The 57,138-nt window shown below is 65.6% G+C and carries 51 protein-coding genes; 30 read left to right on the forward strand and 21 right to left on the reverse strand.

Annotated features, from left to right (window positions below; all coding sequences use genetic code 11):
- The first annotated feature begins 565 nt into the window (after positions 1 to 565).
- Positions 566 to 2,665, forward strand: a complete 2,100-nt coding sequence (locus SSKA14_RS21745) for a glycosyl hydrolase family 18 protein (RefSeq protein ID WP_008267635.1) — start codon at positions 566 to 568, stop codon at positions 2,663 to 2,665.
- Between the two features lie 115 nt (positions 2,666 to 2,780).
- Here SSKA14_RS21745 and SSKA14_RS21750 read toward each other — a convergent pair whose 3' ends face one another.
- Positions 2,781 to 3,572: a DsbC family protein gene (locus SSKA14_RS21750; protein ID WP_004154141.1), complete on the reverse strand. Its 792-nt coding sequence runs from the start codon at positions 3,570 to 3,572 to the stop codon at positions 2,781 to 2,783.
- 100 nt (positions 3,573 to 3,672) lie between these two features.
- Positions 3,673 to 4,650: a site-specific tyrosine recombinase XerD gene (xerD, locus tag SSKA14_RS21755; RefSeq protein WP_008266298.1), complete on the reverse strand. Its 978-nt coding sequence runs from the start codon at positions 4,648 to 4,650 to the stop codon at positions 3,673 to 3,675.
- Between the two features lie 56 nt (positions 4,651 to 4,706).
- Between xerD and SSKA14_RS21760 the strand changes: the two genes are divergently transcribed.
- On the forward strand, positions 4,707 to 5,198 hold the full coding sequence (locus SSKA14_RS21760; RefSeq protein ID WP_040008971.1) for an RDD family protein: 492 nt from the start codon (positions 4,707 to 4,709) through the stop codon (positions 5,196 to 5,198).
- An 87-nt stretch (positions 5,199 to 5,285) separates the two neighbouring features.
- Here SSKA14_RS21760 and lptG read toward each other — a convergent pair whose 3' ends face one another.
- Both lptG and lptF read right to left on the reverse strand, forming a co-directional pair.
- Positions 5,286 to 6,392, reverse strand: coding sequence for an LPS export ABC transporter permease LptG (gene lptG, locus SSKA14_RS21765; protein ID WP_040008973.1), 1,107 nt, complete (start codon positions 6,390 to 6,392; stop codon positions 5,286 to 5,288).
- Complete coding sequence (gene lptF / locus SSKA14_RS21770; protein ID WP_008265232.1) at positions 6,389 to 7,471, reverse strand: LPS export ABC transporter permease LptF; 1,083 nt, start codon at positions 7,469 to 7,471, stop codon at positions 6,389 to 6,391. Before lptF ends, lptG begins: the two co-directional genes overlap by 4 nt.
- A 104-nt stretch (positions 7,472 to 7,575) precedes the next feature.
- On the opposite strand from lptF, the gene SSKA14_RS21775 reads away from it, so the two are divergent.
- The 4 genes from SSKA14_RS21775 to SSKA14_RS21790 all read left to right on the forward strand — a co-directional run bounded on the left by SSKA14_RS21775 (position 7,576) and on the right by SSKA14_RS21790 (position 13,419).
- Positions 7,576 to 9,054, forward strand: a complete 1,479-nt coding sequence (locus SSKA14_RS21775; RefSeq protein ID WP_008265242.1) for a leucyl aminopeptidase — start codon at positions 7,576 to 7,578, stop codon at positions 9,052 to 9,054.
- 82 nt (positions 9,055 to 9,136) lie between these two features.
- Positions 9,137 to 9,562, forward strand: a complete 426-nt coding sequence (locus SSKA14_RS21780) for a DNA polymerase III subunit chi (RefSeq protein ID WP_004154132.1) — start codon at positions 9,137 to 9,139, stop codon at positions 9,560 to 9,562.
- A 72-nt stretch (positions 9,563 to 9,634) separates the two neighbouring features.
- Positions 9,635 to 12,463, forward strand: a complete 2,829-nt coding sequence (locus tag SSKA14_RS21785; RefSeq protein WP_008266939.1) for a valine--tRNA ligase — start codon at positions 9,635 to 9,637, stop codon at positions 12,461 to 12,463.
- A gap of 134 nt (positions 12,464 to 12,597) precedes the next feature.
- A complete protein-coding gene (locus SSKA14_RS21790; protein WP_008267628.1) occupies positions 12,598 to 13,419 on the forward strand; it encodes an EamA family transporter in 822 nt (273 codons plus the stop codon).
- Positions 13,420 to 13,523: 104 nt separating this feature from the next.
- On the opposite strand, the gene rimI is transcribed toward SSKA14_RS21790, so the two are convergent.
- The 3 genes from rimI to pssA are packed head-to-tail and all read right to left on the reverse strand — an operon-like array spanning position 13,524 to position 15,303.
- A complete protein-coding gene (gene rimI, locus SSKA14_RS21795; RefSeq protein WP_008267326.1) occupies positions 13,524 to 14,021 on the reverse strand; it encodes a ribosomal protein S18-alanine N-acetyltransferase in 498 nt (165 codons plus the stop codon).
- A complete protein-coding gene (locus tag SSKA14_RS21800; protein ID WP_040008978.1) occupies positions 14,018 to 14,530 on the reverse strand; it encodes a hypothetical protein in 513 nt (170 codons plus the stop codon). The genes rimI and SSKA14_RS21800 overlap by 4 nt, the downstream gene beginning before the upstream one ends.
- Positions 14,527 to 15,303 carry a CDP-diacylglycerol--serine O-phosphatidyltransferase gene (gene pssA / locus SSKA14_RS21805; RefSeq protein ID WP_005415206.1) on the reverse strand — a complete coding sequence of 259 codons (777 nt, stop codon included), beginning with the start codon at positions 15,301 to 15,303 and terminating at the stop codon, positions 14,527 to 14,529. Before pssA ends, SSKA14_RS21800 begins: the two co-directional genes overlap by 4 nt.
- 80 nt (positions 15,304 to 15,383) lie before the next feature.
- Here pssA and SSKA14_RS21810 point away from each other — a divergent pair, with 80 nt between their 5' ends.
- The 3 genes from SSKA14_RS21810 (at position 15,384) to SSKA14_RS21820 (ending at position 18,732) form a co-directional block, all read left to right on the forward strand.
- Positions 15,384 to 15,758, forward strand: a complete 375-nt coding sequence (locus SSKA14_RS21810) for a DUF4124 domain-containing protein (RefSeq protein WP_040009936.1) — start codon at positions 15,384 to 15,386, stop codon at positions 15,756 to 15,758.
- A gap of 663 nt (positions 15,759 to 16,421) precedes the next feature.
- Positions 16,422 to 18,125: a proline--tRNA ligase gene (locus tag SSKA14_RS21815; protein ID WP_008265291.1), complete on the forward strand. Its 1,704-nt coding sequence runs from the start codon at positions 16,422 to 16,424 to the stop codon at positions 18,123 to 18,125.
- A 223-nt stretch (positions 18,126 to 18,348) separates the two neighbouring features.
- Positions 18,349 to 18,732: an H-NS histone family protein gene (locus tag SSKA14_RS21820; protein ID WP_004154120.1), complete on the forward strand. Its 384-nt coding sequence runs from the start codon at positions 18,349 to 18,351 to the stop codon at positions 18,730 to 18,732.
- A gap of 110 nt (positions 18,733 to 18,842) precedes the next feature.
- Here SSKA14_RS21820 and SSKA14_RS21825 read toward each other — a convergent pair whose 3' ends face one another.
- On the reverse strand, positions 18,843 to 20,102 hold the full coding sequence (locus SSKA14_RS21825) for a threonine/serine exporter family protein (protein ID WP_004154117.1): 1,260 nt from the start codon (positions 20,100 to 20,102) through the stop codon (positions 18,843 to 18,845).
- A gap of 92 nt (positions 20,103 to 20,194) precedes the next feature.
- Between SSKA14_RS21825 and SSKA14_RS21830 the strand changes: the two genes are divergently transcribed.
- Genes SSKA14_RS21830 through SSKA14_RS21845 form a run of 4 tightly spaced genes read left to right on the forward strand, consistent with a single transcriptional unit; the run spans position 20,195 to position 23,713 of the window.
- Positions 20,195 to 21,316: an ABC transporter permease gene (locus SSKA14_RS21830; RefSeq protein ID WP_040008983.1), complete on the forward strand. Its 1,122-nt coding sequence runs from the start codon at positions 20,195 to 20,197 to the stop codon at positions 21,314 to 21,316.
- A 1-nt stretch (position 21,317) separates the two neighbouring features.
- On the forward strand, positions 21,318 to 22,145 hold the full coding sequence (locus tag SSKA14_RS21835; RefSeq protein WP_008268586.1) for an ABC transporter ATP-binding protein: 828 nt from the start codon (positions 21,318 to 21,320) through the stop codon (positions 22,143 to 22,145).
- A 3-nt stretch (positions 22,146 to 22,148) separates the two neighbouring features.
- The gene (locus SSKA14_RS21840; protein ID WP_004154114.1) at positions 22,149 to 23,075 is read left to right on the forward strand and encodes an MlaD family protein; all 927 of its coding nucleotides are present in this window, start codon (positions 22,149 to 22,151) and stop codon (positions 23,073 to 23,075) included.
- Complete coding sequence (locus SSKA14_RS21845; RefSeq protein WP_008266007.1) at positions 23,072 to 23,713, forward strand: ABC-type transport auxiliary lipoprotein family protein; 642 nt, start codon at positions 23,072 to 23,074, stop codon at positions 23,711 to 23,713. The genes SSKA14_RS21840 and SSKA14_RS21845 overlap by 4 nt, the downstream gene beginning before the upstream one ends.
- Positions 23,714 to 23,756: 43 nt before the next feature.
- On the opposite strand, the gene SSKA14_RS21850 is transcribed toward SSKA14_RS21845, so the two are convergent.
- The 3 genes from SSKA14_RS21850 to SSKA14_RS21860 are packed head-to-tail and all read right to left on the reverse strand — an operon-like array spanning position 23,757 to position 25,756.
- Positions 23,757 to 24,344, reverse strand: a complete 588-nt coding sequence (locus SSKA14_RS21850; protein ID WP_008268139.1) for an alpha-ketoglutarate-dependent dioxygenase AlkB — start codon at positions 24,342 to 24,344, stop codon at positions 23,757 to 23,759.
- 46 nt (positions 24,345 to 24,390) lie between these two features.
- A complete protein-coding gene (locus tag SSKA14_RS21855) occupies positions 24,391 to 25,023 on the reverse strand; it encodes a CoA transferase subunit B (protein ID WP_008265448.1) in 633 nt (210 codons plus the stop codon).
- Between the two features lies 1 nt (position 25,024).
- Entirely contained in the window at positions 25,025 to 25,756 is a 732-nt protein-coding gene (locus SSKA14_RS21860; RefSeq protein WP_008267746.1) for a CoA transferase subunit A, read from the reverse strand.
- A gap of 172 nt (positions 25,757 to 25,928) precedes the next feature.
- Here SSKA14_RS21860 and SSKA14_RS21865 point away from each other — a divergent pair, with 172 nt between their 5' ends.
- From SSKA14_RS21865 to SSKA14_RS21900, 8 genes are all read left to right on the forward strand, one after another.
- A complete protein-coding gene (locus tag SSKA14_RS21865) occupies positions 25,929 to 27,371 on the forward strand; it encodes a UbiA family prenyltransferase (RefSeq protein WP_083797419.1) in 1,443 nt (480 codons plus the stop codon).
- Complete coding sequence (locus SSKA14_RS21870; RefSeq protein ID WP_040008986.1) at positions 27,371 to 28,675, forward strand: FAD-binding oxidoreductase; 1,305 nt, start codon at positions 27,371 to 27,373, stop codon at positions 28,673 to 28,675. Before SSKA14_RS21865 ends, SSKA14_RS21870 begins: the two co-directional genes overlap by 1 nt.
- A gap of 2 nt (positions 28,676 to 28,677) precedes the next feature.
- Entirely contained in the window at positions 28,678 to 29,415 is a 738-nt protein-coding gene (locus SSKA14_RS21875) for an SDR family oxidoreductase (RefSeq protein ID WP_008265008.1), read from the forward strand.
- Complete coding sequence (locus SSKA14_RS21880; RefSeq protein WP_008267332.1) at positions 29,412 to 30,371, forward strand: NAD-dependent epimerase/dehydratase family protein; 960 nt, start codon at positions 29,412 to 29,414, stop codon at positions 30,369 to 30,371. The genes SSKA14_RS21875 and SSKA14_RS21880 overlap by 4 nt, the downstream gene beginning before the upstream one ends.
- A 3-nt stretch (positions 30,372 to 30,374) precedes the next feature.
- On the forward strand, positions 30,375 to 31,661 hold the full coding sequence (locus SSKA14_RS21885) for an NAD(P)/FAD-dependent oxidoreductase (RefSeq protein ID WP_008267770.1): 1,287 nt from the start codon (positions 30,375 to 30,377) through the stop codon (positions 31,659 to 31,661).
- Entirely contained in the window at positions 31,658 to 32,050 is a 393-nt protein-coding gene (locus SSKA14_RS21890) for a GtrA family protein (protein WP_008267081.1), read from the forward strand. The genes SSKA14_RS21885 and SSKA14_RS21890 overlap by 4 nt, the downstream gene beginning before the upstream one ends.
- Before the next feature lie 88 nt (positions 32,051 to 32,138).
- Positions 32,139 to 33,485, forward strand: a complete 1,347-nt coding sequence (locus SSKA14_RS21895) for a phosphomannomutase/phosphoglucomutase (RefSeq protein ID WP_008266710.1) — start codon at positions 32,139 to 32,141, stop codon at positions 33,483 to 33,485.
- 11 nt (positions 33,486 to 33,496) lie between these two features.
- Positions 33,497 to 34,900: a mannose-1-phosphate guanylyltransferase/mannose-6-phosphate isomerase gene (locus SSKA14_RS21900; RefSeq protein ID WP_008265764.1), complete on the forward strand. Its 1,404-nt coding sequence runs from the start codon at positions 33,497 to 33,499 to the stop codon at positions 34,898 to 34,900.
- A gap of 75 nt (positions 34,901 to 34,975) precedes the next feature.
- Here the strand turns inward: SSKA14_RS21900 and rfbD are convergent, their stop codons facing one another.
- Genes rfbD through rfbB form a run of 4 tightly spaced genes read right to left on the reverse strand, consistent with a single transcriptional unit; the run spans position 34,976 to position 38,377 of the window.
- On the reverse strand, positions 34,976 to 35,869 hold the full coding sequence (gene rfbD, locus SSKA14_RS21905; protein ID WP_008266753.1) for a dTDP-4-dehydrorhamnose reductase: 894 nt from the start codon (positions 35,867 to 35,869) through the stop codon (positions 34,976 to 34,978).
- Entirely contained in the window at positions 35,866 to 36,423 is a 558-nt protein-coding gene (gene rfbC, locus SSKA14_RS21910; RefSeq protein WP_008265298.1) for a dTDP-4-dehydrorhamnose 3,5-epimerase, read from the reverse strand. The genes rfbD and rfbC overlap by 4 nt, the downstream gene beginning before the upstream one ends.
- Positions 36,420 to 37,307, reverse strand: a complete 888-nt coding sequence (rfbA, locus tag SSKA14_RS21915) for a glucose-1-phosphate thymidylyltransferase RfbA (protein WP_008268269.1) — start codon at positions 37,305 to 37,307, stop codon at positions 36,420 to 36,422. The genes rfbC and rfbA overlap by 4 nt, the downstream gene beginning before the upstream one ends.
- A 14-nt stretch (positions 37,308 to 37,321) precedes the next feature.
- Positions 37,322 to 38,377, reverse strand: coding sequence for a dTDP-glucose 4,6-dehydratase (gene rfbB / locus SSKA14_RS21920; RefSeq protein ID WP_040008993.1), 1,056 nt, complete (start codon positions 38,375 to 38,377; stop codon positions 37,322 to 37,324).
- 296 nt (positions 38,378 to 38,673) lie between these two features.
- Here rfbB and SSKA14_RS21925 point away from each other — a divergent pair, with 296 nt between their 5' ends.
- The 7 genes from SSKA14_RS21925 (at position 38,674) to SSKA14_RS21955 (ending at position 45,437) form a co-directional block, all read left to right on the forward strand.
- Positions 38,674 to 39,420: an electron transfer flavoprotein subunit beta/FixA family protein gene (locus SSKA14_RS21925; protein WP_008267872.1), complete on the forward strand. Its 747-nt coding sequence runs from the start codon at positions 38,674 to 38,676 to the stop codon at positions 39,418 to 39,420.
- Positions 39,420 to 40,358 (forward strand): electron transfer flavoprotein subunit alpha/FixB family protein, encoded by a 939-nt coding sequence (locus SSKA14_RS21930; protein WP_008266051.1) that lies wholly within the window; start codon positions 39,420 to 39,422, stop codon positions 40,356 to 40,358. The genes SSKA14_RS21925 and SSKA14_RS21930 overlap by 1 nt, the downstream gene beginning before the upstream one ends.
- A 320-nt stretch (positions 40,359 to 40,678) precedes the next feature.
- Entirely contained in the window at positions 40,679 to 41,635 is a 957-nt protein-coding gene (locus SSKA14_RS21935) for a glycosyltransferase family 2 protein (RefSeq protein WP_050413405.1), read from the forward strand.
- A 4-nt stretch (positions 41,636 to 41,639) separates the two neighbouring features.
- Positions 41,640 to 42,398 (forward strand): GNAT family N-acetyltransferase, encoded by a 759-nt coding sequence (locus SSKA14_RS21940; RefSeq protein WP_080376537.1) that lies wholly within the window; start codon positions 41,640 to 41,642, stop codon positions 42,396 to 42,398.
- Positions 42,395 to 42,769 carry a hypothetical protein gene (locus SSKA14_RS21945; RefSeq protein WP_008265839.1) on the forward strand — a complete coding sequence of 125 codons (375 nt, stop codon included), beginning with the start codon at positions 42,395 to 42,397 and terminating at the stop codon, positions 42,767 to 42,769. Before SSKA14_RS21940 ends, SSKA14_RS21945 begins: the two co-directional genes overlap by 4 nt.
- Positions 42,770 to 42,804: 35 nt before the next feature.
- On the forward strand, positions 42,805 to 43,935 hold the full coding sequence (rffA, locus tag SSKA14_RS21950) for a dTDP-4-amino-4,6-dideoxygalactose transaminase (protein ID WP_008266596.1): 1,131 nt from the start codon (positions 42,805 to 42,807) through the stop codon (positions 43,933 to 43,935).
- Positions 43,935 to 45,437 carry a hypothetical protein gene (locus SSKA14_RS21955; protein WP_008268063.1) on the forward strand — a complete coding sequence of 501 codons (1,503 nt, stop codon included), beginning with the start codon at positions 43,935 to 43,937 and terminating at the stop codon, positions 45,435 to 45,437. The genes rffA and SSKA14_RS21955 overlap by 1 nt, the downstream gene beginning before the upstream one ends.
- A gap of 20 nt (positions 45,438 to 45,457) precedes the next feature.
- Here the strand turns inward: SSKA14_RS21955 and SSKA14_RS21960 are convergent, their stop codons facing one another.
- The gene (locus tag SSKA14_RS21960; RefSeq protein ID WP_157636005.1) at positions 45,458 to 45,868 is read right to left on the reverse strand and encodes a hypothetical protein; all 411 of its coding nucleotides are present in this window, start codon (positions 45,866 to 45,868) and stop codon (positions 45,458 to 45,460) included.
- Positions 45,869 to 46,052: 184 nt separating this feature from the next.
- Here SSKA14_RS21960 and SSKA14_RS21965 point away from each other — a divergent pair, with 184 nt between their 5' ends.
- A complete protein-coding gene (locus tag SSKA14_RS21965) occupies positions 46,053 to 46,484 on the forward strand; it encodes a hypothetical protein (RefSeq protein ID WP_008266741.1) in 432 nt (143 codons plus the stop codon).
- A 127-nt stretch (positions 46,485 to 46,611) separates the two neighbouring features.
- Positions 46,612 to 47,760: a UDP-N-acetylglucosamine 2-epimerase (non-hydrolyzing) gene (wecB, locus tag SSKA14_RS21970; protein ID WP_269724183.1), complete on the forward strand. Its 1,149-nt coding sequence runs from the start codon at positions 46,612 to 46,614 to the stop codon at positions 47,758 to 47,760.
- 57 nt (positions 47,761 to 47,817) lie between these two features.
- On the opposite strand, the gene SSKA14_RS23635 is transcribed toward wecB, so the two are convergent.
- The 5 genes from SSKA14_RS23635 to SSKA14_RS21995 form a co-directional block, all read right to left on the reverse strand.
- Positions 47,818 to 52,131, reverse strand: a complete 4,314-nt coding sequence (locus SSKA14_RS23635; protein WP_083797420.1) for a glycosyltransferase — start codon at positions 52,129 to 52,131, stop codon at positions 47,818 to 47,820.
- A 41-nt stretch (positions 52,132 to 52,172) separates the two neighbouring features.
- The gene (locus SSKA14_RS21980) at positions 52,173 to 53,600 is read right to left on the reverse strand and encodes an ABC transporter ATP-binding protein (RefSeq protein ID WP_008266472.1); all 1,428 of its coding nucleotides are present in this window, start codon (positions 53,598 to 53,600) and stop codon (positions 52,173 to 52,175) included.
- Positions 53,590 to 54,420 (reverse strand): ABC transporter permease, encoded by an 831-nt coding sequence (locus SSKA14_RS21985; protein WP_040009008.1) that lies wholly within the window; start codon positions 54,418 to 54,420, stop codon positions 53,590 to 53,592. Before SSKA14_RS21985 ends, SSKA14_RS21980 begins: the two co-directional genes overlap by 11 nt.
- Complete coding sequence (locus tag SSKA14_RS21990) at positions 54,417 to 55,619, reverse strand: cystathionine gamma-synthase (protein WP_008264498.1); 1,203 nt, start codon at positions 55,617 to 55,619, stop codon at positions 54,417 to 54,419. The genes SSKA14_RS21985 and SSKA14_RS21990 overlap by 4 nt, the downstream gene beginning before the upstream one ends.
- Before the next feature lie 133 nt (positions 55,620 to 55,752).
- Positions 55,753 to 57,123: a pyridoxal-phosphate dependent enzyme gene (locus SSKA14_RS21995; RefSeq protein WP_004154078.1), complete on the reverse strand. Its 1,371-nt coding sequence runs from the start codon at positions 57,121 to 57,123 to the stop codon at positions 55,753 to 55,755.
- Positions 57,124 to 57,138 lie beyond the last annotated feature (15 nt).

The following is a 57,138-nucleotide window of genomic DNA, read 5'->3' on the forward strand; positions in this document are numbered from 1 at the left end:
TTTCCGCGACCTGCGGCAGATCCACGCCATGCGTGGATGCTCTGCGGTAATGCCGGCCGCTGGCCGGCAACCAGGGAACATCGGAAATCAGGCATTGAAGAGCGAAGCGACCGGCTTCTGCCTTTGATTTTTTGTTCTGCCTTTCGTGGCTGAGCGCGCAGGAACCTGTCCGTGGCCGGGCGGGTGGGCTGCGCAGGGGCGTAAGCGCCATGGATGGCGCGACCGAGCCTACAAGGACGTATTCACGGCGTCCCCTGCGCAGCCCACCCGCCCGGCCAACCCCCAGAAATCCGCTGTTCGCGGAATGCCCCAGCCACGAGGGGGCTCCGCCGATGGCCGCCGACCGCGCGCAGCGCCGCTCCCCCCCGGATCCCCGAACCATGCGCTCGCTCACGGATTGACCACACGATTGATGACAACGTTGTCCCCACCTGGCGCCGGACTCTCTCCCCGGCCTCCCAGGTACCTCCGTCCGCCCCCTCCGTCGCCTTCCCGGGCGACGCCCGGACCTGCGTCACGCGCGGCGCCATCGGGGCCCGCGCGCCCTTTGATCGGAGACTTACCCATGTACGACCCGATTGTGCGCAGTGCCGAACGTTCGACCCGTAGCTGTCGTCCCCGCCGTCTGGCCTGGCTGCTTGCCCTGGCCGCCGGTACCGCCGCCCTGCCCGGCCTGGCGCAGGCCGCCAGCTGTGCCGGGGTGGCCCAGTGGGACCAAGCCAAGATCTACCGGGCCGGCGATACCCTGCAGAAAGGAGGCGTCCTCTATCGGGCGAACCAGGACATCTGGAACGCGCCGCCGGACCATCCGGCCGGTGCGCCCTACTACACCAATCTCGGTGCCTGCGATGGCAGTGGCAGCAACCAACCGCCGGTGGTCAGCCTGACCTCGCCGGCCAACGGTGCCACCTTCAGCGCCGGCAGCACGATCAACGTGACCGCCAACGCCAGTGATCCGGACGGCAGCGTCGCCAAGGTCGAGTTCTTCCGCGATGGCAGCACGCTCGGCGTGGCCACCAGCGCGCCGTATGCGGCCAGCTGGGCCAACGCCAGCGCCGGCAGCCACACGCTGCGTGCAGTGGCCACCGACAACAACAACGCCACCACCAGCACGCCCACCATCACCATCACCGTCAACGCCGCCGGCGGCGACACCACCGCGCCGAGCGTGCCGGGCGGGCTGGCAGTCGGCACCCGTACCGCCAACAGCATCGCGCTCAGCTGGAGCCCGTCCACCGACAACACCGGTGGCAGCGGCATGGCCGGCTATGACGTGTACCGCAACGGCAGCCTGGTCGGCTCGCCGTCCAGTGCCAGCTACGTCGATGGCGGCCTGACCGCGTCGACCACCTACCGCTACCGGGTGCGCGCCCGCGACAACGCCGGCAATGCGTCGGCACAGGGCACCGAGATCAGTGCCACCACGCTGGCCGGCGACGGCGGCACCACCGGCAAGCGGGTCATCGGCTACTTCACCCAGTGGGGCATCTACGGCCGCAACTACCGGGTCAAGAACATCGACAGCAGCGGCTCGGCCGCACGCCTGACCCACATCAACTACGCGTTCGGCAACGTGCGCAACAACCGCTGCGAAGTGGGCATCACCCAGCCGTCGGATCCGAACAGCGGTGCCGGTGGCGATGCCTTCGCCGATTACACCAAGGCGTTCAGTGCCGCCGAGAGTGTCAGCGGCAGCGCCGATACCTGGGACCAGCCGCTGCGCGGCAACTGGAACCAGCTCAAGCAGCTCAAGGCCAAGTACCCGGGCATGAAGGTACTGATCTCGCTGGGTGGCTGGACCTGGTCGCGCGGCTTCTCCAGCGCGGCGCGCCCGGAAAACCGCCAGGCCTTCGTCGCCTCCTGTATCGACGCCTACATCAAGGGCAACCTGCCGGTGACCGACGGTGCCGGTGGCGCCGGAGCCGCGCTGGGCGTGTTCGACGGCATCGACATCGACTGGGAATACCCGGTGGCCTGTGGCATCGAATGCGGCAAGCCGGAAGACAACGCCAACTTCACCGCGCTGATGGCCGAGTTCCGCCGCCAGCTCGATGCGGTGCGTCCGGGCCTGTTGCTGACGGTGGCGGTGGGTGCCGGCATCGACAAGATCCGCGTCACCGATCCGGCCGCGTACCATCCGTACCTGGACTACATCAACGTGATGACCTACGACTTCCACGGCGCGTGGGATGCGAAGACCAATCACCAGTCGGCGCTGTTCGATTCGCCGAATGATCCGTCCACCGGCGACCAGAAGCTCTACAACAGCAACGATGCCATCGAGGCCTTCATCAGCCGTGGCGTGCCGGCCGCCAAGCTCAACCTGGGCATCGGCTACTACGGGCGTGGCTGGACCGGCGTGGCCAATGCCAACAACGGCCTGTACCAGACCGCCACCGGCGCTGCGCCGGGCACGTATGAAGCGGGCATCGAAGACTGGAAGGTGCTGAAGAACCTGGCCTGGCCGGGCTACACCGACAACACCGCCGGTGCCACCTGGATCTACAACGGCAGCACGCTGTGGAGCTTCGACACCCCGGCCAACATCACCCGCAAGATGGGTTACGTGAAGACCCAGGGCCTGGGCGGCGCGTTCGTGTGGGAGTTCAGTGGTGACGATGCGCAGGGCACGCTGACCAAGGCGGTCAGTGATGGCCTGAAGTAAGGAAAAAGCCGGGGGCGCATGGTGCGCCCCCGGCCTCTGATCTGTAGCGCCGAGCCATGCTCGGCTGTCACAGGTGGAACCGCAGTCGAGCATGGCTCGACGCTACAGTTCCGCGTCAGCGCTTGGCCGACAGCTTTTCCAGCGCCGCGCGCAGCTGTGCCGGCGGCAGGTAGCCACCCAGCTGGGTGCCATCCGGCGCGAAGATCGCCGGCGTACCATTCACGCCCAGCTGCTGGCCCAGCGCGTACTGCATGGCCACCGGGTTGGTGCAATTCTTGGCCGGCACACTGCCACCGCGCTTGGCATTGGTCAGCGCCTGGCGACGATCGGCCGCACACCAGACCGAGATCATGTCGGTGTAATCCTTGCTGCCCAGGCCCATGCGCGGGAACGCCAGGTACTCGACGCTGATGCCGTTGCGGTTCAGTTCGGCAATGTCCTGGTGCAGCTTGCGGCAGTAGCCGCACTCGATATCGGTGAACACGCTGATGGTGTACTTGGCGTTCGGCGCGGCGAACACGATGCGGTCACCATGGTTGGCCTTGGCCAGCAGGTCGCGACGGTAGCCCAGCAGACCTTCGCTGTTGGCCGGGCCCTTGGCACGGGTGTCGTAGGGCTGCGACTGGAACAGGTAGCGGCCATCATCGGACACGTACAGCAGCTGGCCGGAAACGACGACCTCGCGGAAACCGGGGAACGGTGCGGCGCCGATGTAGTCCACCTGGAAGCCGGGATTGAGCGCGGTCAGCGCCGCACGCACAGCCTGGTCGGCCGACGCGTTGCTGGCCGGGCTGGCCTTGGCCGCAGCAGCGGCAGGTGCAGGTGCCTTGGCGGCCGGCGGGGCCGGCTGGGCGCAGGCGGTCAGGCTGAGCGCACCGAGCACGGCGGCGATGGCAAATCGAAGCATGGAGCGGTCCGCGGCAGAAGAAGACCCCGGATTCTGACACAGCCGCCCGCAGCGGGCCGCGACGCCGCGCACGGCCCGGGGCCGGGATTCAGCCGCCTGCTCAGCCGCGCGGGTGATGGCGGGCGTGCAGCTTCTGCAGGTGTTCGCGGGCCACCAGGGTGTAGATCTGGGTGGTCGACAGCGAACTGTGGCCCAGCAGCATCTGCAGCGCGCGCAGGTCGGCACCGCGATTGAGCAGATGGGTGGCGAAGCTGTGGCGCAGGCCGTGCGGGCTGATCCGCGCCGGGTCGATGCCGGCCACCTGCGCGTGGCGCTTGACCAGGTGCCAGAAGGCCTGGCGGGTCAGCGCATGCAGCGTCGGTTCGACGAACAATGGCGTTTGCCCATCCGCCAGGGCCTGCACCCTGCCCTTGCCGACCAGCTGTGGCCGCGACTGCTGCAGGTAGCGCTCCAGCCAATGCTGGGATTCCTCACCCAGCGGCACCAGGCGTTCCTTGCTGCCCTTGCCGGTGACCCGTATCACGCCCTGGCGCAGGTTGACTGAGGTGGCCGGCAGCAGCACCAGTTCGCTCACGCGCAGGCCGGCGGCATACATCAGTTCGAGCATGGCACGGTCGCGCAGGCCCAACGGACGTTCGACATCCGGCGCGGCCAGCAACGCGTCGATCTGGCTTTCGGCCAGCGCCTTGGGCAACAGCCGTGGCAGCTTCGGCGGATCGAGCAGTGCGCTGGGGTCTTCGCTGCGTTCGCCGCGACGCACACCATCAGCGAAGTACGCACGCAGCGCCGACAGCAGGCGTGCGTTGCTGCGTGGCGACCAGCCATGGCGGGTGCGCCAGGCCAGGTAGTCGAACAACCCGGGACGCTCGATGCCGGCCAGGCCACCGTCGCGTCCATCCATCCAGCGCGCCAACCCTTCCAGGTCGCGTCGGTAGCTGTCGAGCGTGGCGCGGGCCAGGCCATTCTCGGCCCAGATCGCATCGAGGAAGCGCTGGATGCGCGCGCCGTCATCGGCGCGCAGTTCCGGCAGTTGCTGCACCAGCTGGCGGCGTTCGGCGGGGGTGGAAACAAGGGCCATGCGTGCAGGATACGAGGGCGACTGCGGACGCGGCCAGCATTGCGTATGCTCGGCGCATGTCCCGCCCTGCCACCGACACGGCCCCAGCGGCCGCTACTGGAATGCCGCGCCCGCGTGCCCTGCTGGTCTGGCGCGTGCTGGCCATGGTCTACGACGCACTGCCGGTGCTGGCACTGTGGATGCTGGCCGGCACGCTGTTCACCCTGGCCTACACCCTCAGCGGCCACGCGCAGCGCGAGAACATCGCCCCGTTCAGTGCCTGGCAGTGGCTGCTGTGGGCGGTGTGCTGGGGTGTTACAGGCGGGTATGCGACGGCCAGCTGGCGCCGCGGCGGCCAGACGCTGGGCATGCGGCCATGGCGGTTGAAGCTCGAATCGAGCGATGGCACGCCGCTGCGGCGCGCGCAGCTGTGGCTGCGCTTCGCGGTGGGCACGCTGTCACTGCTGCTGGGCGGGCTGGGCTTCTGGTGGGCATGGGTCGACCGCCAGCGCCTGACCTGGCACGACCGCGCCAGTGGCACCCGCCTGATGCGGATGCCCAAGCGCTGACCCGCGTTCTGTAGCGTCGAACCCTGCTCGACTCACGCCACGCGCGGACCGCAGAAAACCGCCGGGCCACGCCCGGCGCTGCGGCACTCAGCCCGACTTGCGCCGGAACAGCAATCCGGACACCGCCAGCATCACGATTGGCGGCAGCGCATAGGCGATGCGGTAATCGAACTTCAGCGCGCCGGCCATGCGGCCGAAGAACAGCTGCAGCAACCAGAAGCCCAGCGCGAACAGGATGCCCAGGAACAGGCGCTTGCCCATGCCGCCGCTGCGCAGCGAACCGAACGCGAACGGCACCGCGGCCAGGCACAGCGCCAGCACGTTCAACGGGTAGAACCAGCGGCTCCAGTAGATATCCTCGAAATCACGGGCGTCCAGGCCGTTGCGCTCGCGGTATTCGATACTGGCCCGCAACTCGGTGATCCTCAGGTTGCGCGGCTTGGCGATACCCGCAGCCAGCGCGCCGGCATCCAGGCGGGAATTCCACGGCTCCCGTGCCACTTCCTGGCGCGTGGCCGAGCGCTCGCCGAACGTATCGCGGCGCACGCCGGTCAGCACCCAGCCGTCGCGGTCATGTTCGGCAGTGGCAGCATGGGTGATCGAGGCGATCTGTCCATCTTCGGCGATGCGATACAGACGCACGTCACGCAGGATCAGCCGCGTGCCCTTGTCGCCCACCAGCTGTTCCTCGCCACCGGCAGCGCTGAGGAAGGTATCGCCCTCGCGCGCCCACAGGCCCGAATAACGGGTGGTGGCAATGTCCCGGCCCCACTTGGCGCTGGCCTTCAGCGCATCGGCGCGGTCCTGGCCCCACGGTCCCAGCGTCTCGGCGCTGAATACCATCACGGCGGTCAGCAATGACAGCGCGATCGCCACCGACACGCTCAACCGCCTGCGCGACAGGCCCAGCGCGCGCAGCGCGGTCAGTTCCGAGGTCGCGGCCAGCTGGCCCAATCCCATCAGCGCGCCGATCACCGCAGCCGTGGGGAACATCGTGTAGGCCCGGCGCGGCACGGTGTACAACACCCAGGCCGCCGCGTGTCCCAGCGTGTAGCCGTTCTTGCCGATGTCCTTGAACTCGCCGGAGAAGGCCATCACCACGTCCAGGCCCACCAGCACCGCCCAGGTCAGCAGCACCGTGGTGAACACCGTCCGGCCCAGGTACAGGTCGAAACGCATCGGGCGCAGCCTCATGCGCGGGCTCCCTTCGGTCGGCCCAGGCGGCCATCGCGTGCATACATCCAGATCGACAGCGCCAGCAGCGGCAGGGTCAACCACCACAGGCCGAGCGCGGCCGGTATCTTGCCGGTGGCGATCCAGCCACTGCCGATGAACATCAGGTTGGTCCCCACCATGTAGGCCATCAGGGCCAGCATCATCCGCCCGTAGCGCTGCTGGCGCGGCGAGCTGCGGCCCAGCGGTACGGTCAGCAGGGCAAAGGCCAGTGCGATCAACGGCGGCGCCAGGCGGCGGTGCAGCTGGGCCTGCGCCTGCGGGCGCCCGTCGCCGATCAGCTGCAGGGTCGGCATCAGTTCCGGATCATCCTCGGTCCGGGTCTGCGCGCCATCGGGCAGGGCGACGTCGTTGCGGGCGAAGGTGGCCAGCCGGTAATCCAGCCCGCCTGCGGCCGGGCCTTCCACCTGGTGCCCGTCGTCCAGCTCGAGGAAGCGCTGGCGGGCGCCTTCAAAGAACATCCGGCCACCTGCGGCGGACACCACCTCGATGCGGTCATCCTTCTGCCGCTGCATGAACACCTTGCCCAGCTCGGTGCCGTCGGGTGAGATCGACGACAGGTAGACCACGCCGCCATTGGGCAGCGGGGTGAACCGGCCCGGCTCCAGGCCGGCCATCAGCACGCTGCGGTTGGCTTCAATGATCATCTGCTCGGCCACCCGGCCGGCCCACGGGCCCAGCCACAGCGAGCAGGCACCGACCAGCAGCACCACCGGCACCACCAGCATCAGCAGCGGCCGCAGCAGGCGCTTGGGGCCGACGCCAATGGCAGTGATCACCGCCATTTCCGAGTCGCGGTACAGGCGGGCGATGGCCAGCAGCAGGCCCAGCATCAGTGCCAGCGGGAGGATCAGCGGCAGGTAGGCGATGAACTGCAGGCCCAGCTGCGAGAACAGCAGCTTGGCCGGCAGGCGTCCGTCGGCGATGTTGCCGAGGATGTCCACCAGGACGCCGCCCACGCTGACCACGAGCAGGACGATCAGGGTAGCGAGGAAACTCTGGACGAAATCGCCCAGCAGGTATCGGTCGAGCTTCAACATGGGGCGGTGGTTTAAACTCTGGGGTTCGTTCGCGGTACCGCCCAGTCTACTGTCTGGGCGTAAACGGTCCGCGATTGTACGGACTTGCCAATGGAATCTGCTCAATGGCCCTCGAATTCACCCTGAACCACGTTGCTCCGGCCGCCGCCACCGTTGATTGCCTGGTGGTCGGCGCGTATGCCGACCATACCCTGACTCCGGCCGCAAAGGCACTGGACGCCGCCAGCGGCGGTCGCCTGGCCGCCCTGGCCCAGCGCGGAGACCTGTCCGGCAAGACCGGCGCCACCACCCTGCTGCACGACCTGCCCGGGGTGACGGCCCCGCGCGTGCTGGTGGTCGGCCTCGGTGAGGCCGCCCGCTTCGGCGTGCCCCAGTACCTGAAGGCCGTCGGCGACGCCGTGCGCGCGCTGAAGGCTGGTGCCACCCGCAGTGCACTGTTTACCCTGTCCGAGGTGGCGGTGAAGGACCGCGACGCCGCCTGGGCGATCCGCCAGGCCGTGATCGCCGCCGATCACGCTGCTTACCGCTACACCGCCACCCTGGGCAAGAAGAAGGCCGACGATGCCGGTCTGGCGCAGCTGGCCATTGCCGGTGACGACGCCCAGGCCCTGGCCCAGGGCCAGGCCATCGCCGCCGGTGTCGAGTTCGCCCGCGAACTGGGCAACCTGCCGCCGAACTACTGCACCCCGGCCTACCTGGCCGAAGTGGGCGTGAAGTTTGCCGGCGAGCACGACGGCGCCGAGGCCGAGATCCTGGATGAGACCCAGATGGAAGCGCTGGGCATGGGCTCGCTGCTGGCCGTGGCCCGTGGTTCGGCCAACCGCCCGCGCCTGGTCGTACTCAAGTGGACCGGTGCCGGCGAGGCCAAGCCGTACGTGCTGGTCGGCAAGGGCATCACCTTCGATACCGGTGGCGTCAACCTGAAGACCCAGGGCGGCATCGAGGAGATGAAGTACGACATGTGCGGTGGCGCCAACGTCATCGGCACCTTCGTCGCCGCGGTCAAGGCCAAGCTGCCGCTGAACCTGGTGGTGGTGGTCCCGGCGGTGGAAAACGCCATCGACGGCAACGCCTACCGTCCGTCCGACGTGATCACCTCGATGTCGGGCAAGACCATCGAAGTCGGCAACACCGACGCCGAAGGCCGCCTGATCCTGTGCGACGCGCTGACCTACGCGCAGCGTTTCGAGCCGGCCGCGCTGGTCGACGTCGCCACCCTGACCGGTGCCTGCATGGTTGCCCTGGGCCACCAGACCGCCGGCCTGATGAGCAAGCACGACGACCTGGCCAACGAGCTGCTGGCCGCCGGCGAACACGTGTTCGACCGCGCCTGGCGCCTGCCGCTGTGGGACGAGTACCAGCCGATGCTGGATTCGACCTTCGCCGACGTCTACAACATCGGCGGCCGCTGGGCCGGTGCGATCACCGCCGGCTGCTTCCTGTCGCGCTTCGCCGAAGGCCAGCGCTGGGCACACCTGGACATCGCCGGCGTGGCCAGCGATGAAGGCAAGCGTGGCATGGCCACCGGCCGCCCGGTCGGCCTGCTGAGCCAGTGGCTGCTGGACCAGGTCGCCCGCGCCTGATGCCGTACCCGACCCTGGCCGGCCACCGCCGGCCAGGGCCTCGCCCGGCAACGCCGGGCCCCTGCCTGACCCGGACCCTGCCATGCCCCGCGCCGACTTCTACCTGATCGCCAAGCCCCGCTTCTTGACCGAGCCGCTGCGCCTGGTCTGCGAGCTGGCGCGCAAGGCCAACGACGCCGGGTTGTTCACCCTGGTGCTGGCCCGCGACCAGGCCCAGGCCGAGGAACTGGACGAACTGCTGTGGGCGTTTGATGACGACGCCTACATCCCGCACCAGATCGCCGGCGAGGACATGGACGAGGAAGAAGCCCTGGTGCTGATCGCGGTGCCCGGCACCGAGGCCCCGGCCCGCCCGCTGGTGATCAACCTGCGCGACGATCCCTGGCTGGGCCAGTGCGAGCGCGTGCTGGAGGTGGTCCCGGCCGACCCGGAAGCGCGCGAACCGCTGCGCGAACGCTGGCGCCAGTACAAGGCCGCCGGTTACGACCTGAACAAGCACGACATGTAAGCACGCCCCGGCCCCCTTGATGGGCCGCCGCCGTGCCCTGATCCTTCAACGATTGCCTCCTGGTTCCCCCGCATGACCCAACTCGCCTCCAGCTACGACCCGAAGTCCTTCGAGACCGACCTCTACGAGGCCTGGGAGAAGGCCGGCCACTTCAAGCCGTCCGGCAGGGGCGAGCCGTACACCATCCTGCTGCCGCCGCCGAACGTGACCGGCACCCTGCACATGGGCCATGCCTTCCAGCAGACCCTGATGGACGCACTGGTGCGCTACCACCGCATGCGCGGCTACGACACGCTGTGGCAGGTCGGTACCGACCATGCCGGCATCGCCACCGAAATGGTGGTCAGCCGCAACCTGACGCTGGAAGGCAAGGGTGAAACCCGCGATTCGCTGGGCCGCGAAGGCTTCATCGGCAAGGTCTGGGAGTGGAAGCAGCAGTCCGGCGACACCATCGAGCGCCAGATGCGCCGGCTCGGCACCTCCGCCGACTGGTCGCGCAGCACCTTCACCATGGACCCGCAGCCGTCGGCCGCGGTCAACGAAGCCTTCGTGCGCTGGTACGAGCAGGGCCTGATCTACCGTGGCCAGCGCCTGGTCAACTGGGACCCGGTGCTGAAGACCGCCATTTCCGACCTGGAAGTGGAGAGCGCCGAGGAAGACGGCTTCCTCTGGTCGATCGCCTACACGCTGGATGAAGGCCTGAGCTACGAGCACGTCGAGCGTGATGCCGACGGCGTGGAAACCCTGCGCGAAACCCGCGACTACCTGGTGGTCGCCACCACCCGCCCGGAAACCCTGCTGGGTGATACCGCGGTGATGGTGCACCCGGAAGACGAGCGCTATGCGCACCTGATCGGCAAGAGCGTGGTGCTGCCGCTGACCGGCCGCCGCGTGCCGGTGATCGCCGACGACTACGTCGACCGTGCGTTCGGCACCGGCGTGGTCAAGGTCACCCCGGCGCACGACTTCAACGATTACGACGTCGGCGTGCGCCACAGCCTGCCGATGATCAACCTGTTCACCCCGGTGGCAGCTCTCAATGAGAACGCGCCGGAACGCTTCCAGGGCCTGGACCGCTACGAAGCGCGCAAGGCCGTGCTGGCCGAACTGGAAGACCTGGGCATCCTGGTCGAAACCAAGGCGCACAAACTGCAGGTGCCGCGCGGCGACCGTACCGGCCAGGTGATCGAGCCGTACCTGACCGACCAGTGGTTCGTGAAGATGGACGACCTGGCCAAGCGTGGCTTGGAACTGGTCGAGGACGGCAGCATTTCCTTCGTGCCGCCCAACTGGATCAACACCTACCGCCACTGGATGAACAACATCCAGGACTGGTGCATCAGCCGCCAGCTGTGGTGGGGCCACCGCATCCCGGCCTGGTTCGATGCCGCCACTGGCAGCTGCTACGTCGGCCGCAGCGAAGAGGAGGTGCGCGCGAAGCACAACCTCGGCAGCGAGGTGGTGCTGAACCAGGAAAGCGACGTGCTGGAGACCTGGTTCTCCTCGCAGCTGTGGCCGTTCTCCACCCTGGGCTGGCCGAACGAGCAGGCCATGGCCGAGCGTGGCTTCGATCGCTACCTGCCGTCGTCGGTGCTGATCACCGGCTTCGACATCATCTTCTTCTGGGTGGCGCGCATGATCATGGCCACCGACAACCTGGTCGGGAAGATCCCGTTCAAGGACGTCTACTTCACCGGCCTAATCCGCGACGGCCAGGGCCAGAAGATGTCCAAGAGCAAGGGCAACGTGCTCGACCCGCTGGACATCATCGACGGCATCACCATCGACGACCTGGTCGCCAAGCGTACCGGCGGCCTGATGCAGCCGAAGATGGTGGAGAAGATCGAGAAGGCCACCCGCAAGGAATTCCCGGACGGCATCGCCGCCCACGGTGCCGACGCGCTGCGCTTCACCATCGCCGCGCTGGCCACCCACGGCCGCGACATCAAGTTCGACATGAACCGCGCCGAGGGCTACAAGAACTTCTGCAACAAGCTGTGGAACGCCAGCCGCTTCGCCCTGATGAACACCGAAGGTGCGGCATTCAACGGCGTGCCCAAGCCGCGCACCGATGCCGAGCGCTGGATCCTGGCGCGCCTGGCCGCCACCACCGCCGAAGCGCAGGGCCATTTCGCCGCCTACCGCTTCGACCTGCTGGCACAGTGCCTGTACGAGTTCGCCTGGAACGCGTTCTGCGACTGGTTCCTGGAACTGAGCAAGCCGGCACTGAACGGTGCTGACGCCGCCGACGCCGAGAGCACCCGCCACACCCTGCTGTACGTGCTGGAAGCGCTGCTGCGCCTGCTGCACCCGCTGACCCCGTTCATCACCGAACAGCTGTGGCAGCAGCTGGCCCCGCGCCTGGGCCTGGCCGAGACCACGCTGTCGCTGCGCCCGTACCCGACCGCGGCCGAGTTCGAAGGCGATTTCGCCCAGGCCGAGGCCGACGTGGAGTGGCTGAAGGCGGTGATCAGTGCGGTGCGTCGCGTGCGCAGTGAACTGAATGTCGCGCCGTCCAAGCTGGTGCCGCTGCGCCTTCAGGCCGGGCTGGAACAGGACCGCGTGCGCATCGAGCGCTTCAGTGCCTCGCTGTCGTTCCTGCTGAAGCTGGACAGCATCCAGTGGCTGGCCGAAGGCGAAAGCGCACCGCCGGCTGCCGCCGCGATCGTCGGTGAACTGAAGCTGCTGGTGCCGCTGGAAGGCCTGGTCGATCTTGATGCCGAGCGCGTGCGCCTGGACAAGGAAATCGCCCGGGTCGACGCCGAAAAGGAGAAGAGCGAGACCAAGCTGGCCAAGTTCACCGACAAGGTGCCACCGGCCGTGGTCGAGCAGGAGCGCGTGCGCCTGGCCGACTGGAACACCCAGCTGGCCGGCCTGCGCGAGCAGCGCGCGAAGCTGTAACCGCTGCGCTCTGGTGCGTGCCAACCAAGGTTGGCACCTACCACGGCGGGAGAGGTTGGCACCCACCGAAGCGGAATCGGAAACGCCGGGCGATGCCCGGCGTTTCCATTTGCCCCGCATGGCATCATCGGCGGATGCCGCTTTCCATCTTCCTGCTCGTCCTCGCTGCTGCAGCACTGCATGCCAGCTGGAATGCGATCGTCAAACGCGGGCCGGACAAGTTCCTCGGTACCGTGCTGGTCACCGGCAGCGCCGCGCTGCTGTCGGCCACCGCGTTGCCGTTCCTGCCCTTCCCTGCCGCGCACAGCTGGCCGTGGCTGGCTGCCTCGGTGTTGCTGCAGGTGACTTACTACGGCCTGGTCGCACGCTGTTATCAGCAGGTCGACATGAGCCTGGCCTATCCGCTGATGCGTGGCAGCGCGCCGATCCTGGTCGCGCTGGCCGGCACCCTGCTGGGTGAACGGCTGCCACCTGCGGCCTGGCTGGGCGTGGTGCTGGTCAGCACCGGCATCCTGTGCATGGCACTGGGTGCACGAGGCGGCCAGCTTCGGCTGCCACTGCTGACTGCCGCGATGATCGCTACCTACACGCTGGTCGATGCGCAGGGTGCGCGCCAGTCCGGCAGCGCGCTCAGTTACACACTGTGGTTGTTCCTGCTGTCGGGCATTCCATTGCCGCTGTGGGCGCTGTACACCCGGCGGGGTGCGGTGCTGGCCTATGCGCGCCAGCACTGGCCACTGGGCATGGCCGGCGGCGTCGGCACCACCGCCTCGTATGCGATGGCGCTGTGGGCGATGACCCAGGCGCCGGTGGCGATGGTCTCGGCGCTGCGCGAATCTTCGATCCTGTTCGCGCTGCTGATCTCGGTGTTCGTGTTGCGCGAACGCGTGCCGCGGGTGCGCTGGCTGGCCGCAGGGCTGATCGTTGGCGGGGTGCTGGCCTTGCGGGTGGCCTGAGCAGAGCGTGCCAACCAAGGTAGGCACCTACCACGGCAGGCGATGTGTCAATCATAACGGAGACCCGTCGGTAGTGCCGGCCGCTGGCCGGCAACCCTTCTCCGTTACAGCGGTGGCATCGCCTGCAGGTCGTCGCCAACCAGTTCGATCGCCATCACCAGCGCGTCTTCGCGGCCCTGCGCGGCCGGGTAGTAGCGCGGGCGACGGCCGATCTCGTTGAAGCCTTCGCTGTGGTACAGCGCCAGCGCGGGCGCATTGGAGGGCCGCACCTCCAGGAACACGCGCTGCGCGCCGCGGTCTCCGGCCAGCTGCACCAGTGCACGCAGCAACTGGCGGCCGAGCCCCCGCGACTGCGTCAACGGATCGATGCAGACGTTCAGGACATGCGCCTCATCGGCGGCGATGCTGAGCACGCCGTAGCCGATCAGCTGGCCATCGCGCTCCATCGCCAGGCCCGGGTAACCGGCACGCAGGCAGTCAACAAAGATGCCACGCGTCCATGGAAACGGATAACCGCGCACTTCAATCGCCATCACCGCATTGAGATCGCTCTCGCGCAGCGCGCGCAGGCCGACCGGACCTGGCTGGCTGACCGCACTCATGGCGCGCCTCGCTTGCGCAGGGCGCGCAGCTGGGGCCACAGCGCGCGCTTGGCGGCCGGGTCGCGGCGCAGCCGGTCCAGTGGCCAACTGTCCATCAGCGCCTGCGTCGCCGGATCATTGGGATTGCAGCCGGACGCACGCAGCAGCGCGATCTGCAGGCGATCCGGCAGGCGCACCACGGGCTGCCGGGCATTGCCGGCCGGCAGCGGACGCGCCGATGCCGGCGCGGTATCGGGTGCGTCGACCGGGGTCTCGCGGCGTGGCGGCGCCGGGCGTTGCAGACCGGGCGACGGCACAGCCTCGGCGCGGCGTTCGCCCGACGAAGATGCCGCGCTTGCCCGCGCCGGCTGCGTCGGCGGCACGGCGGCCGCCTCGGCTTCGGCCACGCTCAGCTGCAGCGCGGCGTCCAGCTCAGCGGCCAGCTGGCCGTCGTGGTAGACGGTGTAGCCCATGGCCTGCAGCCAGGCCTGCTGGGCCGGAGACCACAGCACGGGCAGATCCTGGCTCACGCCGCCTCGGGCTTCTTGCGCAGGCGCTGCACGGCCCACATCACCGGGCCGGACAAGGCGTACAGGATGCCTACCGCGAACAGCACGCGCGGCAGATCGATGACCGCGATGGCGATGGCCACCGGCACCAATGCCAGCACCAGGAACGGGACGCGATCGGAGCGGGTGCCCTTGGCCGCACCGCCCTTGAAGCTCCAGAAACGGATGCGGCTGACCATCAGCAGCGCCGCGATGATCGTCACGGCCAGCGCCACATAGCGCAGCTGGTTGCCGTCCCAGCCCAGGTTGCCATCGGCGAAGGCCCAGACGAAGGACATCATCAGGCCAGCCGCCGCCGGGCTGGCCAGGCCGACGAACCAGCGCTTGTCGACCACCGCCACCTGGGTATTGAAGCGGGCCAGGCGCAGCGCCGCGCAGGCGGCATACAGGAAGGCCACGGCCCAGCCGACCCGGCCGAGCAGCGGGTCATCGAACTTCAGCCATGACAGCGACCAGTGGTACATCACCAGCGCCGGGGCCATGCCGAAGCTGACCAGGTCGGCCAGCGAGTCGTACTGCACGCCGAATTCGCTGCTGGTGCCGGTCAGGCGCGCCACGCGCCCGTCCAGGCCATCCATCACCGCCGCCACGAACACGGCAATGCTGGCGTTGACGAAATCCCCGTTGGCCGCGGCGATGATCGCGTAGAAACCGGCGAACAGCCCGGCGGTGGTGAACAGGTTGGGCAGCAGGTAAATCGTGCGCGAACGCGGCGGCGGTGTGATCGGGTCCATGGAATCCAGTTTAATCGACTTGCCAGTGCTCGGTGCCAATGCTGCAATCGGTGTTCTACGCCCATTCTGCGGAGTCTGCCATGCGTGCCCTGTCCTGCCTTGGATGCCTGCTGCTGTTGGCCAGTGCCCACGCCGTGGCCGGTCCGGTCTACAAGTGGAAGGACGCCAATGGCGTGACCCAGTACTCGGAGACCCCGCCGGCGGGGAAGAAATTCGAGACCCGCGAGCAGGCCCGCAGCCTACAGGCCGCGACCAGTACCGAGACCCCGGCCGCGCCGGTGCCGGAGCAGTGCAGCACCGCCCGCGCCAACCTGGCCCTGCTGGAGGGGTCCGGCCAGGTGATGCAGGACACCAATGGCGACGGCAAGCCCGATACCGCGCTGACCGCGGAGCAGCGCACGGCGCAGAAGGGGCTGGCCGACGCGGCCATCAAGGCCTACTGCCCGGCGGAGTGAGGGTATCGGCAGGGCTGCGCCCTGCACCCGCCGAAGCAACATCAACGTCAAAGGCCAGAGCAACAGCCGGCTCTGGGCTTTCTGTGGGTTTGGCGGGGCGGTGTCGGATTGCGGGGACGCCGTAACCCCCCCTCCGGGGTTCGGCCCAGCCGCTGGCGGCTGTCCGTTCGGGCGCTTGCGAAGCAGTGCTTCGCAAGCAAAGCGCCCTCACCCCTGGGGGCTTGGCCGCGGCATCCATGCCGCGGACACCCCGCAATCCGACACCGCCCCACCTTCGACAGGTTCCTGGTGACGGCGGGCCATCCACGCCATGCGTGGATGAATCTCCATGGGAATCGAATATTTCGAGAATTGATCGAACAGCAGCCGAGCATGGCTCGGCTACAGAAATGCGGGCAAATCACGGGAAACTGTCTAAAGCGGGGTGGGTCCGGTTGCGGGAGTGTCCGCGGCATGGATGCCGCGGCCAAGCCCCCATGGACGGGTTTACGGCGTCTCCCGCAACCGGACCCACCCCGCCATCCCTCGGAATGCACGCTTTTGCTGTTGAGGTTGCCGGCCAGCGGCCGGCACTACCGCAGGTGCAGGGCGCAGCCCTGCCAGTACCCCCCACCCCGGCCGGGCTGGCAGAATAGGCGTCTCTGCCGTTATCCGAAGCCGACGATGCGCCTCTCCCAGTTCCACCTGCACACCACCAAGGAAACCCCCAGCGACGCCGAGCTGACCAGCCACCGGCTGATGCTGCGTGCGGGCATGATCCGCAAGCTGGCATCGGGCCTGTACACCTGGTCGCCGCTGGGCCTGCGCGTGCTGCGCAAGGTTGAACGCATCGTCCGCGAGGAAATGGACCGTGCCGGTGCCGTGGAATTCCAGATCCCGACCATCCAGCCGAAGGAACTGTGGGAGCAGACCGGGCGCTGGCAGAAGTTCGGACCGCAGCTGCTGAAGATCAAGGATCGCAAGGACCAGGTGTTCTGCTACAGCCCGACCGCCGAAGAAGCCGCCTGCGACTTCGCGCGCAGCGAGCTGTCCAGCTACAAGCAGCTGCCGGTCAACTTCTACCAGGTGCAGACCAAGTTCCGCGACGAAATCCGTCCGCGCTTCGGCGTGATGCGTTCGCGCGAGTTCCTGATGAAGGACGCCTACTCGTTCCATCTGCACGATGAGTGCCTGGTGCGCGAGTACGAGAACATGAAGTCGGCCTACAGCCGCATCTTCACCCGCCTCGGCCTGGATTTCCGCATGGTGCAGGCCGACTCCGGCGCCATCGGCGGTGATGCCTCGCAGGAATTCCACGTGATCGCCGATTCCGGCGAGGACGCGCTGGTGTTCTCCACGGGTTCGGATTACGCGGCCAACATGGAAGCGGCGATCGCTGCCGATCCGGCGCCGCGCGCGGCGGCCGGCGAAGCCCTGCGCAAGGTTGATACGCCCACGCAGAAGACCTGCGAGGACGTTGCAGTCCTGCTTGGCATCGACCTGCGGCGCACCGTGAAGTCGGTGGCGCTGATCGCCGGCGAAGGCGAAGCGCAGCAGTTCGTGCTGGCGCTGGTGCGCGGCGATCATGAGGTCAACGAGATCAAGCTGGCCAAGGTTGCCGGCCTGGCTGAACAGCGTTTTGCCAGCGAGGCGGAAATCGCCGAGCATCTGGGCAGCGTGCCGGGCTTCCTTGGCCCGGTCGCCCCGGCCAAGGCCATCCGCGTGGTGGCCGATCGCGAAGTGGCGGCGATGTCCGACTTCGTCGTCGGTGCCAACGAAGCCGGCTTCCATCTGGCCGGCGTCAACTGGGGCCGTGACCTGGCGGAGCCGGAAGTGGCCGACATCCGCAACGTGCGTGCCGGTGACCGCGCGCTGGACGGCGGTGAACTGAAGATCGCCCGTGGCATCGAAGTCGGCCACGTGTTCCAGCTCGGCCGCACGTATGCCAAAGCGCTGGACGCCACCGTGCTGGACGAGAACGGCAAGGCGGCGGTGATGGCGATGGGCTGCTATGGCATCGGCATCTCGCGCGTGGTCGCTGCCGCGATCGAACAGAACCATGACGACGCCGGCATCATCTGGCCGGATGCGATGGCGCCGTGGCAGGTGGTGGTGTGCGTGATCAACCCGAAGGGCGACGCCGCCGTGGCCGACGCTGCTGCCAGCCTGCTGCAGGAGCTGCGCGATGCGGGACTGGATGCGGCGCTCGACGACCGTGGCCTGCGCCCGGGCGCGATGTTCGCCGACATGGAACTGATCGGTATCCCGCACCGCGTGGTAGTGAGCGAACGCGGCCTGGCCGCCGGTACCTACGAGTACCGCTCGCGTCGCGCCAGCGAAGCGGAAAGCCTCGACAAGGCCACCCTGCTGCAGCGCCTGCAGGGCTGATCAGGAAGAGACCGGGGCATGCCCCGGTCTTTTTTTTGCCGCCCGAACCACCGCCCGATACTGCAACAGACATAATCCGGTCAAAATCGACGCGATGCAGCCTGCATGCCGCCAAGCCCTGACCCACCTGCATTTGTGCTTGGATTAATTCATCTTTATTCTGTCCCGCGACGCCATGGACTGGCTCGTCCCGTCCACACATTAGTTTCCGGAGTAACCGTAAATGAGCATTGACCTGACCGGCCTGTCGGCACGAGAGCTGGGCGCCCTGATCCGCACCGCGAAGAAGCAGCAGACCATCGTCGCCAAGCGCCGGCCGATCACCAAGGTCCGGGCCCAGCTGAGCAAGCTGGCCAAGACCGAGGGTTACACCATCGAGGAACTGTTCGGCGGCGCTCCCGCTCCGCGCGCCCGCAAGGTCGCCACCGCGACCAAGGCTCCGTCCAAGACGGCTGGCCGCAAGCTGGGCAAGGTCGCCCCGAAGTACCGCAACCCGGCCAACCCGAAGGAAACCTGGACCGGCCGTGGCAAGCAGCCGCGCTGGATGGCCGAGCTGACCGCCAAGGGCAGCAAGAAGCCGGAAGATTTCCTGATCAAGAAGGCCTGAGGCCAGATCGGGATGCAATGAAAAGCGCCGGCGAACGCCGGCGTTTTTCATTTCCCGTAGATGTGTGTGGACCAACGGTCCACATCCACAGCAAGCATCCCAGAGGGCGATTACAGGGTCTTTCGAGCGGGCATCAGCAGATTGCCAAACAGCAGGCCGGCGACCAGCGCCATCACCACGTTGAGCACGGTAAGGAACACGCTCTGGCCGGCACCCACGTCCTGTTGCTGGACCAGGGTCAGCACGCCACGCAGGCTGGTGCTGCCGGGCACCATCATGATGATGCCGGGCAGGCGGATGATCGCGCCGGGGCGACCGACCAGGCGGCCGAACAGATTGCCGCCGGCGGTCAACAGCATCGCCGACAGGAAGATGCCCGCCGGTGCACCCCAGGCATGGCCACCGAACTTGGAAATGGCATAACCGGCCACCGAGGCGGCGATCACCCACGGGTAATCGCGGCGGTTGGCCTTGAACAGCATCGCGAACGCGAACGCGGCGGTCAGCAGCGAGCCCCACTCCACCCACGGCCCCTGGGGCCGCGCCGCGCGGATCACCGGGTCCAGCCCAAGCACATCGGCCAGGGTCACCGCGATCATTGCGCCGACACTGAGCTTCATGATGGTGGTCAACGCGCCGGCGAAGCGCGCGGTGCCCGACACCCAGTGCTGGCTGGCCAGTTCGTTGACTGCATTGGTCAGCGACATGCCCGGCAGCAGCACCACCAGCGAGGCGATGATCACCGTATTGAGGTTGAGCGCGCCGATGAACGACGCGACCAGGGTGGCGACCAGGCCCGCCAGCAGTGCGGCCAGTGCTTCGGCCGCCTCGCGGGTGGCCGGGCGACGGTCGGTGACCATGCCGAGCAGGCCGATCATCAGGCCGATGACACCGGCGGTGGCGATGTCCAGCCACGGCAGCTTCCACATGCCGGCCACGCCGGCTGCGCCAAGGCTGAATGACAGGATGGTGCGCAGCTTGCCGCGCCGGCCCGGATCCTTGTCCAGCTGCCGCAGCGCGGTGTGGCCCTGGGCGATGCTCATCCGCCCGTTGGACACTTCCTCGGCGATATGGTCGGCGACACTGAGCTTGTGCAGGTCGTTCTCGCCGGGCGCCAGCCGGATCACGCGGGTGATGTCGCTGGAGCCGATGGCCTGCGCCGGGTCGCTGAAACTGAGGATGATACCGGTGGGATTCGACCACGGTTCACAATCCAGATCGAGCTGGCGGGCCAGTGCCACCACTGCCGTTTCCAGGCGCTGGGCCGTGGTGCCGTAGCTGTGCAGCCGTCCGGCGATCTCGGAAACGAAGGCCACGCGCTGCGCGTAGGTGGCCTGGGGCGTGGGGATCGTGTGAGCATCTGCGGACATGCGCCGTAGTATTACCTAGGCCGGGCCTTACCGGAGAAATTCATCCGAGTTCGACGCGATGCCCAAGACAGACCGGTTATGCTGCGACCCGAATGGCCCAAGTGACCCCGAACCTCGCCCCCCAGCTCGAACAGGACGCCCATGACCCGGGCCTGATCCGCCTGTCCGGCACCTGGACCCTGAAGACCGCGCTGGCCGCGGCCGAAGTCCTGCGCGGCGTTCCCGAAAAGCTGACCGGCATCGATGCCACCGGCATCGAGCAGATGGATTCGGCCGGCGTGCTGCAGGTACTTCGCGTGGCGCATCGCGCCGACCTCGGCGAAGACGCGCTGCACTTCCGCCAGGACCACCAGGCGCTGGTCTGCACCATCGAGGAAGTGGCCGACGACCGGCCAAAGCCCAAGCGCGACTTCGGCGTGCTGGCGGCGCTGGAGCGACTGGGTGTCAGCGTCCATGCCACCGGCCACAACATCAAGGCGCTGTGCAGCTTCCTCGGCGAGAACCTGGTCAAGGCCGCGCGGCTGGTCAAGGAACCCCGTCGCTTCCGCCTGACCGCCACCGTGCACCAGATGGAACAGGTCGGGCTGGATGCAGTACCGCTGGTAGCACTGCTGTCCTATCTGGTCGGCGCGGTGATCGCCTTCCTCGGCTCGACCATCCTTCGCGATTTCGGCGCCGAGATCTACGTCGTCGAGCTGGTCAACATCGCCTTCCTGCGTGAGTTCGCCGTGCTGCTGACTGCCATCGTGCTGGCCGGCCGCACCGCGAGTGCTTTCACCGCGCAGATCGGCGCGATGAAGGCTCGCGAAGAGATCGATGCGATGCGCACGCTGGGGCTGGACCCGGTCGACCTGCTGGTGCTGCCCCGCTTGCTGGCGCTGCTGGTGACCCTGCCGCTGCTGACCTTCATCGCCATGGTCGCCGGCCTCGCCGGCGGCATCACCGTCGGCGCATTCGACCTGGACATCCCGCCACAGATGTACATCGCGCGCATGCACGAGACGATGGAAGTGCGGCACATGCTGGTCGGCCTGTCGAAGGCGCCGGTGTTCGCGCTGGTGATCGGCCTGATCGGCTGCCTGGAAGGACTGAAGGTGGAAGGCACCGCGCAGTCGGTCGGCGAACGCACCACCTCCAGCGTGGTGCAGACGATCTCGCTGGTGATCATCATCGACGCCTTCGCGGCGTTGTGGTTCATGCACATGGACTGGTGACATGAGCACATCCACCCACCCCGAAATCCTCGACATGCGTGACGACCAGGGCCATGAACTGGCGATCCGCGTGCGCGGGCTGGTCAACCGCTTCGGCAGCCAGACCGTGCATGAGGACCTGGACCTGGACGTGCGCCGCGGCGAGATCCTGGGCGTGGTCGGCGGCTCCGGCACCGGCAAGTCGGTGCTGATGCGCTCGATCCTCGGCCTGCGCACGCCCGACGAAGGCCAGATCGAAGTGCTGGGCCGCGACGCGCGTGCCGACGATCCCGAAAGCCGCCTGCACATCGAGCGCAACACCGGCGTGCTGTTCCAGGACGGCGCCCTGTTCTCCTCGCTGACCGTGGGCGAGAACGTGCAGGTACCGCTGAAGGAACATCACCGCGAGCTGCCCGAGCGCTGGCACTACGAACTGGCGCTGCTGAAGGTGAAGCTGGCCGGCCTGCCCGCCGATGCGATCAACAAGCTGCCGTCGCAGCTGTCCGGCGGCATGCGCAAGCGCGCCGGCCTCGCCCGCGCACTGGCGCTGGATCCGCCGCTGCTGTTCCTGGACGAACCCACCGCCGGCCTCGACCCGATCGGCGCGGCCGCGTTCGACCGCCTGATCAAGACCCTGCAGGAAGCGCTGGGGCTGACCGTGTTCCTGATCACCCACGACCTGGACACGCTGTACGCCATCTGCGACCGCGTGGCGGTGCTGGCCGACCGCAAGGTGGTGGCCAATGCACCGTTGCCGGAAATCGAGAAACTGGATCATCCGTGGATCCAGGAATACTTCCACGGACCGCGCGCGCGTGCCGCGCGCGGCGAACAGATCGAGAGTGCCTGAGCCATGGAAACCAAAGCCAACTACGTGCTGATCGGCGCGTTCACCCTGATCACCGGCCTGGCCCTGCTGGCCTTCGGCCTGTGGGCCGCCAAGTACTCCTCCGACCGTACCTGGCAGGAATACCGCGTGGTGTTCCGCGAAGCGGTGACCGGCCTGTCGGTGGGCAGCCCGGTGCAGTACAACGGCATCGCGGTCGGTTCGATCACCGAACTGAACCTGGTGCCGGACGATCCGCGCCAGGTGGTCGCACGCATCCGCCTGAACTCGACCACGCCGGTCAAGACCGATACCCGCGCCAAGCTGGCGATCACCAGCCTCACCGGCCCGTCGATCATCCAGCTCAGCGGCGGCACGCCGCAGTCGCCGGCGTTGACCACGGTCAACAAGGACCCGGCGCCGATCATCCCGACCACGCCCTCGGCGCTGCAGAACATCACCGACGTGGCCAATCGCATCGTCGAGCGCATGGACCAGATCCTCAGCGACCGCAACGTCGCTTCGATCAACGCAACGCTGGCCAATCTTGAAACGATCAGTGGTGGCCTGGCCGACCGTGACCAGGGCACCCAGGCACTGCTGCTCAGCGCGCGCGATGCCGCACGCAGCCTGGACACCACCCTGAAGACCACCAACGGCACCATCGAGCGCCTGGACAAGAACCTGGTGCAGCAGCTGCCGGGCATCATCGACAAGCTCGACGCCACGCTGGGCAAGCTCGACTCGGCCGCCGGCAATGCCGATTCGATCCTGGGCGAGAACCGCGCGGCGATCAACAGCTTCGCCAACGACGGCCTCGGCCAGCTTGGCCCGACGCTGACCGAGCTGCGTGGCCTGATCCGCGATCTGCGCCGGGTCAGCGACCGCCTCGAGAACAACCCCGCACGCTACCTGCTGGGTCGCGACGCACCGAAGGAGTTCGAACCCAAATGAGCACGACCACCCTTCCGCGCCTGCTGCTGGCGGCCTCGATGGTCACCCTGCTGGGCGGCTGCTCCATCCTTGGCAGCAGCGAGAAAACCGCAGTGACCCTGTACTCGCCGGCCGTGCAGGTGAAGGCCGATCCCGCGTGGCCGCAGGCCAGCTGGCAGCTGGTACTGGCCAAGCCCAGCGCCGCGCGCATGGTCGACAGCCCGCGCATCAACGTGCGCCCGACGCCCTCGCAGATGGAGATCTACAAGGGCGCCAGCTGGGCACAGCCGGCCACCGACATGATCGAAGACACCCTGCTGCGCGGTTTCGAGGACTCCGGCCGCATCCGCGGCGTGGCGCGCAGCAGCGCGGGCATCCGGGCCGACTACAAGCTGTCCACCGACGTGCGCCGCTTCGAATCGGATTACCAGGGCCAGGCCACGCCGACCGTGGTCATCGAGGTCAATGCCAAGCTGATCCACGTTGCTGACCAGCGCGTGGTCGCCGACCGCACCTTCCGCCAGGCGCAGCCGGTCGGCAGCACCGACGTCCCGGCGGTCACTGCCGCGTTCGAACGCGGCCTGCAGCAGCTGGCGCAGGACGTGGTCGGCTGGACGCTGGTGAGCGGGCAGGCCGACCAGCCGGGTGTCACGCGCTGAGCCCACGCCCCGATAGCGCCGGGCCATGCCCGGCGGCCGCCCATCAGCGCGGCGTAATCCAGCGGAACGTCAGGTTGATGCGCTCTCCGTGCACCCGTGCCATCTTCGGTAGTGCGTGCTGGTAGAACCGCTGGGTCTGTCCGGCCATTACCAGCAGATCGCCATGGCCAAGCAGGTATTCGGCCTTGCGCGTCGTGTCGTCTCGCCGCCGCAGCAGGAAACGCCGGGCCGCACCCAGGCTGACCGAAGCGATCACCGGCGCCGGGCCCAGCTCGGGCTCGTCATCGCTGTGCCAGCCCATATGGTCAGTGCCGCCGCGATAGCGGTTCAGCAACACGCTGTTGAAGCGACCGATGCCCGCGGCCTGCAGGCGCACACGCAGGGCCTGCAACACAGGTGGCCAGGGGTGCGGCACGAACTCGGCACCGGAGTAACGGTAGCGGGCCTCTGGGTCGCCGATCCAGCAGCTCAGCCGCGGCGAATCCACCCAGTTGCCGAACATGCGGATGCGATGGACTTCCCATGGCACTTCGACCTGCAGCGCGGCCATCAGCCGGTCGGCGTCAGCCGAAGCCAGCCAGCCCGGCAGGTGCTGGACATCGGCATCGGGCAGGTCGTGGGGGAACAACATGACGGCCCCTCAAGGAACGGGGCGGCGCTCGGCCGCCCTTGAAACATCAGTCGCGCTGGAATGCGACGCCGGTCTTTTCCTTCAGTTCGTCATCGCTGACGCCCGGTGCCGCTTCCACCAGCAGCAGACCCTTGTCGGTCACGTCGAACACGGCCAGGTCGGTGATGATGCGATCGACCACGCCGACGCCGGTCAACGGCAGCGTGCATTCGGACAGGATCTTGTGCTCGCCGTTCTTGGCGGTGTGCTCCATCAGCACCACCACGCGCTGCACGCCGGCCACCAGGTCCATCGCACCGCCCATGCCCTTGACCATCTTGCCGGGCACCATCCAGTTGGCCAGGTCGCCCTTGGCCGTCACCTGCATGGCACCGAGGATGGCCAGGTTGACGTGGCCACCGCGGATCATCGCGAAGCTGTCGTGGCTGCCGAAGTAGCTGGCACCGGCACGCGCGGTGACGGTCTGCTTGCCGGCATTGATCAGATCGGCATCGACTTCAGCGTCGGTGGGGAACGGGCCAATGCCGAGCAGGCCGTTTTCCGACTGCAGCCACACATCCACGCCTTCGGGAATGTGGTTGGCCACCAGCGTCGGCAGGCCGATGCCCAGGTTCACGTAGGCGCCATCGGTCAATTCCTGGGCAGCGCGGGCCGCCATCTCATCACGGGTCCACGCCATGTCAGTTGCCCTCCGCGCGGATGGTGCGCTGTTCGATACGTTTTTCAGGGTGTGCGTTGTGCACGATGCGGTGCACGTAGATGCCCGGCAGGTGCACCTGGTCCGGATCAATGGCACCGACCGGCACCACCTCTTCCACCTCCACGATGCAGACCTTGCCGGCCATCGCACAGGCCGGATTGAAGTTGCGCGCGGTCTTGCGGAACACCAGGTTGCCGGCTTCATCGGCCTTCCAGGCCTTGACCAGCGCCACGTCGGCGCGCAGCGCGGTCTCCATCACGTAGTGCTTGCCGTCGAACTCGCGGGTTTCCTTGCCTTCGGCCACCACGGTGCCATAACCGGTGGCAGTGAAGAACGCCGGAATACCCGCGCCACCAGCACGCAGGCGCTCGGCCAGGGTGCCCTGCGGATTGAACTCCAGCTCCAGCTCGCCGGCCAGGTACTGGCGCTCGAATTCCTTGTTCTCGCCCACGTAGGACGAAATCATCTTTTTGATCTGGCGGGTTTCCAGCAGCTGGCCCAGGCCGAAGCCATCGACGCCGGCATTGTTGGAAATCACGGTCAGGCCCTTGGCGCCGCTGTCGCGCAGGGCGGCGATCAGCGCCTCGGGAATGCCACACAGGCCGAAGCCGCCCACGGCCAGGGTCTGGCCATCGGCGACCACCCCCTGCAGGGCCTCCGCCGCGCTGGCGAAGCGCTTGCTGCGCTTTCCGCCGGAAGTCGATTGCTGCATTGCTGTCGTACCCTGCGAATGGATAATCGCATTCTAGCCGCAGCCCAGCATCCGACGGGTTTGCGGCGCAGCAAACCGCGCGGACGCGGCGACCCAGGACCGGGATGCCGCTTTCGGGCCCACGCCTCAACGCGGATACAATGGGCGATCCCGCCGCATCAGCCCGCGAACGATGCCCCCAGCGCCTCCCGCCCCCTCTCCAGCAGTTCGCGACCGCGCATTGTGCGTGGATTTGGACGGCACGCTGCTGGACACGGACCTCCTGTATGAATCGCTGCTGGTGCTGTTGGCGCGCAATCCGCTGTACCTGTTCCTGTTGCCGTTCTGGCTGCTGCAGGGCAAGGCCGCGCTGAAGCGGCAGATCGCCGCACGCGCCACCGTCGATCCACGCCACCTGCCCTACAACCCGAAGGTACTGGAACTGTTGCGCGACACGCCGCAGCGTCCGCGGGTGCTGTGCACGGCCTCGGACCAGCTGCTGGTCGCGCCGATCGCCGAACACCTGGGCCTGTTTGAACAGGTCATCGCCAGCGATGGCCAGCGCAACCTGTCCGGCGCGCACAAGGCGCAGGCCCTGGTGGATGCTTTCGGCGAGCGCGGTTTCGACTACGCCGGCAATGGCACGGTCGACCTGGCGGTGTGGGCGCGCGCCGCCGGCGGCTGGGTGGTCAACAACGGCAACGCACTGGCGGGCGCCGCAGCACAACGCACGCAGGTGCTGGGACATTGGCCTGCGTCGTCCAGGCTGCAGGCGTGGTTGAAGGCGCTTCGCCCGCATCAGTGGCTGAAGAATCTGCTGGTGTTCGTGCCACTGTTGACCGCCCATCGCTTTCTTGAAGTACCGGCGGTGGCCGACGCCCTGCTCGCCTTCGCGGCCTTCAGCCTGTGCGCCTCCGGCGTCTACGTGCTCAACGATCTGCTCGACCTCGAAGCGGATCGCCGGCACCCGCGCAAGCGCCATCGCCCCTTCGCCGCCGGCCGCCTGGCGCTGCCGCACGGCCTGGTCGCAGGCCCGCTGCTGACCCTGTGCGGGTTGGCCGTGGCGCTGGTCTGCAGCCCGGCATTCGCTGCCGCGCTGGCGGGCTACTACGTGCTGACCCTGGCTTACTCGTTGCGCCTGAAGCGCATCGTCATGCTCGACGTGGTGCTGCTGGCCAGCCTCTACACGCTGCGCATCATCGGCGGTACGGTGGCCATTGGCGCGGAACTGTCGTTCTGGCTGCTGGCCTTCAGCATGTTCATCTTCCTCTCGCTGGCCGTGCTCAAGCGCTACACCGAACTGCACGCGGTGCTGGCACGTGGCAAGACCCGCGCCAATGGCCGTGGCTACGGCGTGGAAGACCTGCCGCTGCTGCAGTCGCTGGGCGCTGCCGCCGGTTACTGCGCCGTGCTGGTGATGGCCCTGTACATCAACAGTCCTGACAGCGTGGAGCTGTACCGCAATCCGAAGCTGCTGTGGTTCATCTGCCCGGTGCTGCTGTACTGGATCAGCCGCGCCTGGGTGATCGCGCACCGGGGCAACATGCACGATGACCCGATCGTGTTCGCCGCCACCGATCGTGTCAGCCAGGTCGTGGCCGCGCTGTGCGCCGGGTTTGCCCTGGTGGCGATCTGATGCGGACCCGCGCGTATTCCTGGGGTCGGTACCCGCGCGCGCCGCAATCGCTGGTGAGGGTGAACGATCGGCTCGCCGGGCTGCCGGCGTTCGAGGGCAGCGCCCTGCCGTACGGCAATGGCCGCAGCTATGGCGACAGCTGCCAGAATCCGGGGGCGGCCCTGCTCGACTGCCGTGGGCTGGACCGTTTCATCGCCTTCGATCCAGCCAGCGGCCGGCTGCACTGTGAAGCCGGAGTCACCCTGGACGAGATCATCGCCCTCGTTCTGCCACAGGGTTGGTTCCTGCCGGTCACCCCCGGCACGCGCCACGTCACTGTGGGCGGTGCGATCGGCAATGACGTCCATGGCAAGAATCATCACCTTGCCGGCAGCTTCGGCCACCACGTGCTGTCCTTCGAGTTGCTGCGCAGCGACGGCGAACGCCGCGTCTGTCGTCCTGGCGATGAAGACGGTTGGTTCGAAGCCACCCTTGGTGGGCTCGGCCTGACCGGACTGATCACCCACGCCGAGCTGCAGTTGCGCCGGGTGCCAGGCAGCAGCCTGGAAGTGGAGAACATCCGTTTCTCCAGCTTGGCGGACTTCTTCGCACTGTCCGGGGAGAGCTGCGAAAGCCACGAGTACAGCGTGGCATGGATCGACTGCCTGGCGCGTGGCCGGGCCCTTGGCCGCGGTCATTTCACCCGGGCCAATCATGCCGTGCAACCGGCCGACGAACGCCCTGCCGCGCCGCCCGGGCAATGGAAAATGCCGCTGACGCCACCAGCATCGCTGGTCAACCGGCTGACCCTGCGCCCGTTCAATACCCTCTACTACTGGCGCCAGCTGCCGCTGCGCCGGCGCCATGCGTCACACCTGCTGCCCTTCTTCTACCCCCTCGATGGCATCAGCCAGTGGAACCGGATGTATGGCCCGGCGGGCTTCGTGCAGTACCAGTGCGTGCTGCCACCGCAGGCGGCCACCGACGGCATCCCCGCCTTGCTGCAGGAAATCGCCCGCAGTGGCCAGGGTTCGTTCCTGGCGGTGCTCAAGCAGTTCGGCACGCGACCATCCGCCGGCATGCTGTCCTTTCCACGCCCAGGCACCACGCTGGCCCTGGATTTCCCCAACACCGGCGAGGCGCTTTGGGCCCTGCTGCGGCGCCTGGACCAGATTGTCGATGCCGCGGAGGGGGCGCAGTACCCAGCAAAGGATGCGCGGATGACGGCCACGTCATTCCAACGGGCCTACCCACGCTGGCAGGACTTCCGCCGATTCATCGATCCTCGTTTTTCATCCGGCTTCTGGCGCAGGGTGACGGAGTAACCATGCAGAACGTCCTCATCATCGGCGCCACCTCCGCCATCGCCGAAGCCGTCGCCCGACGCTATGCCGCGCGTGGTGCGTCGCTGTTCCTTGTCGGTCGCCGCGCGGATCGACTGACTGCCATTGGCGACGACCTGCGCATCCGCGGTGCACGCGCCACGCACACCCATGCCATGGACATCAACGACCTGCCGGCTCATGCCGATCTGCTCGCGCAGGCATGGCAGGCACTGGGCAAGGTCGACGTGGTGCTGATCGCACACGGCACGCTGCCCAACCAGCCCGCCTGCGAGGCCTCGGTGCAGACCTGCATGGCCGAATTCGCCACCAACGGCACGTCCACTCTGGCACTGCTGGGGCCACTGGCCAACCGGCTGGCCGATGCCGGCAGCGGCACACTGGCGGTGATCACCTCGGTCGCCGGGGACCGCGGCCGACAGAGCAATTACGTCTATGGCGCTGCCAAGGCGGCGGTCAGCACCTTCCTCAGCGGCCTGCGCCAACGCCTGGCCAAGCGGGGCGTGGCGGTGATGGACATCCGCCCCGGCTTCGTCGATACGCCGATGACGGCCCACCTGCGCAAGGGCCCGTTGTGGGCGACACCGGACCAGGTCGCGCGCCGCATTGTCGCCGGTATCGCACGCGGCACCCCCGTGCTGTATGCCCCGGGCTTCTGGCGGTTGATCATGGGGGTCATCCGCACCTTGCCGCAGGCGGTCTTCAACAGGATCACGCTGTGAGCGCCGCATTGAACTCCGCATTGGAGCAGAAGATCATCATTCCCGGCGGTGCCGGTCTGGTGGGGCAGAACCTGGTGGCCATCCTCAAGCGCCTGGGCTACCGGCGGCTGGTGGTGATCGACAAGCACGCCGCCAACCTTGAAGTGCTGGCGCGCATGCATCCGGACGTGACCACCGAACTGGCCGACCTGGCCGAGCCCGGCCCCTGGGAACACCACTTCGCCGCGGCCGACGCCGTGGTGATGCTGCAGGCGCAGATTGGCGGCACCGATCCCGAGCCGTTCGTGCGCAACAACATCACCGCCACCGACCACATCCTCGATGCCATCGAGCGCCACGCCGTGCCCTATACCGTGCACGTCAGCTCCTCGGTGGTCTGCTCGGTGGCCAACGATGACTACACCCGTACCAAGCGCGAACAGGAACAACGTGTGGCCGCGCGCGGCATTGCGTCCGTCATTCTGCGCCCTACCCTGATGTTCGGCTGGTTTGATCGCAAGCACCTCGGCTGGCTGTCGCGCTTCATGCGCAAGGTTCCGGTGTTTCCGATTCCCGGCGATGGCCGCTACATGCGGCAGCCGCTGTATGCCGGTGACTTCGCCACGATCATCGCCAGCTGCCTGCGCTCGCGGATTGCCGGCCAGCGCTACAACATCACGGGCCTGGAGAAGGTGGACTACGTCGACATCATCCGCCAGATCAAGCGCAGCACGCGTGCGCGCACCGTGCTGCTGCACATCCCCTACCGCCTGTTCCACCTGCTGCTGAGGACCTGGGCGCTGTTCGACCGCGACCCGCCGTTCACCGCTGCGCAGCTGCAGGCGCTGGTGGCCCACGATGAGTTCGAGGTCATCGACTGGCCATCCCTCTTCGGCGTGCAGCCAACGCCCTTTGCCCAGGCGGTCGACGCCACCTTCAACGATCCCGAGTACGGCGACATCGCCCTGGAGTTCTGAATCATGAGCGAACGCATCGCCGTTCTTGGTGCCGGTCCGATGGGCCTGGCCGTGGCATACCAGCTGGCCCGCGACGGCCACCAGCCCGTGGTGTTCGAGGCCGACGACCGTGTCGGCGGGATGACCGCCTGTTTCGATTTCGGCGGCATGCAGATCGAGCGCTACTACCACTTCCACTGCACCTCCGACCACGATTTCCTGGCGGTGCTCGACGAGCTGGGCCTGGGCGATCGCATGCGCTGGACCGAAACTCGCATGGGCTACTGGTTCGGCAAGCGCCTGCAGCCATGGGGCAACCCGATCGCCCTGCTGCGCTTCAAGGGCCTTGGGCTGATGGCCAAGATCCGCTACGGGCTGCATGCCTTCCTGTGCACCCGGCGCAACGATTGGCGCCCGCTGGACCATGTCGAAGCCTCCTCCTGGATCCGCCGCTGGGTCGGAGCCGAAGCCTATGAAACGCTGTGGCGCAGGCTGTTCGACTACAAGTTCTACAATTACGCCGGCAACCTGTCCGCCGCCTGGATCTGGAGCCGGATCCGGCGCATCGGCCGCTCCCGCTACAGCCTGATGCGCGAAAAGCTGGGCTATCTGAAGGGTGGCTCTTCCACCCTGCTCGATGCCCTGCATGCCGACATCCTGCGCCATGGCGGCGAAGTGCGGCTGTCCAGCCCGGTGCAACGCATCGTGATCGAAGCGGGCCGCGTGCGTGGCGTCCAGGTTGGCGGCGAGCAGCTGGCCTTCGACAAGGTCATCTCCACGGTGCCGCTGCCGTTCGTGCCACGCCTGGCGCCGGACCTGCCCGAAGCGATCCTGGCGAAGTTCCGTTCGTTGAACAACATCGCCGTGGTCTGTGTCATCGCCAAGCTGCGCAAGCCCGTCTCGGCCAATTTCTGGGTCAACACCAACGACCCGGACATGGACATCCCCGGCATCGTCGAATACACCAACCTGCGCCCGATGGATGCGCATGTCGTCTACGTGCCGTTCTACATGCCCGGCGAGCACGAGCGCTATGGCGACGGCGACGAGGTGTTCGCCGACAAGGTGCGCCGCTACCTGAGCATGATCAATCCCCAGCTGGATGCTGAGGATTTCATTGACGTGAGGGTCAGCCGCTACCGCCACGCGCAACCCATCTGCGAACCCGGCTTTCTGGAGCGGCTTCCGCCTCGGCGGTTGCCCGTGGAGGGCCTGTGGATAGCCGACACCTCGCACTACTATCCCGAGGACCGCGGCATTTCCGAAAGCATCGGCTTCGGGCGTGACATGGCCCGTGAGGCAGTGGCGTGACCCTGTCGCGCCCGTTCCTGCTGTTTCTGCTGGCCGGTGGCATCGCCGCACTGGCCAACATCCTGTCGCGGATGCTGTACAGCCACTGGATGTCGTTCACCCCGGCGATCTTCCTCGCCTACCTCACCGGCATGGTTACCGCCTTCGTGCTGACGCGCTGGTTCGTGTTCTCCGGCACCACCCGCCCGCTTCACCACTCGGCGTTCTACTTCGTGGTGGTCAACCTGTTCGCGGTAGCCCAGACCTGGCTGGTCTCCACCGTGCTGGCCTATCACCTGCTGCCATGGCTGGGCGTGAACGTGCTGCGCCTGGAGATCGCCCACGCGGCTGGCGTGGCGGTGCCTGTAGTGTCCAGCTACTTTGGCCACAAGCACCTGTCGTTCCGGTGACTCTCGCCAAAGCGCCCGTTCCCGGAAAACGGTTCCCACACGTCCGTGGCCGTAGACTATGGCGATGACCTCAACCAGGATCCGATCGATGCCCCTGCCCGCCTTCAAGGCCTATGACATCCGCGGCCGCGTGCCCGAAGAACTGAACGAAGCGCTGGCTCGCCGTATCGGTACGGCGCTGGCGGCGCAGCTTGCGCCGGGCCCGGTGGTACTGGGCCACGACGTGCGCCTGACCAGCCCCTCGCTGCAGGACGCGCTGGCTGCAGGCCTGCGGGGTACCGGGCGCGAAGTGATCGATATCGGCCTGTGCGGCACCGAAGAAGTCTATTTCCAGACCGACCACCTGGGTGCAGCCGGCGGCGTGATGGTCACTGCCAGCCACAACCCGATGGACTACAACGGGATGAAGCTGGTCAAGGAGAACGCGCGCCCGATCAGCTCCGATACCGGCCTGTTCGCGATTTCCGATGCGGTTGCCGCCGATACCTCCGAGGCGCAGGCGCCGCGCGCCGGGCAGAGCGCCCAGCACGACAAGAGTGCGTACATCCAGCACCTGCTGAGCTACGTCGATGCCGGCAAGCTGCGCCCGCTGAAGCTGGTGGTCAACGCCGGCAACGGCGGCGCCGGTGCCATCGTCGATCTGCTGGCACCGCACCTGCCGTTCGAATTCATCCGCATCTGCCACGAGCCGGACGGCAGCTTCCCCAATGGCATTCCCAACCCGCTGCTGCCGGAAAATCGCGCCGCCACCGCCGATGCGGTGCGCGAACACGGTGCTGATTTCGGCATTGCCTGGGACGGGGACTTCGACCGCTGCTTCTTCTTCGACCATACCGGCCGCTTCATCGAGGGCTACTACCTGGTCGGCCTGCTGGCCAAGGCAATCCTGGCGCGCAACCCGGGCGGCAAGATCGTGCATGACCCGCGCCTGGTCTGGAACACCGTGGACATGGTCGAGCAGGCCGGCGGCGTGCCCGTGCAGTGCAAGAGCGGCCATGCCTTCATCAAGGAAAAGATGCGCGCCGAGGACGCGGTGTACGGCGGCGAGATGAGTGCCCACCACTACTTCCGCGAGTTCGCCTATGCGGACTCCGGCATGATCCCGTGGCTGCTGATCGCCCAGCTGGTCTCCGAAAGCGGCCGTTCGCTGGCCGACTGGGTCGAAGATCGCATGGCTGCCTACCCGTGCAGCGGCGAAATCAATTTCAAGGTCGCCGATGCCAAGGCCGCCGTCGCTCGCGTGATGGAACACTTCGCGGCGCAGTCGCCCGTGCTGGACCACACCGATGGCATCAGCGCAGATTTCGGTGACTGGCGCTTCAACCTGCGCAGCTCCAACACCGAGCCATTGCTGCGCCTGAACGTTGAAGCCCGAGGCGATGCTGCGCTGATGCAGGCGCGCACCGACGACATTTCCCGCCTCATCCAGCAGTAACCGAGGAACACATGAGCAGCATCCAGCCCGTCATCCTGTCCGGTGGATCCGGTACCCGCCTGTGGCCGCTTTCGCGCGAGGCGTACCCGAAGCAGTTCCTGCCTTTGGCAGGCGAGCTGACGATGCTGCAGGCCACCTGGAAGCGCGTGGCGCCGATCGCCGCGCGTGGGCCACTGGTGATCGCCAACGAAGAACACCGATTCGTCGCCGCAGAGCAACTGCAGCAGGTCGACGCCGAGCCGGCCGCGATCATCCTTGAACCGGTCGGCCGCAACACCGCCCCGGCCATCGCCGTTGCGGCGCTGGAAGCCACCCGCGACGGTGGCGACGCACTGCTGCTGGTGCTGCCGTCCGACCATGTGATCACCAACGAGGCCGCCTTCCGCAGCGCGGTGCAGGCCGCTGCCGGTGCCGCCGAGGCCGGCAAGCTGGTGACCTTCGGCATCGTGCCGACCGGACCGGAAACCGGCTATGGCTATATCAAGGCCGCCGAAGGCCGGGGCCTGCGAGCAGTCGAGCGCTTCGTCGAAAAGCCTGACCTGGAGACCGCCACCGGCTACGTCAGCAGCGGCCAGTACTACTGGAACAGTGGCATGTTCCTGTTCAAGGCCTCGCGCTACCTGCAGGAGCTTGAGCGCTTCCATCCCGCCATGCTGGCCGGCAGCCGCCAGGCCTGGCAGCAGGCGCGCCGCGATGCCGATTTCACCCGCCTGGACAGGGACGCCTTCACTGCGGTTGCGTCCGACTCGATCGACTATGCAGTGATGGAGAAGACTGCCGATGCAGTGGTGATTCCACTGGACGCCGGCTGGAACGATGTCGGCTCATGGACCGCGCTGCGCGATGTCTCACAGCAGGACGGCGATGGCAATGCGCATCAGGGCGATGTGATCGCCATCGACTGCCGCAACACCTACGCCTATGGCCAGCGTCTGGTCGCGATGGTCGGCCTGGATGATGTGATCGTGGTCGAGACCGATGATGCGGTGCTGGTCGGCAAGGCCGACCGCATGCAGGAGGTCAAGACCGTAGTGGCACAGCTGAAGGCCGAGGGTCGCAGCGAAGCCACCTGGCATCGCAAGGTCTATCGCCCGTGGGGCGCTTACGACTCGATCGACAACGGCGAGCGGTTCCAGGTCAAGCGGATCACGGTCAAGCCCGGCGGCACGCTCAGCCTGCAGATGCACCACCATCGCGCCGAACACTGGATCGTAGTCAGCGGCACCGCCGAGGTCACCCGTGGCGACGAAGTGATCCTGCTCAGCGAGAACCAGAGCACCTACATTCCGCTGGGCGTGACCCACCGCCTGCGCAACCCCGGCAAGCTGCCGCTGGAACTGATCGAAGTGCAATCCGGCAGCTACCTTGGCGAAGACGACATCGTGCGGTTCGAGGATACCTACGGGCGCAGCTGACCCGGCGACCTCTGGTGCATGCCGACCGTTGGTCGGGGTGGGTGCCGACCGTTGGTCGGCACGTCGCCTACCGGGTCATGCAATCTCTGCCATCACCCGCTTCAGACCGTCCTGCCACACTGGCAGCACGATGCCGAAATCCCGCTGCAGCTTGCGGTTGTCCAGCACCGACCAGGCCGGGCGCTTGGCCGGGGTCGGGTACTCGGAACTGGCAATCGCCTCGACCGTCGGCACCTTGGCCAACACGCCGCTGGCCAGCGCCTCGGCGAAGATCGCCTCGGCGAACCCGTGCCAGCTGGTCTGGCCGCTGGCGGTCAGGTGCCAGGTCCCGGACAGCTGCCCCGGATGCTGCAGCGCCTTCACGGTGACATCAGCGATCAGCGCGGCAGGCGTCGGCGTGCCGATCTGGTCGGCCACCACCCGCAACGCATCGCGCTCGGCGCCCACCCGCAACATGGTGCGCAGGAAATTCGCACCGTGCGAGGCATACACCCACGCTGTGCGGAAGATCAGGTGACGGCCGCCAGCCTCGCGCACCGCATCCTCGCCATCACGCTTGCTGGTGCCGTATACACCCAGCGGGGCGGTCGGTTCGTCCTCGCGGTAGGGCGCGCTGCCCTGGCCATCGAACACATAGTCGGTGGAGTAATGCACGAGCGGCACATCATGTGCCGCGCACCAGCGCGCGATCACGCCCGGCGCCTGCACATTGGCAGCGAAGGCAGCTTCGACCTCCTGTTCGGCACGATCAACGGCGGTATACGCGGCGGCATTGACCACCACTGTCGGCTGCAGGCGGTCCAGCAGTGCCGTCAGGCTGTCAGGCTGGGCAAAATCTGCCACTTCGCAGGGGCTGCCGTCGGGCAACTGACCGCTGCGGGTGGTCGCCACCACCACTCCCAGCGGCGCCAGCGAACGCAGCAGTTCCTGGCCAACCTGGCCGTTACCACCGAACACCAGCACCGTCATGCGATGTATACCGGCAGTCGGTCTTCGGCGATGTCCTTCAGGAACGGCGCGGTCTCGTCCTTGGCCGACAACGTTGGTGCGCTCACCGGCCAGTCCACCGCGATGTCAGCGTCGTTCCAACGGACACCGGCATCGAAGTCCTTCAGATAAACCTCGGTGCACAGGTAGCTGAACACCGCACGCTCGGACAACACGGCAAAGCCATGGGCAAAGCCCTCCGGGATCCAGAACTGCTTCTTGTTCTCCGCGCTCAACACCACCGCTTCCCACTGCCCGAAGGTTGGCGAGCCGCGACGGATGTCCACGGCCACGTCGTAGACCTCACCTTCCAGGACGCTGACCAGCTTGCCCTGCGGGCGCGGCCACTGGTAATGCAGGCCACGCAATACGTCCTGCGCCGAGGTCGACACGTTGCTCTGCACGAAGCGGTCGGGCAGGCCCAGCGAGGCAAAGCGCTCAGCATTCCAGGTTTCGAAGAAATAGCCGCGTGCGTCGCCGAACACGGCCGGTTCGATCACCACGCAGCCCGGCAACTTGGTTTCAATCACTTTCACGGAACGACTCCGCGCAAGGCGAGTTTGTGCAGGTACTGGCCGTAGCTGTTCTTGATCAACGGCGCGGCCAATGCTTCCAGCTGTTCTGCGCTGATCCAACCCTTGCCGAAAGCAATTTCTTCAGGGCAACACACCTGCAGGCCCTGGCGGGTCTGGATGGTCTCGATGAAGTTGGATGCCTCCAGCAGCGACTGGTGGGTGCCGGTATCGAGCCAGGCGTACCCTCGACCGAGCGCTTCCAGGTGCAGACTTCCCTCGTGCAGGTAGCGCTGGTTAAGGTCGGTGATCTCCAGCTCGCCGCGCGGCGACGGCTTGAGCTCGGCGGCGTAGTCGCTGGCATTGCCGTCATAGAAGTACAGGCCGGTGACCGCATAGTTCGACCGCGGATTCTCCGGCTTCTCGACCAGATCGATGACCTTGCCGTTCTTATCGAACTCGGCCACGCCATAGCGTTCCGGGTCGTTGACCCAATAGCCGAACACGGTGGCCCCAAGGCTACGCTGATCGGCACTATCCAGCACTTCGCGCAGACCGTGGCCGTGGAAGATGTTGTCGCCCAGCACCAGGCAGCTCGGCTTGCCGGCCACGAAGTCGCGGCCGATCAGATAGGCCTGGGCCAGTCCATCGGGACTGGGCTGCACGGCGTACTGGATGTCCATGCCCCACTGCGAACCGTCGCCCAGCAGCTGCTGGAACAGTGCCTGTTCGTGCGGGGTATTGATGATCAACACCTCGCGGATGCCCGCCAGCATCAATACGCTCAGCGGGTAGTAGATCATCGGCTTGTCATACACCGGCAGCAGCTGCTTGCTGACGCCCTTGGTGATCGGATACAGCCGGGTGCCGGAGCCGCCGGCCAGGATGATGCCTTTACGCTGCGTCATTTTCTCTTCCGGATTCAGGCCGCAGTGCCAATGCGCTGCAGGCGGTAGCTGCCATCCAGCACGCCGTTGACCCATTCCTGGTTGTCAAGGTACCAGTCGACGGTGAAGGCAATGCCCTGCTCGAAGGTATAGGCCGGCTCCCAGCCCAGGTCGTTCTTCAGCTTGGACGCGTCGATCGCATAGCGGCGGTCATGGCCCGGGCGATCAGCCACGTAGGTGATCTGGCTGCTGCGCGGCTGGCCGTCCTCGCGCGGGCGGCGCTGGTCCAGCAATGCACAGATGGCCTGCACCACCTCGATGTTCTGCTTCTCCGAGTTGCCGCCCACATTGTAGGTCTCGCCGACCTGGCCCTTGGCCAGCACGGTGCGGATCGCTTCGCAATGGTCGGACACGAACAGCCAGTCGCGCACCTGCTTGCCATCGCCGTACACCGGCAGCGGCTCGCCGGCCAGCGCCTTGGCGATCACCAGCGGGATGAGCTTCTCCGGGAAGTGGTACGGACCATAGTTGTTCGAGCAGTTGGTGGTCAGCACCGGCAGCCCGTAGGTATGGTGAAACGCACGCACCAGGTGGTCCGAGGCCGCCTTGGACGCCGAGTACGGAGAGTTCGGGGCGTACGGCGTGGTTTCGCTGAACTTGCCGGTTTCACCCAGGGTGCCATACACCTCGTCGGTGGACACGTGCAGGAAGCGGAACGCCGAGCCCTGCTCTGCCGGCAGCGCCTTCCAGTAGTCACGGACCGCTTCCAGCAGGCCCAGCGTGCCCACCACGTTGGTCTGGATGAAGGCGCCCGGGCCGTCGATGGACCGGTCGACATGGCTTTCGGCGGCGAAGTTCAGCACCGCGTCCGGCTGATGCTCGGCCAGCAGCCGGGCTACCAGCGCGCTGTCGCCGATGTCACCCTGCACAAAGACATGGTCCGGGTTGCCGTCCAGGCTGGACAGGGTCTTCAGGTTGCCCGCGTACGTCAGTACGTCAAGATTGATGACCTTCACCCCGCGCGCAACCGCTTCGAGTACGAAATTCCCGCCAATGAACCCGGCGCCGCCGGTGACAAGCCATGTGGGCACTACCCATTCTCCTGTTCGATATTCCATTACCGGAGCGCACCCTGCGCCCGATAGAGCGACACAGGATACATCGCGGGCCTCTTCCAGACTGTCCGGATGACGTGAACATGACATGTTCGGCCACAGATCCGGCCGCCGCCATGCTGCATCGCAGCACACCATACGCATTCGCATGGTCGTCCCGGGCCAGCTAGAATCAGGATCCCACCCCCGAACCGGTTGCTGTCGCAGGACCGGATGTTCCCCCAGCAAATGTGAGCCGGCCGGCGGCCGGCACTACAAGGACCCCGTACCAGATGAAAATCCTCGTCGCGTACAAGCGCGTGGTGGACTACAACGTCCGCATTCAGGTCAAGCCGGACGGTTCCGGCGTGGTCACCGACGGCGTCAAGCTGTCCCCCAATCCCTTCGATGAAATCGCCCTAGAAGAAGCCCTGCGCCTGCGCGACAAGGGCATCGCCAGCGAAGTCGTGGTTGCGACCATCGCTCCGGCCGACGCCCAGGCGCACCTGCGCAACGGCTTGGCCATGGGCGCGAACCGTGCCATCCATGTGGTCACCGACCAGGCCATCCAGCCACTGACCGCCGCCCGCACCCTGCTCAAGCTGATCGAGAAGGAACAGCCGGACCTGGTGATCCTGGGCAAGCAGGCGATCGACGACGACGCCAACCAGACCGGCCAGATGCTGGCCACGCTCTGGGGCCGTCCGCAGGCGACCTTCGCCAGCAAGCTTGAGATCGCTGACGGCAAGGCCACGGTCACCCGCGAGGTCGATGCCGGCCTGGAAACCCTCGAAGTGGACCTGCCTGCGGTGGTCACCACCGACCTGCGCCTGAACGAACCGCGCTTCATCAAGCTGCCGGACATCATGAAGGCCAAGGCCAAGCCGCTGGAGACCCTGCAGCTGGCCGACCTCGGCGTTGAAGCCGCCGACACCTTCAAGACCACCCACTACGCCGCGCCGTCCAAGCGCAGCAAGGGTGTGATGGTCAAGGACGCAGCCGAACTGGTTGCCGCACTCAAGCAGAAGGGGCTGCTGTAATGAGCAAGATTCTCGTCATCGCCGAGCACCACGACGGCAAGCTCAATGCCGCCACCGCCAAGACCGTCAGCGCCGCAGCCGCCATCAGCGGCGCCAGCATCGACGTGCTGGTGCTGGCCGCCGATCCGGCTGCCGTCGCTGCGGAAGCGGCGAAGATCGCCGGCGTCGCCAAGGTCCTGACCGTGGCCAACGCCGCCAATGCGCAGGCCATCGCCCAGGTGCTGGCACCGCAGATCGCGCAGCTGGCCAAGGGCTACAGCCACGTGTTCGGCCCGTCGACCACCTTCGGCAAGGACCTGATGCCGTGCGTGGCCGCCCTGCTCGGCGTCAACCAGGTCTCCGACCTGATGAGCGTCGAAGGCAGCCACACCTTCAAGCGCCCGATCTACGCCGGCAACGCGATCATCACCGTCGAGGCCCCGGCCGACCAGGTCGTGGTTGCCACCGTGCGTGCCGCGTCGTGGCCGGAAGCCGCCCAGGGTGGCAGTGCCGCCATCGAAGCGGCCAGCGTCGATGCCGCGCTGCCGACCCACACCCGCTTCGTCGGCCTGGCCGCCGGTGCCAGCGACCGCCCGGACCTGCAGAGCGCCAAGCGCGTGGTCTCCGGTGGCCGTGGCGTCGGCTCGGAGGAGAACTTCAAGGTCATCTTCCAGCTGGCCGACAAACTCGGCGCCGCCGTCGGTGCCTCGCGCGCAGCGGTCGATGCCGGCTATGTGCCCAGCGACCTGCAGGTCGGCCAGACCGGCAAGATCATCGCGCCGGAACTGTATGTGGCCGTTGGCATCAGCGGTGCGATCCAGCACCTGACCGGCATCAAGGACGCTGGTACGATTGTCGCAATCAATAAGGACCCGGACTCGCCAATCTTCGAGATCGCTGACATCGGGCTGGTCGGCGACCTGTTCAGCCTGCTGCCTGAGTTCGAAAAACAGCTTTGAGTATCTACCCGGGCGGCACGGTGCCTGTGCTGCCCGGGTAATGAACAATCAAACATCCGCCGTTGGGACTGAACATTCGCGCCAGTACGGCGACTCACGCGAGCCAGCTGCCGGACGAACTTCCGCTTCTCCGCGGCGCGGGTGCAGCTGCTACAATCCCGCGCCGCGGCAAGTTGCGTGCCCCATAGGCATTGCAGACGATGCCAAGCTGTTGGGGAACGCGAACCGCTTCGGGTTGTCAGCACCGCACTCCTGCTCGGACATCGCAGTCGTCCGAGAACTTCCGATTAATCCCGTAGTAAGTGAGTAACTCGCCCGTCATGGTAGATGGCATCAACGAACGCGCGGCACAGACGACCGAAGTTTCAGTCGTGATCCCGGTTTACGGCTGTCGAAACTGCCTGGAGGAACTCGTCGAACGCATTGGCGTAGCCCTGCGGCCCGTGTGCGAGGCGTACGAGATTATTCTGGTAGATGACAACAGCCCTGATCAGTCATGGCCGCGGATCAGGGAGCTTTCAGAACGGCATCCCGCCGTCAGGGGACTGCGGCTCTCGCGTAATTTCGGCCAGCACGCGGCCATCAGCGCAGGGCTGCAGTACGCCATCGGTGAACGGGTGGTGGTGATGGACTGCGATCTTCAGGATGTTCCTGAAGAGATTCCCAACCTGCTTGCCGCCCTTGAGGGCGACGTTGAGGTGGTGCTCGGGCAGCGCGTTGATCGCCAGGACACCTGGTTCAAGCGCACAGGGTCGATGCTGTTCTACAGGACGCTGGGGTGGCTGACAGACACGCGTTATGACCACACCACCGCCAACTTCGGCGCATACAGCCGCAAGGTGATCGACGCGCTCAACGACATGCCGGAGACAGACAGATTCCTGCCACTTCTCGTGCGCTGGACCGGATTCAACACCACCAAGGTGGCGGTGTCCCATGGAATGAGAACCGAAGGCAAGAGCAGCTACAGCTTCGGCAAGCTCCTTCAGATGGCCAGCAGGATCGCGCTGTCTTTCTCTGACAAACCACTGAGACTGGTCATGAGCGCCGCCCTGATTATTGCAGCGGTGGCGGCCGGCTTTGCCATCTTCAGCGTTTATCGTTACAGCGCTGGCGACGTCCGCGTTGCCGGGTTCACCAGCATCATCGCCTCCATCTGGCTTGTCGGCAGCATCATCATGGGCTGCATCGGCGTGCTCGGTCTTTACCTTGGGCGCGTGCATGGCGAAACCAAGCGCCGCCCCCGCTACCTGGTCTGGCAGGATACAAGGAAGTAAGACGATGCGTCCCTCAAAGCATCTGCAAGCGGCACCGCTGGACTCACGTCGTTTCGGAATCCAAGTGTTGCGTGGCACGGTCGACGCCGAAGTGAATCCGGCCGAGGTCATCGCCGAACTGGAGCACAGCGCGGCTGATCTTCTGATCCTGCGGGTGCCGGCTGGTGCGACCGCCCTGCCCACGCAATTGCAGCTCCAAGGGCACATTGCCATCCATGCAGACACCTTGGTTTACTACGCCATGGACCTGTCGCCGGCGACCGCGCCGCCGATCGAGCCCAAGGTGGAGCGGGCTGACGACCGCCACCGGGAGGCGATTGCGGCAATTGCCGAGCATGGTTTTTCCGATTACCGCGCACACTACGCCGCCAATCCGTTGCTCCCCAAGGACCAGGTACTCACCGGGTATGTGGAGTGGGCGCTCAGCCGCCTGCGCGAGGACACCGAGCGCTCGGCAACCTGGGTGGTCAGCGATGAAGGGACCGTCGCCGGCTTTGCCACCTGCGATGTAAGCGAGGATTCGGTGGAGATCATCCTCAACGCCGTACACCCGGATTTCGAACGACGCGGACTGTACGGAATGCTGCTGCGACAGATCCAACACCACTACGCGCACCAGGGCATGAAGCAACTGCTGATCTCTACCCAGATCTGGAATTTCACGGTGCAACGGCAGTGGACACGCAATGGGCTGCGCTTGTCCAAAGCCTATGATACCTATCATATCGACCGCAGACTGCGAGCCGGAGCACCAAGCCGATGAACAATCCTTTTGCTTGGTCAATGGTGGCGATGACCATCGTACTGACCAGCTACGGCCAGCTGGTCATCAAATGGCAGGCCAATCTTTTCAGGCCGGCAACCGAGGGACTGCTCTCGCGCCTTCCCGGTGTACTGCAGCTGCTTCTTCAGCCGTGGATCATATCGGCATTCGTTGCCGCGTTCGCAGCATCGCTTTGCTGGATGCTGGCCGTCTCCCGCCTGGAGTTGAGCAAAGCCTACCCGTTCATGGCGCTCAATTTTCTTCTTGTGTGCATCGCTGCAGTTCCGCTGTTCGGCGAGTCGTTCACCGTTGCCAAGGGTGTCGGCCTGGCGACCGTGGTGCTCGGCCTCATCATTCTCAGCCAGGGCTGATTGCCTCAACGGCTCTGTCATTCAAAGGCGTTTATATGATCCGCTTCAATCGTCCGTTCATGACCGGCACGGAACTCTCCTCCATCGCGCAAGCACATCAGAATGGTCATCTCTCCGGTGACGGTCCGTTCACCAAGGAGTGCCACGCCTGGTTGCGCGAAAAGACCAACGCGAAAGCCGCACTGCTGACTCATTCATGCACCGCTGCGCTGGAGATGGCTGCACTGTTGCTCAGACTGGAACCCGGCGATGAAGTCATCATGCCGTCCTTCACCTTCGTATCGACAGCGAGCGCGTTCGCTCTGCGCGGGGCCGTTCCTGTGTTCGTGGATGTGCGTGAAGATACACTCAACATCGACGAATCATTGATTGAGCAGGCCATCACCGAGAAGACGAAGGCCATCTGCGTCGTGCATTACGCCGGCGTCTCGTGCGAGATGGACGAGATCATGGCGACTGCGCGGCGCCACGGCCTTCGAGTGGTGGAAGATGCAGCGCAGGGCATCATGTCCAGTTATAGGGGTCGCCCGCTGGGTAGCATCGGCGACCTGGGCGCCTTCAGCTTCCACGAGACAAAGAACATCATCTCCGGTGAAGGCGGCGCACTGCTCTGCCGCGACGACGAGTTCGGCGAAGCGGCCGAGATCATCCGCGAAAAAGGGACCAACCGCAGTCGCTTCTTCCGCGGCCAGGTGGACAAGTACACCTGGGTGGATGTCGGCTCGTCATACCTGCCTGGCGAGATCACCGCTGCATTCCTGTCCGCGCAGATGCAGCAGGCCGAGCAGATCACGCAGCGGCGCCTGGCCATCTGGGATCAGTACCATGCATGGGCGCAGCAGCACGAGCAGGCTGGCCGGCTGCGGCGCCCGGTGATTCCCCCGCACTGCACGCACAACGCTCACATGTACTACATGCTGCTGCCCAGCCTGGAGGCACGTACCCATTTCATCGCGACCCTGCGCGAGCAAGGTGTGCAGGCGGTGTTCCACTACATCCCGCTGCACTCATCTCCGGCAGGCCAAGCGATCGGGCGTACCGGATCTTCGATGGCGGTCACCGACGACATCTCCGATCGTCTGGTCCGGATGCCGCTCTGGCTTGGCGTGGAGGACCATCTTCCCGCGATCTTCGCTGCAGCGGACCAGGCACTGGCGGGACGATGATGAAAAAGGGCGCCAGCGAGTGCATGCGGGGCGTGTTGGATTGGCCCAGCGCAGTCGTCCTGCTCTTGGCCATGGTCGCGTTCGCCAACGCCGCTATGTACATTTCCTATGCGGGAATCCCGTTTGTCACCTCTGACGGCTGGTATTTCGTCGACGGATTCCTGCAGAAGTATTACAACGGTGGCGTGACGCTGCAGGATCTGTACATGAAGCGAAGCGTGGATGACCACGCCCAGCCCATCCACAAACTGCTGCTGCTCTGGAACGCGGATCATTTCGCGCTCGACTTCGTGGTGGAGTCCTATATCGGCCTCGCCATAGCCAGCGTGGCCTGGATAGCGATGTTTCTCGCAATTCGGCATGACAACCGAACGCATGGATACTGGTGGGTGCTGCCCGCCGTTGCCACTGCCGCGAGCTTCGTCTCGCTCAGCGGCGGCATGGTTTACAGCTGGTCCTTGGTGACGCTGGGTTACCTCGCCCCATTGGTGCTGGTTGCGTTGGCCTTGACCAGCTGGCATGCGGTGGATCGCCGCCGCTGGCTGCCGTTGCTGCTGGTTGCGCCATTGGTTGCCTTCACCATGGACAACACGGCCGTCATCGCAGCACTCAGTGTCATTCTGACGCTTCTGATGTGGGCGGCCAAAGAGCGGGGTCGAGGCTGGCGGGCAGTCGCCGCCGCACTCGCTGTCATCGTGGGAAGCGTGGTGGCCTACCGGCTTGCCAGCAGCCTGTACTTTCATGCCAACTTGACTACGAGCGCGGGCGGTCCTTCGCTGGCTCCTGCGCTTCTCAGCCAAGGATGGCGGAAACTGTTGAACATGGTCCTTGGGCTAGCGGCATTGACGGTGTCCGATCGTGATGGCCTGCTCACCCGTCTGTTCACGAATCCGGACATTCCCCATCGCGCGCTCGCTATCTGCGTAATTCTTGCCCATGTCTGGTTCTGGTGGCGCGCAGCCCTTGATCGCTGGAACCAGACCCAGTTCCTCGCCGTAGCGATGATGCTCTTCTGCTACGGCGCCGCCGCAGGAATCGTCGTCACCCGCGTGCCGGTATTCGGCACGGATTACGTCTACCAGCAGCGTTATCTGATGATGTACCAGCTGGGTACCGTGGCACTGGCCCTTATGGCAGCAGGCAGTCGCTGGCCCACGTGGCAACGCGCCCAGCACCGGTTGGTCAGCATCGGCCTGGCTGCGCTAATCCTGCTCCAGTTGCCGCTCTCATGGGCGACCTGGCATGGTGCCAAATATGTGCAGGCCTACGGTAACAATGTGGGTCGACAGATCATCTTGCTCGGCCGTGATCCAAGCGTACACCTAGCGAACTGCTCGCCGGTCCTGGTCATCTGCCAAGCGGATCGCAGGGAGCAGATCCGCTCGATTGAACTGCTCCGAAAGTATCGGTTGAATGCGTACTCACCCGTCATGCTGAAGCGTTACTCGATGGAAGCGCTGCAACGCGATCCAGGACCCGCCGAGATTGTCGCCGGACCCTGAACCGGCTGCGCCAAGCAGTATCACTTCTGCATGGCGCAGCCAACAGGCTCCGTTACCCGGGTAAAGAAAAGGTCTTTACCATTGTCGGCGTTCTGGACCAGAATCCTGTCACCCGGCTGAAGCTTGGGCTGCACCAACACCTGCCCCGACCTCGGCCCATGAGCCAGATCCTCACGTGCGCCGCCTTTGCGCACAATCTGCACATTGACTCCCTGAGCCGCATTCTTCTCCGGAACCGTCCAGCGGACTTCAGCAGCCTGCCCATCGGCACACGGCACGTCCGGCAAGGGGGCCACGCAGAGCAGGCAGGCATCGCCCCTGGCGCGATCTTCGACAATCTTGTACGGTACGGCCGAACCATCAGCCGCCGGGCGCTGACACCCAGCGAGCGCCAACATGCCTGCAATCACCACCGTCTTGCCTGCGTCCACGTTATACCCCATCATCAGCTCTGAGCGCGCTGGCTACATGCGGCTCTTCGACCAGGTAGCATATACAAGCGCTCGTCATACATGAAGTCGCATGGATCATTTGAGATCCTCGCGGGCTTTCCCCCCGGTTACTCACTAAAAACCAAATTCAGGACTTATGAGCATCACTCGCAAGACGCACTGGATGTTCGTCGCCGCCATTGCCGGCACCTTGGCGCTGGCCGCCTGTTCACCGCCGCAGAACGCTGAAAGCGAGGCCGCCAAGGCCGAAGCCTCTGCACCTGTCGCGGAGGCGGCTACGCCCGCAGCAAAGCCTATCGACGCCCTGACCGGCTTGAAGATCGTGGGCTATGGCCCGACCACCGCCAAGGCTTCGACGGCATCCGACGCGCGCGTGGATGTGTGGGCTACGGCTGACCGTTCGCTGGAAGGTTACCAGGCATCGCTGTGGCTGAATGGCCAACAGCTTGAAAATGCTGCGGTTTCCGGTGTCACCGCCACAGGCACGCTGCCGGCATCGCTGCTCGCCACGCCGGGTACCTACCCGCTGGAAATCCGGATCGGCGAAAATGGCGAACTGCTGACCAGTGAGAAGGTCGATTTCGTCATCGAGTGACTGAACCGGGTTGTCACGAAGAAGGGGCCGAAAGGCCCCTTTTTCTTTGGTTTCATTCATGCCGGCTTGTTCAGGCTGGCGACGCCACGCCGACCGCGAAACGCTAGAATGCAGTTCGACCCGAGGAATGGCTGAATTCGCCGATATGACGGAACAACGCAAGAAAGTGCTGGTTGCCTTCGGCACCCGCCCCGAGGCCATCAAAATGGCACCGGTGGTGGAAGCATTCGAAAGAGATGGCACCATGGACGTGGTCGTGGCAGTCACCGCCCAACACCGGCAGATGCTTGACCAGGTACTTGACCTGTTCGGAATCGTGCCGGACGAGGACCTGGACGTCATGCAGCCTGGCCAGACCCTGTCTGGACTCTTCGCCCGCATCCTCACCGGGATGAGCGACGTCATCGCACGCCACGCACCCGATATCGTCCTGGTACATGGCGATACGTCGACCACGCTGGCTACCGCGCTCGCCGCGTTCTACAACAAGGTCAAAGTTGGTCACGTGGAAGCAGGCCTTCGCACCGGCGACATCTGGGCTCCTTGGCCGGAAGAAGCCAACCGCTGCCTCACCGCACCGCTGAGCAGCCTGCATTTCGCACCCACGGAGCGGTCGCGGGCGAATCTGGCTCGGGAAGGCATCCAGGATGATGTCATCGAGATCACCGGCAACACGGTCATCGATGCCCTGCTGGACGTGGTGGAGCGCATCGAAAGCGATGACGCCCTGGCCAGCCGTCTGGGCGAGCAGTTGCCCTTCCTGGATCCGACCCGCCGGCTGGTGCTGGTCACCGGACACCGCCGCGAGAACTTCGGCGACGGATTTGAACAGATATGCCATGCGTTGAAGGCATTGGCCCAACGGGGTGACGTGCAGGTTGTATACCCCGTCCACCTGAATCCGAATGTACAGGAGCCGGTAAACCGGATTCTGGCAGGCGCCGACAATGTGGTCCTGATCGACCCGCAGGATTATCTGCCGTTCGTGTACCTGATGTCGCGCGCCAGCCTGATCATCACCGACTCAGGTGGCGTGCAGGAAGAAGCGCCCTCACTGGGCAAGCCGGTCTTGGTGATGCGCGACACCACCGAGCGTCCGGAAGCGGTGGATGCCGGTACAGTGCGCCTGGTAGGCACTGATGCACAGCGGATTGTCGCAGAGGCAACGCGCCTGCTTGACGACCCGGCCGCCTATGCGGAGATGTCACGGGCCCATAATCCTTACGGGGACGGGAAGGCGTCTGCCCGCATCGTGGAACGGGTACGCCGCATCTGACACGGTGGATGTCCGCTCCGCGTCACGCAGGAGCGGGCATCCACTCAGGCACCCGGGTTAGTGGCGGTCACGTTCGCGGTATACGTGCGGCACCCACGGCCCCCATTTCGCCTCATAGATGGCCTTGTTCTTTTCGAACAACACCTGTTTGGCATCGCTCTTGAGCTTGTTGAAGCTCGCCGAAAGATGGTGATGCACGAACACATCATCGGCACAGAGGATGCTGAAGCCTTCCAGTGACAGCCGACGGCAGTAGTCATCGTCTTCGAAGAAACCAACTCCGAAGTTCTCGTCCATCGGCCCGACACGCTCGTACGCTTTGCGCGTCATCATCACACAGAAGAATGCCGCGGTGGTGAGCTCGAAGGCCATGCCAGGATGACGGCGGGTATGCTCGCTTGCGCGCTCGATCATCTCATCCATCGTCGCGTAGTGGATCTCGATACGTGCTTCATTGCCGATGTTGTTGGTCACCGGCCCGATCAACCCTGCTTCAGGATTGCGCTTCAGATGACGAACCATGCCGCGGACCCAGCCAGGAGTGACATAGGTATCGTTGTTGAGCACCACAAGATACTCTCCCGTGGCCGCGCTCAGACCGACATTGTTGCCGGCCGAGAAGCCCAGGTTGGAATCGTTGCGGATGAAGATTCGATTCTCCGCACCGGCTGCCCAGTCGGCAAGGAACTCCGGCGTACCGTCGCTTGAGGCGTTGTCGACTGCAATGATCTCCAGATTCGGGTAGTCGCTGTAAAGGTCCAGGCTGTGCAGGCAGGCCTGGGTGAATTCGAGATTGTTGTAGCACAGCACAATGACGCTGACCCTCGGTTCCTCGATCTGCACAAGCGCCGCATCCAGGTCGACAGCGCGATGCGCCCACGTCTGCTGCCGTGCGAAGCGCTGCCGCGCATGCACCGCATCGGTATGCATGTCAGCGGGCTGGAGGGCCAGCGAAACCTGCTCGGAGAACTGGGCCGGCGCCGTTGCGAGCCGGACCAGCCCTTCGAACTGCGACATTTCCGGCAAATCCACCGACACCGTGGGCTTGCCTGCGCTCAGGTACTCGTACACCTTCACCGGATTGGTGGCCAAGGTCAGCGGGATCACCCGGAACGGCAACAGGCAGACATCAAACGCATGCAGCCAGTAGGGCAGCTCCTTGTACGGCACCTCACCCACAAACTGTACGTTGGCAACGCCGGTGAGCCGTTCAGCAGCGCCTGCGGTATCGCGCCCGACCAGCAAGATCAGGTCCTGCGGATGATCCTCGGCAACACGGCGCACCAGCTCCACGTCGAACCATTCGGCAATTGCACCGTAGTAACCGATGATCCGGCGGCCAGCGGCATCGACGAACACCTGCTCCGGACGCTCGCAGAAGTGTTCGTACTCGGTCGCATTGCGGATCATGGCGATATTGGACGATTTGTCCTGCATCTCTTCATACAGCCACTGCGACGTGACGATCAGCAGGTCTGCGCTCTCCACCAGTGCGCGTTCGCCGGCCAGAACGCTCTCCGCGTTGTCCTCGAAGCCACCGTGGTGATCCATGCAGTCATACACCAGGCGCATGTTGGGCAGGCTCTGTGCAGGCTGCAGCCAGAACGGGTGCTGCACCAGCGAGATGGAACGCGTGCTACCCGTCCAGCGCAGCAATTCGCCCATGCTGGCCTGGAGAGCCTGGACCTGTTCGCCAGTCGCAACATCGAAGTAGATCTGCGGTGAGCCGGCCAGGTTGAGATTGACCTGGAACAGCCGTCCTTCCGTATCCAGTGCCTCGACGGTGAAACCGGGCTCGGCAGAGTCCGCGAAGTTGTTGGAGATGTAGAAGACACGGTGCCCCTTGCCGGCCATCGCAGCAGCCAGATGCTGGGGACGCTGCATGCGGAAATGCCAGTCGATCACCGCCCACACGAACACGTCCTCCAGCACCGGCTCGGCAAGCGCAGGGCGTGGCACCTCGATCTTCAGGGTGGTCAACACGGTGTTGTAGTTGGACCGGATCATGCCGATCAGGCGCGCCTTGTCGGCAGGATCAATACGGCCGGTGCGTGCCGAACGGCGGATGAAGTTCCACGCCCGGCTCAGGCGTCCGGAGCGCCGCGCGGGCACGCCAGCAGTGCCGTCACCGGTGGAGTCGCTGACGATGGCCTGACGGATCAGGTGCCATGTCGCCCGTGGCTCGAGGATCAGACGCTTGAGAACACGGATGGGGCGCGTGAGCACCCAGGAGGAGCTGCCGTACACCTCGACGAGTTCCTGCTCCAGATCCAGCACACGCTGATGCAGCTCGGTAATATCCCGATTCATCGCCGCATGCAGATCCATGCCCCCAGCGACGTTGGCAAGATCCTGCCGGATGGAGGTTTCCATTCCCTTGATCGCTTGTTCCATGTTTACTTCAATACCCCTGATTGCTTCATTGAAAGCCAAGCGAGACTCGCGGCGGAATTCGCCCGTACTCGCAATAGTCTGCTGACGGATGGTGTCGCGTATCGCTGACATCTCCCGCCCAACAAGTTCGGTGTGTATCTGTGATTCGTGCCGTGCGGCTTGCCGCAGCGTTTCGAATTCGGCGCGCAGCTCTACCCGCAGATCGTTCGAAACCTGGCTTTGATGACGATGAATCGCCTCGATTTCTGCAACAATATGCTCGCGCAGGCCATCCATCAGGCGGCCCGCACCGACATGCATCGCTTCACGGATGCGAGTGGACTCGTGCCGATGATCGGCCGCCATTCTAGCGGCAACGTCGTGCAGCTGGTTGTTCATTTCCCGCATATCGGGCCGAAGGACATCCAATGCACGCTGGACCTCCAGTTCGAGCGTCTGCCGGTAGCCGGCCGATACCCGGCTCTCCATCTCATGCAGTTCATCCGCAAGCCCTGCAACGTCGGGCCTGAGCAGATCGAGCGCACGCTGCATCTCCCGTCCCAGGGCCAGGCGGAGCGAGGAGTCGGCAGCGCCGCCGGCCTCGGCAAGACTCCCGAGCCGGGCATCCAGCCGCGCCATCCAGTCCTGCATCTCGGTAAGAAGCGCGTCGCTCCGCGCAATCTCAATAGCGGGCGCAGAAATCTGCTCGACGCTGTGGCGCGTCGCGATGCCCTGCTGCTCGACAATGGAACGCGTAAATGCCTGGGAAAAGATGGTGAACGCCGGGACGATGGGAGTACCCATGACCAATGGGGACGCGACGACGCGAGACATCGCGTCCATCACTTCACGCGACCAGTAAGCGGACGCATCCGAGTCGGGGTACATGGCACGCAGCTGCACCACGTAGGCTTCCAAGATCACCGAGCGTGCGGGGAGCAGTTCCGGCAGGCTCCTGGCAAACCGCTCCCATAGCGCAACGGCATCATGGTCGACGAGCAGCTGGCGCGAGAATGCCGCAGTATCCTGGGCATCACGACGCTGGAGCTGGGCACCCAGTTCGGCGGAACTCACGGTTCCAAGCCCGCGACCGGAGAGATTGGTGTGCACGGCGTCCGCGTACAACTCCGGGCCGAGCAGCCCTTTCACCCCATCGTAGCCAACCAGCACTACCGGCACCCCTGCTGCAACGCCTTCCAGCGCCACTCGGCCCATGCCAGCGACACCGGCGTAAGCCTGCATCAGGGAGGAAGCATCTGCCGACGGGCCAAGCAGCCTGACGAATCCGCTCTCGATCAGGTCGGCAAGTGCCTCCTTCACCCTGGTGATGGCCACGCCATCGCCACAGATATCAACACCCGGCAATCCAATTTCCGCGGCCGAACGCGCGAAGTGAATGACGCCCTCTGCCTTGGCCGGATCCAGTCGTGATACGGCCAGCCAACGGTCACTGCGCTCCTGGCTGGTGCTTGCTATGACGGCAGGCACGGCATTGGGAAGAACGGACAGCCGTCCCGACACAACATAGGGCTCCGCCAAGGCGGCGACCTCGCCCGAAACAGCCGATACGTGGCTGGCGGAGGGAAGCACCAGCGACGCCATCATGAAGTCATACGCAGCTCCGTAGCTGCCTGACACTGAACTGGGACCGTGGAGTGTCGCCACGCACGGAATGCCCAGGACCGACGATGCCGCCATCGCCGGCACCAGCGACGTGAACGGGTGAGCGTGGATCACCGACACCCCCTCACGCCGGACCAGATCGACCAGTTGGTCGACGGCATCCAAGAAGTCGCTGATGGACGCCTCAGGCCCAAGTGGCAGCCCGGTCGTTGCCGATGCAAGACCGCTCGGCAGTATTGCAGATGAGAAGCGCCGTCCACATGCGAAATGGACCCGCCACCCTTGTCGCACCAACTGCTCAATCTCACAGCGGATGTAGGTTTCGACACCGCCAAGCTCGAAAGCCTCGGTGACAAGCAGCAATGACTTTTCCATTTGATCTCCGATGCGGGCGGTGTGGAGCAGGCTGCGCAATCTCAGCCAAGCCGGGTAAAGCTCACATCCACCGGAAGTGCGGCAATGCCAGTTCCCTTCGCGCGCGGCGCCCGCACCTTCAGGATGATCACGTCGGTCTTGCGGTCCAGATAGGCCATATCGGCGTGGCTGATCGCCTCTGCCAACGCCAAGGTGACAAAATATGTCCCCTCGCACAGCGCCAGATCAATATTGAATCGGACTTCACATGTCTCACCTGCGTGTACTCCAATCAAGTTGGCCTGGTGGTACATGGTACTGCTGCCAAATGCGGAAACACCTTCAACAGTGCGCAGGAGCAGGCCGAACTGCATTTCTTCGATTTCGTCAAAGGCCCTGACGCGGGCCACCAACGTGACCCGCTCGCCGGTCATGAAAACTTCGCAGCGCTCTCCGGCTGCATCAAGCGCAGCCCAGTTCTCAATGTAGGCGCGCAGCCTGCCCTCGCCTTCAGTGGCCAGCACCACGGCCGTAGCGTCGGGAGGGGCAATCTCCGCGATGGGCTCCATCCCTATGGCTTCGGCATCTGCCAGCTCATCGACAACCAGCGGATCGGCCACCTCGCCGAGCACCTCCTGCGTTACCGGAACGTCAATGACCGGCTCGATGATCTGAGGCAGGGCCACGCTTTGCGCTGCAGTTGCGGCAGCCTCAGCGGCCTCGGAGTTGACATAGCGCAGGTATGCCTTCTCATCCGAGTACAACAGCGCGTGGTACTGGTCGATGATCGCATTGGCCTCACCGATGCCGTGCAGGCGCCCCTTGTGCAGCAGCACGGCGCGCTGGCAGAACTTCTCCACCGTGGAGGTGGCGTGGGTGACGATCAGAATCGCGCAGCCCTTGGCGCGCAGGCCTTCGATGTAGTCATAGCACTTGCGCTGGAACTTCTCGTCACCGACCGACAGCGCTTCGTCGACGATCAGCACCTGAGGTTCCACGCAGGCCTGCACCGCGAACGCCAGCCGCACGTACATGCCGCTGGAGTAGGTGCGCACTGGCTGGTCGATGTGTTCGCCGATATCGGCGAAGGCTTCGATCGCCGCGAAGCGATCTTCCATCTGCTCGCGAGTGAAGCCTAGCACCGCGCCATTGAGGTAGACGTTTTCGCGGCCGGTGAAATCCGGGTTGAAGCCAGAGCCCAGTTCCAGCAGTGCGGCCAGCAGGCCATTGACCGTCACTTCGCCACGTGTTGGCGAAAGGGTGCCGGCGATGATCTGCAGCAACGTACTTTTGCCGCCGCCGTTGCGGCCGAGGATGCCAATAGTCTCCCCCGGTGCCACGCTGAAGGAGACATCGTCGAGCGCCCAGAATTCCTTGTAGTACTTGCGTCCCTTGGGCGCGAAGAACTGGCGCAGGCGGTCGCGCGGCGAGTTGTACATCTCGAAGCACTTGGAGATGCCCGAGACGGTGATGGCCGGTTCAGAGGACATCGGCGAACCCCCTGCGCGTCTTCTGGAACCACGCAAAGCCCAGCCAGGCCAGCATAACGCCCACGGCCATGGAGATCGACCATGTGCCCCAATCCAGGCCCTTGCCCCACATCAGCACGTTGCGCACCTGCTCGACGGTGGAGGTGAGCGGACTGATGTTCATGAAGGGGCGGTACTGTTCGGGCATGATCGAGACTGGATAGAAGATAGGCGACAGGTACATCAGAACCAGGGTGACCACGCCGATCACCTGAGCCACGTCGCGCAAGTACACGCCCAGCGAGGCCAGCACCCACGAGAAGCCCAGCGTCATCAGCACCAGAGGCAGCACCGCCAGCGGCAGGAACAGCGCTGTGGCCGGCGGCATGCCGACGAACACGGCGTAGAAGACCAACCACACCACCAGGCTCACCAGCAGGTGGAACAGGCTCGAACCAAGAGACACGATCGGCAGGATTTCCAGCGGGAACACCACCTTCTTCACGTAGCCTGCGTTGCCAGTCACCAGCAGCGGGGCCCGGTTGCAGCATTCGGCGAACATGTTAAAGACCATGAGGCCGGCGAACAGGACCAGCGCGAACTCGGTCTTGGAACCGTCGCCGCCGCTCCAGCGGGCCTTGAATACGTAGCTGAAGACGAAGGTGTAGACGGCCAGCATCAGGATCGGGTTGAAGAAGGACCACAGCAGGCCCATCACCGATCCGCGGTAGCGCCCCACCACTTCACGCGCGACCAAGCCCTTGAGCAGGTCACGATTGCGGGCCACGCTGCGCGCGAGCGCGAGCGGCGAAGCCGATTCCCTGGCATTCCGGTTGTTCAACGTCCGTTCCTTGAAGTCCCGCCCACCGGCGCCAGTGCCCTTTCCAGATCCACCTGCAGATCCCCCAGCTCTTCAACACCCACGCTCAACCGCACCAGCGCGTCACTGATGCCCAGCTGTTCGCGGCGCGCGACCGGGATCGAGGCATGCGTCATCACCGCCGGGTGGTTGACCAGGCTCTCCACGCCGCCCAGCGACTCGGCCAGGGTGAACAGCTCGGTCTTCTCGCAGAAACGCTTGGCCGCCTCGAAACCGCCCTTGAGCACGATCGAGACGATGCCGCCGTAGCCGGCCATCTGCTTGCCGGCGAGTTCGTGCTGCGGATGCGACGGCAGCCCCGGGTAGATCACCTTCTCCACCGCCGGGTGCTTTTCCAGCCACTGCGCCAGCGCCAGCGCGTTGGCACAGTGCGCCTTCATGCGCAGCGGCAGGGTTTTCAGGCCACGCAGGGCCAGGAAGCTGTCGAACGGGCCCTGCACGCCCCCCACCGAGTTCTGCAGGAAGGCCATCTGCTCGGCCAGTTCGGCGTTGTCGCCCACCACGACCATGCCACCGACCATGTCCGAGTGGCCATTGAGGTACTTGGTGGCCGAATGCAGGACCAGATCGGCACCCAGTTCCAGCGGGCGCTGCAGCATCGGCGAGGCGAAGGTGTTGTCCACCACCACGATCAGGCCATGGCGCTTGGCGATGGCGGCGACCGCCGCGATGTCGACGATCTTCAGCATCGGGTTGGTCGGGGTCTCGATCCAGACCATCTTCGTCTTCGACGTGATCGATGCCTCGAACGCAGCCAGATCGGTCAGGTCGACAAAGCTGAAATCCAGCCCGGCGGTGCGCCGGCGCACGCGCTCGAACAGGCGGAAGCTGCCGCCGTAGATGTCATCCATCGCCACCACGTGGCTGCCGGCATCCAGCAGTTCGATCACGGTGGAGCTGGCCGCCATGCCCGAAGCGAAGGCGAAGCCGCGGGTGCCGCCTTCCAGCGACGCCACGCAACGCTCGTAGGCAAATCGGGTCGGGTTGTGGGTACGCGAATACTCGAAGCCCTGGTGCTCGCCCGGGCTGGACTGGGCATAGGTCGAGGTGGCGTAGATCGGCGGCATCACCGCGCCGGTGCTCGGGTCCGGCGACTGGCCGCCGTGGATGGCCAGGGTGGCCAGGGCCAGTGCCCGGTCGGGCGAAGAGGAGTGGGACATGTCGTTTCCTGAATGGCGCCGACCTGCGGCGCCGTCAAAGGATCGGGAGTCTACCAGCGAGGCCTTAACGACCTTTGACGCAGATAAACCGGAATTCAGTGGCGATCTGTGACGATCTACAGGGATCTTCGGCTTACTGCACGCGACGGCGCAGATAGTTCAGCAGGTCGATGCGGGTGATCAGGCCCAGGAAGCTGTTGCCGTCCATCACGATCGCCACCTGGCCGCGGTCGAACACTGGCAGCAGGGCCTCGATTGGCGACTTCACGTCCAGCCGGTCCAGCTTGCTGACCATCGCGGTGGCGACGGTGTCGCGGAAGCGCGCTTCATCGCCATAGACGTGCAGCAGCACGTCGCTTTCGTCGACGATGCCGACCAGCTGATCGCCGTCCATCACCGGCAGCTGGGAGACGTCGTACAGCTTCATGCGCTGGTAGGCGGTGGTCAGCAGGTCGTTCGGGCCGATCACCACGGTGTCGCGCTGGCCGTAGGGGCGCAGGATCAGGTCACGCAGGTCGCCGTGCTGCGGGCGCTGCAGGAAGCCGTTGTCCAGCATCCAGTAGTCGTTGTACATCTTCGACAGGTATTTGTTGCCGGTGTCCGGCACCAGCACCAGCACCTTCTTCGGCGTGGTCTGCTCGCGGCAGTACTTCAGGCCGGCGGCCAGCAGGGTGCCGGTGGACGAGCCACCCAGGATGCCTTCCTTGCCCAGCAGCTCGCGCGCGGTGTGGAAGCTCTCGGCGTCGCTGATGGCATAGGCCTTGGTGACACGGCTGAAATCGGAGATCGACGGCAGGAAGTCCTCGCCGATGCCTTCGACCAGCCAGCTGCCCGACTTGTCGTTGAGGTTGCCCTCATTGATGTACTCGGCCAGGATCGAGCCGACCGGATCGGCCAGCACCAGTTCGGTCTTCGGCGACAGTTTGGCGAACGCGCGCGACAGGCCGGTCATGGTGCCGGAGCTGCCGCAGCCGAACACGATGGCGTCCAGATCGCCGCCCATCTGCTCGAGGATCTCCGGGCCGGTGCCGAACTCGTGCGCGGCCGGGTTGTCCGGGTTGCCGAACTGGTTGATGAAATAGGCGCCCGGGGTCTGCTCGGCGATGGTCTTGGCCAGATCCTGGTAGTACTCGGGGTGGCCCTTGGCCACGTCCGAGCGGGTCAGGCGCACTTCTGCACCCATCGCCTTCAGGTTGAAGATCTTCTCGCGGCTCATCTTGTCGGGAACGACCAGGATCAGCTTATAGCCCTTCTGCTGGGCGACCAGCGCCAGGCCCAGGCCGGTGTTGCCGGCGGTGCCCTCGACCAGGGTCGCGCCCGGCTTCAGGTCCCCACGCTGTTCCGCCGCCTCGATCATCGACAGGCCGATGCGATCCTTGATCGATCCGCCCGGGTTGGCGCTCTCGAGCTTCAGATAGAGCTCGCAGACGCCGGTGTCCAGGCGCTGGGCCTTGACGATCGGGGTCTGGCCGATGAGTTCGAGGACGGAAGAATGGATGGGCATTCGGGGACTGTCGGT

This window comes from Stenotrophomonas sp. SKA14 (assembly GCF_000158575.1).
Lineage (GTDB): Bacteria > Pseudomonadota > Gammaproteobacteria > Xanthomonadales > Xanthomonadaceae > Stenotrophomonas > Stenotrophomonas forensis.

Coding starts and splice junctions, on each gene's coding strand:
- SSKA14_RS21745 (WP_008267635.1), top strand. CDS start 566: ATGTACGACCCGATTGTGCGCAGTGCCGAACGTTCGACCCGTAGCTGT.
- SSKA14_RS21750 (WP_004154141.1), bottom strand. CDS start 3,572: ATGCTTCGATTTGCCATCGCCGCCGTGCTCGGTGCGCTCAGCCTGACC.
- xerD (WP_008266298.1), bottom strand. CDS start 4,650: ATGGCCCTTGTTTCCACCCCCGCCGAACGCCGCCAGCTGGTGCAGCAA.
- SSKA14_RS21760 (WP_040008971.1), top strand. CDS start 4,707: ATGTCCCGCCCTGCCACCGACACGGCCCCAGCGGCCGCTACTGGAATG.
- lptG (WP_040008973.1), bottom strand. CDS start 6,392: ATGAGGCTGCGCCCGATGCGTTTCGACCTGTACCTGGGCCGGACGGTG.
- lptF (WP_008265232.1), bottom strand. CDS start 7,471: ATGTTGAAGCTCGACCGATACCTGCTGGGCGATTTCGTCCAGAGTTTC.
- SSKA14_RS21775 (WP_008265242.1), top strand. CDS start 7,576: ATGGCCCTCGAATTCACCCTGAACCACGTTGCTCCGGCCGCCGCCACC.
- SSKA14_RS21780 (WP_004154132.1), top strand. CDS start 9,137: ATGCCCCGCGCCGACTTCTACCTGATCGCCAAGCCCCGCTTCTTGACC.
- SSKA14_RS21785 (WP_008266939.1), top strand. CDS start 9,635: ATGACCCAACTCGCCTCCAGCTACGACCCGAAGTCCTTCGAGACCGAC.
- SSKA14_RS21790 (WP_008267628.1), top strand. CDS start 12,598: ATGCCGCTTTCCATCTTCCTGCTCGTCCTCGCTGCTGCAGCACTGCAT.
- rimI (WP_008267326.1), bottom strand. CDS start 14,021: ATGAGTGCGGTCAGCCAGCCAGGTCCGGTCGGCCTGCGCGCGCTGCGC.
- pssA (WP_005415206.1), bottom strand. CDS start 15,303: ATGGACCCGATCACACCGCCGCCGCGTTCGCGCACGATTTACCTGCTG.
- SSKA14_RS21810 (WP_040009936.1), top strand. CDS start 15,384: ATGCGTGCCCTGTCCTGCCTTGGATGCCTGCTGCTGTTGGCCAGTGCC.
- SSKA14_RS21815 (WP_008265291.1), top strand. CDS start 16,422: ATGCGCCTCTCCCAGTTCCACCTGCACACCACCAAGGAAACCCCCAGC.
- SSKA14_RS21820 (WP_004154120.1), top strand. CDS start 18,349: ATGAGCATTGACCTGACCGGCCTGTCGGCACGAGAGCTGGGCGCCCTG.
- SSKA14_RS21825 (WP_004154117.1), bottom strand. CDS start 20,102: ATGTCCGCAGATGCTCACACGATCCCCACGCCCCAGGCCACCTACGCG.
- SSKA14_RS21830 (WP_040008983.1), top strand. CDS start 20,195: ATGGCCCAAGTGACCCCGAACCTCGCCCCCCAGCTCGAACAGGACGCC.
- SSKA14_RS21835 (WP_008268586.1), top strand. CDS start 21,318: ATGAGCACATCCACCCACCCCGAAATCCTCGACATGCGTGACGACCAG.
- SSKA14_RS21840 (WP_004154114.1), top strand. CDS start 22,149: ATGGAAACCAAAGCCAACTACGTGCTGATCGGCGCGTTCACCCTGATC.
- SSKA14_RS21845 (WP_008266007.1), top strand. CDS start 23,072: ATGAGCACGACCACCCTTCCGCGCCTGCTGCTGGCGGCCTCGATGGTC.
- SSKA14_RS21850 (WP_008268139.1), bottom strand. CDS start 24,344: ATGTTGTTCCCCCACGACCTGCCCGATGCCGATGTCCAGCACCTGCCG.
- SSKA14_RS21855 (WP_008265448.1), bottom strand. CDS start 25,023: ATGGCGTGGACCCGTGATGAGATGGCGGCCCGCGCTGCCCAGGAATTG.
- SSKA14_RS21860 (WP_008267746.1), bottom strand. CDS start 25,756: ATGCAGCAATCGACTTCCGGCGGAAAGCGCAGCAAGCGCTTCGCCAGC.
- SSKA14_RS21865 (WP_083797419.1), top strand. CDS start 25,929: ATGCCCCCAGCGCCTCCCGCCCCCTCTCCAGCAGTTCGCGACCGCGCA.
- SSKA14_RS21870 (WP_040008986.1), top strand. CDS start 27,371: ATGCGGACCCGCGCGTATTCCTGGGGTCGGTACCCGCGCGCGCCGCAA.
- SSKA14_RS21875 (WP_008265008.1), top strand. CDS start 28,678: ATGCAGAACGTCCTCATCATCGGCGCCACCTCCGCCATCGCCGAAGCC.
- SSKA14_RS21885 (WP_008267770.1), top strand. CDS start 30,375: ATGAGCGAACGCATCGCCGTTCTTGGTGCCGGTCCGATGGGCCTGGCC.
- SSKA14_RS21895 (WP_008266710.1), top strand. CDS start 32,139: ATGCCCCTGCCCGCCTTCAAGGCCTATGACATCCGCGGCCGCGTGCCC.
- SSKA14_RS21900 (WP_008265764.1), top strand. CDS start 33,497: ATGAGCAGCATCCAGCCCGTCATCCTGTCCGGTGGATCCGGTACCCGC.
- rfbD (WP_008266753.1), bottom strand. CDS start 35,869: ATGACGGTGCTGGTGTTCGGTGGTAACGGCCAGGTTGGCCAGGAACTG.
- rfbA (WP_008268269.1), bottom strand. CDS start 37,307: ATGACGCAGCGTAAAGGCATCATCCTGGCCGGCGGCTCCGGCACCCGG.
- SSKA14_RS21925 (WP_008267872.1), top strand. CDS start 38,674: ATGAAAATCCTCGTCGCGTACAAGCGCGTGGTGGACTACAACGTCCGC.
- SSKA14_RS21930 (WP_008266051.1), top strand. CDS start 39,420: ATGAGCAAGATTCTCGTCATCGCCGAGCACCACGACGGCAAGCTCAAT.
- SSKA14_RS21935 (WP_050413405.1), top strand. CDS start 40,679: ATGGTAGATGGCATCAACGAACGCGCGGCACAGACGACCGAAGTTTCA.
- SSKA14_RS21940 (WP_080376537.1), top strand. CDS start 41,640: ATGCGTCCCTCAAAGCATCTGCAAGCGGCACCGCTGGACTCACGTCGT.
- SSKA14_RS21945 (WP_008265839.1), top strand. CDS start 42,395: ATGAACAATCCTTTTGCTTGGTCAATGGTGGCGATGACCATCGTACTG.
- rffA (WP_008266596.1), top strand. CDS start 42,805: ATGATCCGCTTCAATCGTCCGTTCATGACCGGCACGGAACTCTCCTCC.
- SSKA14_RS21955 (WP_008268063.1), top strand. CDS start 43,935: ATGAAAAAGGGCGCCAGCGAGTGCATGCGGGGCGTGTTGGATTGGCCC.
- SSKA14_RS21965 (WP_008266741.1), top strand. CDS start 46,053: ATGTTCGTCGCCGCCATTGCCGGCACCTTGGCGCTGGCCGCCTGTTCA.
- wecB (WP_269724183.1), top strand. CDS start 46,612: ATGGCTGAATTCGCCGATATGACGGAACAACGCAAGAAAGTGCTGGTT.
- SSKA14_RS23635 (WP_083797420.1), bottom strand. CDS start 52,131: ATGGAAAAGTCATTGCTGCTTGTCACCGAGGCTTTCGAGCTTGGCGGT.
- SSKA14_RS21980 (WP_008266472.1), bottom strand. CDS start 53,600: ATGTCCTCTGAACCGGCCATCACCGTCTCGGGCATCTCCAAGTGCTTC.
- SSKA14_RS21990 (WP_008264498.1), bottom strand. CDS start 55,619: ATGTCCCACTCCTCTTCGCCCGACCGGGCACTGGCCCTGGCCACCCTG.
- SSKA14_RS21995 (WP_004154078.1), bottom strand. CDS start 57,123: ATGCCCATCCATTCTTCCGTCCTCGAACTCATCGGCCAGACCCCGATC.